Raw genomic sequence first — 54578 nt, forward strand, 5'->3', positions numbered from 1 at the left:
CTCAGGAAGTGCGGGCGGCGGGACCGCCGGCGCAGGCGTCAGGGGGCGCTTTCGCGGAGGGCCAGGCGGTGGGGAGCCACCAGTTCCCGGGGCGGCGCGCCGCGGTCGGCGGCGAGGCGGTCGGCGAGCAGGTCGACGGCGAGGCGGGCGATCCGCTCCTTGTCCGGGGCGACGGTGCTGAGGGTGGGGATGGAGAAGCGGCCGTCCTCGATGTCGTCGAACCCGGCCACCGCCACGTCCTCGGGCACCCGCAGCCCGGCCTCGTGCAGCGCGCGCAGGGCGCCGAGGGCGAGGGTGTCGTTGAAGCAGAAGACCGCGTCGGGGCGTACGCCGGAATCCAGCAGGGCGCGCATGGCGGCCGCGCCGTCGGCGCGGTGCCAGGCGGCCGCAGGGGCCACCAGGCGCTCGTCGTACCCGAGGCCGGCGTCGGCCAGCGCGGCGGCGTAGCCGGCCAGGCGGAGCCGGGCGCTGGCACCCTCGGGGGTGCGTTGGGCGCCGATCGCGGCGATCCGGCGGCGGCCGAGGCCGACCAGATGCGCGGTGATCTGCCGGGCGGCGGTCACGTTGTCGATCATCACGTGGTCGGCCGGGCCGTGGTCCACCCGCTCGCCGAGCAGCACCATGGGCAGGCCGTCGAGGCCGGCGAGGTCGGCGGCGGTGAGCGCGAGCGGGCTGAAGATCAGCCCGTCGATCAGATGGTCGCCGATCCCGCGGGCCGCCTTCCGTTCCTGCTCGGGGCCGCCGCCGGTCTGGTCGATCAGCACCGTCCAGCCGTGCTCGGCGGCGGCGGTGACCACGTGCCGGGCCAGCTCGGCGAAGTAGGGGATGTCCAGCTCCGGCACGGCCAGGGCGATCACCCCGGTCCGCCCCTTTCGCAGGCTGCGGGCCGACAGGTTGGGGCGGTAGTTGAGATCGGCGATGGCCTGCTCGACCCGGGCCCGGGTGTCCGGCCGTACGTGCTGGTAGCCGTTTACCACGTTGGACACCGTCTTCACCGACACGCCGGCCCGTTCGGCGACGTCCTTGAGCCTGTGTCGCACTGGCCCGTCCTCCCCTGTCGGCTCTGCCGGCACTGTATCGCGCCGAGACCTCTTTACAACGTTGATTACAACGTTGTAGAAACCTGGGGTACGGGGTGACCGAGGTCACCCCGATCGGTACGAGGAAAGGTGGCACCCGTGCGGAGCGCGCAGCTGACGATCGACCCGTCGTTCACCATCGGAGCGGCCGACCGCCGTCTCTTCGGTTCCTTCGTCGAGCACATGGGGCGCTGCGTCTACGGCGGTGTCTACGAGCCGGGCCACGCTACCGCCGACGCCGGCGGCTTCCGCCGGGACGTCCTGGACCTGACCCGGGAACTGGGCGTCTCCGTGGTGCGCTACCCCGGCGGCAACTTCGTCTCCGGCTACCGCTGGGAGGACGGCGTCGGCCCGGTCGGCGACCGGCCGCGCCGGCTCGACCTGGCCTGGAAGACCATCGAGACCAACACGTTCGGGCTGGGCGAGTTCATGGCCTGGGCGGCGGAGGCCCGCGTCGAGCCGATGATGGCGGTCAACCTCGGCACCCGGGGTGTGCAAGAGGCCTGCGACCTACTCGAATACGCCAACCACCCGGGCGGCACCCAGCTGTCGGACCTGCGCCGCAAGCACGGCACCGAGGAGCCGTACGGGGTGCGGCTCTGGTGCCTCGGCAACGAGCTGGACGGGCCCTGGCAGGTGGGCCACAAGACCGCCGACGAGTACGGCCGGCTCGCGGCCGAGACCGCCCGCGCGATGAAGAAGATCGACCCGTCGATCAGTCTGGTCGCCTGCGGCAGCTCCAACCGGCGGATGCCCACCTTCGCCTCCTGGGAGGCGACCGTCCTGGAGCACACCTACGAGCACGTCGACTACATCTCCGCCCACACCTACTACGACCCGTCCGACGGCGACCGGGCCAGCCTCCTGGCCTCCGCCGTGGACATGGACAACTTCATCCGGGAGGTGGTGGCCACCGCCGATCATGTGGCCGCCCGGCTGCGCGAGCGGCGGAAGCTGAAGATCTCCTTCGACGAGTGGAACGTCTGGTACGAGTCCCGCCTGCAGGCCGACCTGGACCGGCGGGGCTGGGTCGAGGCGCCGGCGCTGATCGAGGACGACTTCACCGCGGTCGACGCGGTGGTGGTGGGGGACCTGCTCATCACCCTGCTCCGGCACGCCGACCGCGTCGGGGTGGCCTGCCAGGCACAGCTGGCCAACGTCATCGCCCCGATCCGTACCCGCACCGGCGGGCCGGCCTGGCGGCAGAGCATCTTCCACCCGTTCGCCCTCACCGCCCGCCACGCCCGCGGCACGGTGCTGCGTACCGAGCCGGTCTCGCCCACCTACCCCACCGGGAAGTACGGCGACGTGCCGGTGCTGGACACCGTCGCGGTGCACGACGAGGAGACCGGCGAGCTGGCCGTCTTCGCGGTCAACCGCGACCAGGACGACCTCGTCGTCGACCTGGACCTGCGCGCGCTGCCCGGCCTGCGCGCCCGGGAACACCGCGCCCTCGCCGCCGGGGACGACCCGACGGCCACCAACACCGAGACCGAGCCCGAGCGGGTGACGACCCGCGGGCTCCCCACCCCCACCCTCGACGGCGGCCGGTGCTCCGTGGTGCTGCCCGCCTGCTCCTGGAACCTGCTGCGCTTCGCACCCCAGCCGTGACCAGGGAATATCGCATCCCGTCCCCCAAGGAGTACCCATGATCCAGAACGAGATGAGCCGGCGGCGGCTGCTCAGCCTCGGCGTCGGGCTCGGCGCCGCAGCCACCCTGACCCTGGCCGGCTGCGGCGGTGGCAGCATCTCCGACAAGCCGAGCGCCGCCGGCAACGGCGGCAAGGACTACACCGGCCCCAAGGTCGACCTGAAGCTGTGGAACGGTTTCACCGGCGGCGACGGCGAGATCTTCAAGCAGTTGGTCACCCAGTTCAACGGCGAACACCAGAACATCGCGGTCAGCGTGGTGACCTACGAGTGGCAGGACTACTACAGCAAGCTTCCCGGTGCCGTCTCGAGCGGCAACGGCCCCGACATCGCCGTCATGCACATGGACCAGCTCGCCACCTTCGCCGCCCGCGGGGTGATCATGGAGCTGGACGACGTGGCGAAAACGCTGGAACTCAGCGAGGGGGACTTCGCACCGACGGTCTGGAAGGGCGGTCTCTACCACGACAAGCGGTACGGCATCCCGCTCGACATGCACCCGCTGGGCCTCTACTACAACAAGGCGGCCATGCAGCGAGCCGGCCTCGACCCGAACAAGCCGCCGACCACCAAGGACGAGTACACGGCGGCGCTGACCGAGCTGAAGAAGGCGGGGATCCAGGGTTTCTGGGTCAGCCCGTTCCAGTTCACCGGCGGAATGACCTACTACTCGCTGCTGCACCAGTGGGGCGGCACCCTGTTCGACGGGGAGGTCGCCAAGGCCACCTTCAACTCCGATCCGGCGGTCGAGGCGTGCACCTGGCTGGTGGACATGATCAAGCAAGGGTTCTCGCCGGCCAACGTGGGCCAGGACGCCGACTACCTGGCCCTCAAGAGCGGCAAGAACGCCTTCAACTGGAACGGCATCTGGCAGATCAACGACCTGAAGAAGAGCCCGGACGTGCAGTGGGGCGTCGCGCCGCTGCCGCAGATCGGCAGCCAGCAGGCGGCCTGGGCCAACTCGCACAACTTCACCATCGTCAAGCAGCGCAGCGCCGACAACAACAAGGTCGCCGGCGCGAAGGTCTTCATCAACTGGCTCAGCCAGCACTCGCTGGACTGGGCCAAGGGCGGCCAGGTGCCCGCCCGCAAGGCGGTCCGGGAGAGCGCCGAGTTCAAGGCGCTGCCGGAGATCAGCTCGCTCGCGCCGGAGTTGGCGTACGCCGCGTTCCCGCCGGCCGCTCCCGGCCTGGGTGAGGTGATGACCACCTTCTACAACGCCTTCAACGAGGCGGCGCTGGGCAAGAAGTCTCCGAAGCAGGCGCTGGACGACGGCGTGTCCAAGGCGAACAAGCAGCTCGAGGACAACCGCAAGAAGTACGGGAGCTGATCCGCCGTGGCGGACGTGATCGAGGTCGGGGCGGCGCGCGGAGACGCGCCGCCTCCGGCGGGCGGAACGCGCCGTCCGGGCGGTGTCACCGCGCGGGGGCACCGGGCCACCCCCTACCTCTTCCTCGCGCCGTACCTGGTCCTGTTCCTGGTGTTCGGGCTGCTGCCGATCCTCTTCGGGGTCTGGATCAGCCTGCACCAGTGGGATCTCCAGCTGCCCAACCGGCCCTTCATCGGGCTGGGCAACTACCGGGACCTCTTCTCCAGCGACTCGGCGATCTACGGCGACTGGTGGTCCAGCCTCCGGGCCACCGCGATCTTCACCGTGCTGTCGGTACCGCTGCTGGTGGTCGTACCCCTGGGGCTGGCCCTGCTGCTCAACCGTTCCTTCCCCGGGCGGACCTTCTTCCGGGCCGCCTTCTTCGCCCCGTACGTCCTCGGCGTCGCGGTGATCGGCCTGCTCTGGCGCTTCCTGCTCGACGCCAACCTGGGCCTGGTCAACCGGCTGCTCGGGGTGCTCGGCCTGCCCTCCGACACGCCCTGGGTGACCGACGTGCCGTGGGCCTGGGTGTCGCTGGTCGGGGTGACGGTGTGGTGGACCTGCGGCTTCAACGCGGTGATCTACCTGGCCGGGCTGCAGGACATTCCGGCCGAGCTGTACGAGGCGGCCCGGGTGGACGGGGCAAACGTCTGGGACCGGTTCCGGCACGTCACGCTCCCCGGCCTGCGCCCGGTGCTGCTCTTCGTGCTGACCACCACGATCCTCGCCTCGGCGAACGTCTTCGGGCAGTCCTTCCTGATCACCCAGGGTGCGCCGGGCGAGCAGACCCGGACGGTGGTCTGGCGGATCGTGGACGAGGGGTTGCGCAACTATGACGTTGGCCAGGCGGCCGCGATGAGCGTGCTCTTCGCGCTGATGCTGGCGGTGGTCAGCATGGTCAACTTCCGGCTGTTCCGGTACCGGGAAGACTGAGGGGGCGACGATGTCGAGTCTGCGTCGGGGCCTGCGCTACGCCGTCCTGCTGCTGATCACCGCGGTCTTCGTGGCCCCGCTGGCGTGGATGGCCCTCACGTCGGTGAAGACCTACGCCGACGCGCAGCAGGACCCACCGAGCTGGCTGCCGAACCCGTTCTCCACCTACGGATACGACCAGATCATCAACAACACCGCCAACCCGGTGCTGCGCTGGTTCGTCAACAGCATGCTGGCGGCCAGCCTGCACACCCTGCTGGTGCTGGCCACCGCCGCCATGGCCGCGTACGCCCTGGCCCGGATGCGGTTCCGCGGCCGGGCGCTGAGCTTCGCGCTGATCGTGGGGACGCTCTTCCTCCCGCCGACCTCGCTGATCATCCCGAACTTCGTGATCGCCGATCGGCTGGGCTGGCTCGACACGCTGACCGTGGTGGTGGTTCCGGGCGCGGCCAGCGCGTTCGGGGTCTTCTTCCTCCGGCAGTTCTTCCTCTCGATCCCCCGGGAGCTGGAGGAGGCCGCCGTGCTGGACGGGGCGAACCACTGGCAGGTCTTCACCCGGGTGCTGCTGCCGCTGTCGAAGCCGGCGCTGGCCACCCTGGCGGTGCTGTCGTTCCTCACCAACTGGAACGACTTCCTCTGGCCGGTCTATGTGCTGTTCAGCCCGGAGCGGCTCACCCTCCCCGCGGGCCTCGGCCTGCTCCAGGGCGCCTACGTCACCGACTACCCGGTGATCATGGCGGGGGCGGTGCTGGCCAGCGTGCCGGTGCTGATCCTCTTCGTCGCCGCCCAACGGCACATCATCCAGGGTGTCTCGCGCAGCGGCCTGAAGGGATGATCGGCGGGCGGGCCCGACGGAGCGGCGCGGCCCTGGCCGCCGCGCTGCTCGTCGCCGGTTGTGGCAGCGAACCAATGTCGAGCACGCCGGAGGAGGCGCGTGTGTTCACCAACCCGGTCGTCCGGACCGACGCCCCCGACCCGCAGGCGATCCGGGTCGGCGAGACCTGGTACCTGTTCCACACCAACAGCGGCGGCCGGAACGTCCCGGTGCTCACCTCCCCGGACCTGGTCGACTGGATCCCCGCCGGGGACGCCCTGCCCGAGCTGCCCGACTGGGCCGACGCCGGGAAGACCTGGGCGCCGGAGGCGATCCAGCTCGGCCCCGACCGGTTCGTCCTCTACTTCACCGTCGCCGACCGGGCCTCCGGGCGGCAGTGCGTGGGCCGCGCGGTGGCGGCCACGCCCCTCGGGCCGTACCGGGACGACTCGTCCGGGCCGCTGATCTGCCAGGCCGACCTGGGCGGCTCGATCGACGCCAGCCCCTACCGGGACGCCGACGGCAGTCTATGGCTGCTGTGGAAGAACGACGGCAACGCGATCGGCGTGGACACCTGGCTCTGGTCGCAACGCCTCTCCCCGGACGGGCTGCGGCTGACGGGCAGGCCGACCAGGCTGCTGAAGCAGACCGAGGCGTGGGAGGGCGCGCTGGTGGAAGGGCCGTTCCTGCACCGGCACGACGGCAGGCTCTACCTCTTCTTCGCCGCCAACGCCTACGACCGGGACACGTACGCCGAGGGCTACGCGGTCTGCGAGAGCCCGGCCGGGCCCTGCGTGAAGGCCCCGGAGAACCCGATCCTGAAGTCCAACGCGGTCGCCTCCGGCCCCGGGCACGCCTCGTTGGTGGCGCAGGACGGCCGCACCTGGCTGCTCTATCACGCCTGGCCGCCGGGGCAGGAGGGCAGCGTCGACCCCGGCCGCCAGGTCTGGCTGGACGAACTCGTCTGGCCGGACGGCAGACCCGTTCTCCATGGCCCCACCGCCGAGCCCCAGCCGAGGCCCTGACCGCGCGACCCTGAGCCGCGCGGGGTGCGGGTCGGCGGAGGGTGTGACGTTCCACCCGGCACCGGAAGCGGCATTCCGACACGAAGCGTTCCCAGGAGATCACGATGAGCAGTGGGTGACCGCTCACCCTCGGGCATTCGGTCCGACCTGCGCATCGATCCGTCCTGAGGTCTTGCGCCGCCTGGCGATTGATGAAATTTTCCTACCAGCGGCGAATGCTCTGCGGCGAATCTTTCCGGATGCGCCCCGGCGCCCGTCGCCACCCGACACCTCCCGGAGCCCAACGAAGGGAACCGCACCGCATGAAGGCAACTCGGCTCAGCGCCGCCGGGCTGGCCGTGGCGCTGCTCGGCGCACTCGTCGCCGGCACCCCCGCGCGCGCCGCGGACACCGACGCCACGACCACCTCCTCGACCACCTGCACCACCGACCCGGCCACCCCGAAGCGGCAGTTCCGGGCCATGTGGATCGCCTCGGTGACCAACATCGACTGGCCCAGCAAGGCCTCCTGGACCGCGCCGGACCAGGTCGCCAAGCAGAAGGCCGAGTACCTGGGCTGGCTCGACCTGGCCCAGCAGCTCAACCACAACGCCGTCGTCGTCCAGGTCCGCCCGACGGCGGACGCGTTCTGGCCGTCGCCGGTGGAGCCCTGGTCGGAGTACCTGACCGGGGTACGCGGCCAGGACCCGGGCTGGGACCCGCTGGCCTTCCTCGTCGAGGAGTCGCACAAGCGGAACCTGGAGTTCCACGCCTGGTTCAACCCGTACCGGGTCTCCATGCCGGCCCCGGGCGGCGCCGGCGCCGACCTGTCGAAGCTCGCCCCGAACTCGCCGGCCCGGCAGCACCCCGACTGGGTGTTCGCCTACCCGCCGGCCGGGGTCGCCGGCAGCCGGCTCTACTACAACCCCGGCATCCCGGAGGTCCGCGAGTTCGTCCAGACCGCGATGATGGACGCGGTCAACCGGTACGACCTCGACGGCGTGCACTTCGACGACTACTTCTACCCGTACCCGAGCGGCACCTACCAGTACCCGGACGACGCCACCTTCGCGCAGTACAACCGGGGCTTCACCAACCAGGCCGACTGGCGGCGGGACAACATCAACCTGCTGATCCAGGAGATGAACGCCAAGATCAAGGCGGTCAAGCCGTGGGTGAAGTTCGGCGTCAGCCCGTTCGGCATCTGGCGCAACAAGTCGGCCGACCCGAACGGCTCGGACACCACCGGCTCGCAGTCGTACGACATCATCTCCGCCGACACCCGTAAGTGGATCAAGGAGGAGTGGATCGACTACGTGGTGCCGCAGCTCTACTGGTACATCGGCCAGTACCCGGCCGCCGACTACGCCCGGCTGGTGCCGTGGTGGGCCGAGCAGGTGCGCGGCACCAAGGTCCAGCTCTACATCGGCCAGGCCGACTACAAGAGCGGTGACCCCGCGTACGGGTCGTTCTGGATGAACCCGAACGAGCTGTCGAACCACCTGACGCTCAACCGGTCGTACCCGGAGGTGCTCGGCAACGTGCACTTCTCGGCGGTGCAGGTGAAGGCCAACCGGCTCGGCGCCACCGACAACTACGCGGCCGAGCACTACTCCCGCCCGGCGCTGGTGCCGGCGATGGCGCAGCTGCCGGCCAAGCCGCTGCTCTTCCCGGTGATCACCGGGGCCGACCGGCAGGCCGACGGGGTGCACCTGACCTGGCGGCAGCCGGCGGACGGCAACGGCCCGTTCGGCACCGCCACCTCGTACGCCGTCTACCGGTTCGACGGCACGAGGAAGGCCGAGGCGTGCGCCTTCGCCGACGCGTCCCACCTGGTGGCGACCGTCCGGGGCACCGCGGGTGACGTGCAGTCCTGGGTGGACGCCGAGGCGGCGGCCGGCCAGAGCTACACGTACTACGTGACCGCGCTCGACCGGGTCTGGAACGAGGGCCCGGCCAGCCCGGCGCGCGTCGTGCGCTGACCCACCTCGGATGCCCCCGGCCGCCCCGGCGACCGGGGGCATTCGTCTGTTTCGACGTATGTCACCAAACCGTAGCCTGGCCGCCGTTGCCCATCCATCGATGGACGTCGACACTTGGTGATCACCCGTGCTCCTTGTCCCGAGCCCCGACCCGCGGAGGATCCCGTGTCCCGACGCCTCGCCACCGTCCTCGCTTCCGGCGCGTTCGCGCTGTTCACCGCCCTCGGTGTCGCCTCGCCCGCGCAGGCCGCCGTGAGCCGCGAGCAGAAGCTCAGCGTGCTGTCGAGCTGGACCCAGACCAGCGCCACCAGCTACAACGCCTGGAACGCCGGCCGGCTGAACAAGGCCGCCTGGTCCGCGTACGCTTTCGACTGGTCGACCGACTACTGCTCGTCCAGCCCGGACAACCCGCTCGGCTTCAACTTCAGCCTCTCCTGCTACCGGCACGACTTCGGCTACCGGAACCACAAGGCGATGGGTGTCTTCCCGGCCAACAAGGCGCGCCTCGACAGCGCCTTCTACGAGGACCTCAAGCGGGTCTGCGCCACGTACAACGCGGTCGTCCGGCCGGCCTGCTACAGCCTGGCCTGGACCTACTACGAGGCGGTCAGCATCTTCGGCTCGGTGGCCGCCGTCCGGCAGGCCGACCTCGACCGCGCCGCCCGCATCAAGGCCGACGCCGAGCGCCGCGCCGCCCTCCGCTCCTGACCTCCTGGCCCACCCCGACCCGGCTGATCAAGAAGTTCGCGTCGCCGCCCGCCAGGCATCCCGACGCGAGCTTCTTGATCAACCCGCGGTGGAGCGGCGCGGCGACGGGGCGGAGGAGCGGGCGGGGGCGATGAAGCGGGGGGAGTCGGGGGCGAGGTCGGGGTGGTCGACGCCGAGGGCCAGGGCGACCGCCTCCTCCAGGGCCAGCTCGCCGCCCGCGCCGTACGCGGTGTCGAACGCCGCGTCGCCGAGCGCCCGGCGCAGCTCCGCCTGCCGGGCCAGCCAGTACGGCCCGTAGATGCCGGGGGTGGCCCGCAGGTTCGCCCGGGTGGCCTGGGCCGCGCCGAAGAGCCGGGCCGCGGTCACCGGGTCCCCGCCCAGCGCGCAGCGCACCGCGATCGCGTTCACCGTGTCGCAGGCCCGGCCCAGGTAGCCGTGGCTCATCCGGGAGCGGAGCGCCACCAGCAGGTGTTCGTGCGCGGCGACCAGGTCGTCCCGGGCCAGCGCCACCACGCCGAGGAGCATGTCCACCGAGCGGCGCCCCCGCTCGACCGGCCGGGCCGCCTCGACCGGGCGGGCCGCGCCGAGCAACTCGGCCGCCTCGTCCAGCGCGCCCCGGCGCCAGAGCAGCTCGGCGAGGTTGTAGATGGCGTGCAGGGCGTCGGAGACCACGTCCTGGGCGTACGCCCAGTCGATCACCTCGCGGCAGACCCGTTCCGCCTCCACGAACTGTCCCATGTCGACCAGCGGCGCGGCCCGGCCCGCCAGCACCCGGGCGAGCAGCCCCAGGTCACCGGCCTGCCGGGCGGCCGCCTCGGCCCGCTGCGAGTAGCGCAGCTCCTCGGCGAACTCACCGTCCGCGCCGGCGTGCAGCGAATGCATGTGGTACGCCGCGGCCAGCTCCGCCTCCGGGATCACCTCGCCGGTCTCGGCGATCCGGCCGTACAGCCGGAACAGCCAGAGCCGCCCCTCCCGGGCCAGCCCCCGCTCCCGCCACCACTGGTCCAGCATGCCGGCCAGCCGCAGCCCGGTGCGGGCGCTGCCGCCGGTGGCGCACCAGCGCAGCGCGGCCCGCAGCTCTGCGGCGAGCGGGTCGAGCGCGTACAGGGAGAGGGTGACCGGGTGGCCGTCCGAACCCAGGTGGGCGCGTTGCAGGGTGTGGCTGCACCAGGCGACGTGCCGGTTCCGGGCGGTCTGCTCCTCGCCGGCCTCCACCAGCCGCCGGGCCGCGTACGCCCGGATCGGGTCGAGCATCCGGTAGGTGCTGCCCGAGGCGTGCGGCTCGGCCAGCACCATGGACTTGTCCACCAGCACCGAGAGCGGGTCGAGCGGATCCTCGTCGAGCAGCCACTGCACGGTCGGCAGATCCACCCGACCGGCGAAGACCGCCAGCCAGCGCAGCAACCGGGCCGAGCGCGCCCCGAGCGTCCGGTACGACCAGGTGACCGTGGCCTGCATGGTCAGGTGCCGTTCGGCCGCCGAGCGGTGCACCGCGCGGGTCGCCGGGTCGGGCGGACCGCCCCCGGCCGCCACCGGGTCGACCGGGTCCTGCTGGTTGCCGCTCCACCCGGGCTCCCCCACCGGGGGCGGCTCCGGCTTCTCCCGCCCGGCGTCCAACGTGGCCAGCATGTCGTCGAGACGCTCGGCGAGCTGCCCGGCGGAGAGCACCCGCAGCCGCGCCGCCGCCAACTCGATGGCGAGCGGCAGTCCGTCCAGCCGGCGTACCACCCGGCGCAGGTCGACCTGCTCGGTGGGATCGGGCGCCCGGCCGCCCCGGGCGGCCGCCGTCCGGTCCAGCAGCAGGGCCACCCCGTCGCTCTCCCCGCCGTCCGGGCGGGGCTCCACCGAGAGCGGCGGGATCCGCCACACCGCCTCACCGGGGAGGCCGAACGACTCCCGGCTGGTGGCGAGCACCCGGACGTCCCGGGCGCCGGCCAGCAGTCGGGAGATCACCGCGGCCGAGGCCGCCGGCTGGGCGTCGCAGGTGTCCAGCACGACCAGCATCCGGCGGGCGGCCGCGTACTCCACCAGGGTGTCCACCATCGGACGGCCGGGCTCCGGGCGGAGCCCGAGCACCGCGGCGATCTCGAACGCGACGAGGCCCGGGTCGGTCACCGCGGCGATGTCGACGAACCACACCCCGTCCGGGTACGCCTCGACCACCCCGCCGGCCAGCTCCACCGCCAGCCGCGTCTTGCCGGCACCGCCCGCGCCCAGCACGGTCACCAGGCGGTACGTCTCGACCAGCCGCTTCAGCTCGCCCCGTTCCACCTCCCGCCCGACGAACGAGGTGACCTGGGTGGGCAGGTTGTGCGCCACCGCGTCGGCGGTACGCGGCCGGGGGAAACTCCGTTCCAGGCCGGGCGCCACCAGCTGGAACAGCCGCTCCCGGTCGTCGAAGCCGCGCAGCCGGTGCAGCCCGAGGTCCAACAGGGACGCTCCGTCCGGCAGCGGATCGGCGTGCCGGGCGGTCACCCCCGAGCAGAGGACCTGTCCACCGTGGGCGGCGGCGGCCACCCGGGCGGCCCGGTGCACCTCCGGGCTGGCGTACTCGCCGTCGCGGGGTTCCACGTATCCGGTGTGCAGGCCCATCCGGACCCGCGGCGCGGCCTCGGGAGTGGGCCAGTCGTGGCTGGCCAGGGCCAGTTGCGCGGTCAGGCAGGCGGTGACCGCCGCGGCCGCGTCCGGGAAGGCGAGGAAGAACGAGTCCCCCTCGGTCAGCAGCTCCGCCCCGTCGGCCAGCGTGTGGCGCAGCAGCCGGCGGTGTTCCCGCAGCACCGCGGGGTAGCCCGGACCGAGCAGCTGGGCCAGCCGGGTGGAGCCCTCGATGTCGGTGAACACGAAGGTCACCCATCCGCTCGGGAGGTCGATCCGTGGCGACATGCGTGGAACCTCCGCCCCGTGATGTCGGGCTCCATGCTGCCCTATGATCGGGCGATCACGCATCGTGAGAACGGTCGGGCAGCACCCGACCAAGGTCCCACCAGGTGGCCCCGGCAGCACGAACGGATCGACCGGCGAGACGAGGTCGCCGGAGGTCAGCAGCCGCAGGCGCCACCGCAGCAGCCCCCGCCGGCCGGGGCGGACGCCCCGCCGACCGGGCCGGCGCCACCGCGGCCGGTGACCGCGACGGTCGACAGCAGCTTCACGGTGTCGGCGTGTCCCTGCGGGCAGGATGCCGGCTGGCTGGCCTCGGCCATCGGCCGGTTGACCTCGAAGGTGTCGCCGCAGGCGCGGCAGCGGAACTCGTACCGGGGCATGCCACCAGCGTACGACCGGGTCTGACGTCACGGCGGGCATGGGTGATACTCGACGGGTGGTGGACGGCGAGGAGCGATCGAAGGTTCGACCCCTGCGACCGGCCGTACCGCCCGACGGGGCGGCCGGGCCGGTTCCCGTGCCCCGTCCCCGGCCGGCCACGGAGCCGGGTTCCACCGGCACCGCCGCGGGCAGCACCCGCCAGCCGGAGTCGCCCCCGGCCGACGCCCCGGACACGAAGCCACAGTCGACGGCCGACACCGCGGCCGGCACCAAGGTCGGGCCCACCCCGGCGGACGCCTCCGACGTCAAGCCGCAGCCGACCTCGACGGGCGCGAAGCCGGAGCCGACCTCGCCCGACGCCACCGCCACGAAGGCGGAGCCGGCCCCGGCCGACGCCACCACCACGGGCGGCCCCGAATCGAAGACCGGCGGTCGGCGGCGGCGGTTGCCGTTCGCGCACGCGGTCCGGATGCCGCCCCGGCGAATCGCCGTCGGCGCGGCCCGGGCCACCCGGGACTGGTCTCGCCGCCCCAGCGGGCGCACCACGGTGCTCGGTGTCTTCCTGCTCGTCCTGGTCGCGGGCACCGCGGCGGCCGGGGCGCTGCTGGTGCCCGCGGCCGTACGCAAACCGCAGCCCGTCGCCGTCGACGCCACCGCGACCGCGCCGGCGGGCGGCGTACCCCAGGGCGGCGTGGCGCCCGGCGGGGTCGGTCTGCCCCCGGGGCTGCCCGGCGCGACCGGCCAGCCGACCGGGGCGCCACCCGGCGTCGGGCAGCCGACCGGGCCGGCACTGACCGGCCGCCCGGCCGACGCGCTGGCTGCCTGGGCCCAGCGGGTGAGCCGGACGACCGGCATCCCGGTGGTCGCGTTGCAGGCGTACGGCTACGCCCAGCTGGTGCTCGAACAGACCCACCGGAGCTGCCAGCTCAGCTGGACCACGCTGGCCGCGATCGGATACGTCGAGTCCCGGCACGGTGCGGCCAACGGCGCCACTCTGCAGCCGGACGGGGTCGCCTCGCCCAACATCCTCGGCGACCTGCTCGACGGGCAGGGCGGGCGGTCCCGGATCACCGACACCGACCGGGGCGTGCTCGACGGCAACACCGTCTACGACCGGGCGCTCGGCCCGATGCAGTTCATCCCGAGCACCTGGCAGGAGGTCGGCGCGGACGCCGACAACGACGGCGTCAAGAACCCGCACGACATCGATGACGCCGCCCTGGCCGCCGGCCAGTACCTGTGCAAGGGCGGCCGGAACATGACCATCCCGGGCGACTGGTGGAACGCCATCCTCTCCTACAACGACGTGCGCCGGTACGCCCAGGACGTCTTCGACAAGGCGAACGAGTACGGACGGCTGAGCGGTACGTGATGTAACCGGTTGCGTACATTTCGAGAACTGGACCCTTCCCCCGAGCAGCCGTTCCCGGCAAGCTAGACGGGTGATGGTGCGCGAGTGGGACCCTCGAACCGCGTCGTCCGCCGAGATCGCGTCGCTGCTGGACACGCTGAACGCGGTCCTGGCGGCCGACCTGCCGCAGGATCCGCCCTGGCGGGAGAGCTCGCTGCGGGAATACCTCTCCGAGGTCATGCCCGGTGAGCGGCGGATCTCCTGGGTCGCTCAGGCCGAACCGGCCCCGGACGGCACCCCGAGCCCGATGCTGGGGCACGTCAACGTGCTGCTGCTCGGTGGCATCGGGGTGCTGGAGGTGCTGGTGCACCCGGTCGTCCGGCGCACCGGGCTGGGCCGCGAGCTGGTGCGGGTGGCCGGGCGCCGGGTCTGGGAGGAGGGCTTCCAGTCGATCGGCGTGGAGGTGGTCGGCGACACCCCGGCCCTGGGGTTCTACGAGTCGCTCGGCTTCGCCCGCGAATACGTCGAGACCCGCAGCGTGCTCGACCTGCGCACGGTGGACTGGCCGGCGCTGGCCGAGATGGCCACCGGCGTCGGCGCCGGCTACCACCTCGAGTTCTGCCCGGGCGGCCCGCCGGACGACCTGATCGAGGCGTACGCCCGGGCCAAGGCCGAGGTGCGCGATGTGGACGACGGCGAGCTTCGGCCCAGCTCGTACGACCCGCAGCGGCTGCGGGACAGCCTGGACACGCTGCACCGGCGGGGCATGAAGCCGTACATCGTGCTCGCCCTGCACGAGCAGACCGGCGAGGTGGCTGGGCTGACCGAGGTGGTGGTGCCGGCGCAGCACCCGACCCGGGCCGACCAGTACGACACCATCGTCGTCCGGGACCACCGCGGCTACGGCATCGACCGGGCCATCAAGGCGCGGATGCTGCGGGAGCTGCGCTCGGCCGAGCCGGAGCTGGCCGAGGTGCAGACCTGGAACGCGCAGGCCAACGAGGCGATGTTGAAGGTCAACGCGGAGCTGGGCTACCGCCCGGACCGCGAGTGGTGTGAATACAGCGTGGACGTCGCCGAGCTGGTGCACCGGCTCGACAGCCAGCGCTGACGGAAGTTCACCAACAGGCCACCCGGGGGATGGACGTCGGACCGGGTCGACTCTTAACGTTCGTTAGTTCCCGCCCACCCATCGTGGAGGCCCCATGCGCCCGCGCCGCACCTTCGCCGCGCTCGCGACGACCGCCGCCGTCACCGCGACGGCCATCGGCGTCGCGCCCCCAGCGGCCAGCGCCGCGCCCACCGACCTGTTCATCTCCGAGTACGTCGAGGGCCTGTCCAACAACAAGGCCATCGAGCTCTACAACGGCACCGGTGCCCCGGTCGACCTGGCCGCCGGCGGCTACCAGCTCCAGTTCTTCTTCAACGGCGCCACCACGTCGACGAACGTCGCGCTGAGCGGCACCGTCGCCCCCGGCGACGTCTTCGTCTTCGCCGCCGCCACGGCCGCGCCCGCGATCCTCGCCCAGGCCGACCAGACGTACGGCGGTTCGCTCTACAACGGCGACGACGCGATCGTGCTGCGCAAGGGCGGCACCGTGCTCGACTCGATCGGGCAGGTCGGCGTCGACCCGGGCACCGAGTGGGGCACCGGGCTCATCAGCACGGCCGACAACACCCTGCGCCGGCTGCCCTCGGTCACCTCCGGCGACACCGACCCGTCGGACCCGTTCAACCCGGCTGTGCAGTGGGCCGGCTTCCCCACCGACACCTTCGACGGGCTGGGCAGCCACACCATCGACGACGGTGGCCCGGTCGACCAGCCGGCCACGCTGGGCTGCGGCGGCACGCTGACCGTCGAGTCGGGCGGCACGGCGACCCGACAGGTCACCGCCAGCGACCTCGACGACGCCGTCACCGATCTGGCGGTCACCGGGGTCAGCCCGGCGCCGGCGAGCGGCTCGATCAGCCGTACCGCCTTCAGCCCGGCCCCCGGGGTCGGCGGCACGGCCACCGCGACGCTGACCGCGACCGGCCTCCCGGCCGGCTCGTACGCGGTCACCGTGACCTCGACCGACACCGACGGCGGCACCGCCACCTGCACCCTCACCGTGCAGGCCACCGCCCTGCTGTCGGTCGGCGAGGTGCAGGGCCAGACCCGCGACGACGAGGATGGCAGCACCGACCGGTCACCGCTCGCCCCGGCCAGCGGCAACGGCACCAGCTCCGCTCTCTACGACGTGCGCGGCGTGATCACCCAGAAGTCGCTCACCCGCAGCTCCGCCGGGGCCGACCAGTACGGCTTCTACCTGCAGAGCCGCACGGGCACCGAGGACGGCGACCCGCTCACCTCGGACGGCATCTTCGTCTTCATGGGCTCGTTCACCACGTTGATCGGCGGCTACGCGCCGACCGTCGGCGACGAGGTGGTGCTGCGCGCCCGGGTCTCGGAGTTCTTCAACCAGACCCAGCTCTCCAGCGCCTCGCTGGTCCGCAAGCTCGACTCCGGGCTGGACGTGGACAGCGTCGTGCAGGTCGATGACGCCCTGCCGCCGGCCGACGCGGCCGCCGCCGCCCGGTACTGGGAACGGCACGAGGGCACCCGGATGCGGGTCCGCTCCGGCAGCGGCGTGTCCGCGCCACGGCACATCTTCGCCTCCACCGCGGACTCGGAGATCTACGTGGTGGACCGCGAGGACCCGATCATGCAGCGGACCGATCCGTACGCCCGCCGGGTGTTCCGGGACGCGCACCCGCTGGACGACATCCCGGGCACGCTCTTCGACAATGGCAACAACCAGCGCATCCTGCTGGGCGCCGGCGGCGTGAAGGCGACCGCCGGGGACTCGACCGCGCTGCTGCCCGAGGCCCGCACGTACGACACGCTCACCGAGGACGCCTACGGGGCCATCTCGTACGCGTTCAGCAAGTACAGCGTGCAGCCGGAGCAGCTGACGCTGACCGGTGGGGCGGATCCGGCGAAGAACAACCCGCCGCAGCCGGCGGACCGGCACGCCGAGGTCGCGGTCGCCACCTACAACCTGGAGAACCTGTACGACTACCGGGATGACCCGTTCGACGGCTGCGACTTCGCCGGCAACGCGGGCTGCACCGGGGTCAGCCCGCCGTTCGACTACGTGCCGGCCAGCGAGGCGGAGTACGCCGCCCGGCTGAACGTGGAGGCCCGGCAGATCGTCAACGCGCTGCACAGCCCGGATCTGATCATGGTGCAGGAGGCGGAGGACCAGGACATCTGCGCGGTGGCCGACGGCAAGCTGGTCTGCGGCGACACGAACAACGCCGACGGCGCGCCGGACACCGTCCAGGAGCTGGCGCTGGCCATCACGGCCAACGGTGGCCCCGCCTACGCGGCGGCGTACGACCGGACCGGCTCGGACGCCCGGGGCATCACCTCGGCGTTCCTCTACCGCACGGACCGGCTGACCCTGGCCCCGGCGTCCGCGACCGACCCGCTGCTGGGCACCGCCCCGACCGTGCAGTACCGCTCGGCGGGGCTGCCGTCCAACGCGGACGTGCAGAACCCGAAGGCGTTCAACGCGGTGCTGCCGGCCGACGTGGACCGTTCCACCGGCGTGGACGGCGCCAACGTCTACACCCGGGCGGCGCAGCTGGCCAAGTTCACCGTGGCGGCGGCGCCGGGCTCGGCCGAGCACTACCCGCTCTACGCGATCAGCAACCACTACTCGTCCGGGCCGGACACCCGGGTCGGGCAGCGGCGGGAGCAGGCCGCGTACGGGGCCGCGCTGGTGCGGGCCATCGAGGCGAGCGACCCGGACGCCCGGGTCATCTACGGCGGTGACCTGAACGTCTTCCCGCGGCCGGACGACCCGATCGCGACCGGGGCGAACCCGACCCCTTCGGACCAGCTCGCCCCGCTCTACCAGGCCGGGATGCACAACCTCTGGGACGACCTGGCGGCGGACGTGCCGGCGGCGGCCTACTCGTACACCTTCAATGGGCAGGCGCAGACACTGGACAACCTGTTCGCCAACGGCAAGCTCCACGGCGACCTGGTGCAGATCCGCGCGGCGCACATCAACGCCGACTACCCGACCGACGCCGAGGGCCTCGGTGACCGGGGCGCCAGCGACCACGACCCGCAGGTGGCCCGGTTCCGCTCCCGGGCGTCGCTGAGCGTGGCCGACGCCTCGGTGGTCGAGGGCAACAAGGGCAACAGCACCCTGGCGTTCACGGTGACCGTGTCCCGGCCGCTGTCCGAGCCGGTCCTGATCTGCGCCGCCACCTACGGCACCACCGCGCAGGCCGGGTCGGACTACGACCCGTACGTGGGCTGCCGGACGCTGGCCGCCGGCCAGACCTCGCTCGCCTTCCCGGTGACCGTCCGCGGTGACAAGAAGCGCGAGGCGGACGAGCAGCTCACCCTGTACGTGGCGGGCGTGCCGGGGCTACGGCTCGCCGACCCGGTCGCCGTCGGCACCATCCTGAACGACGACTGACGGTCCGTTCCGCGTAGCGGCCCGCCGTCCGGCTCGCCAGCCGGACGGCGGGCCGATCTCGTGGGTGCGCCGTCGCGGCCGGGGCGGGGGCGGTACGCCCCGGTACTTGGCCACCCGCACCTCCCACTGGCTGCGCCGGCGCAGGGCGTCCCGGACCGCCCGGTCGCGATAGAAGGTCTCCGGTGGCCGGGCGAGGCCGTACCGGTCGGCCCACCATTCCCCCGGCTCCGGATCGGTGACGACGTCGAGGTGGGACGGGTACCTTCGCTCCGCCCCGTCCCGCAGGTCGGCGCGGTCGCGCATGGGCTTGAGCACCCGGCCCGAGTCGTCGACCACGGCGAGGCGGAACCCCGCCACGCTGATGATCCGGCGCAGCATGGCGATGCTCGGCGTCAGCGAGCCCGCCTCGATCCGGCCGATGGTTGTCGGATGCACCCCGGCGAATCGGGCCAGCTCCCGCTGGCTGGCGTCGGCCCGGCGGCGGACCGCCCGGACGATCCCGGCCGCGGGCCATGGGGCGTCGAAGGGCTCGGTGAGCATCGTGGGCGGTTCCCCAGTCTCCTCGGTCCGGCCGGGTTGTTCGGGAGTGTCGGGCTCGGTCACGCCGCCACGCTCTCGCCGTGGGCGGCACCGCGACAACCCCGACCCGCACGGCTGTGGACAACCAAGGTGCCTGTGGACAACCCCGCGACCGCGTCGGTGGCCCGTGCTGGTGCGCCGGCCGAGCCGGCCCGACGGGCCGACGGGCCGACGGGCCGATGGGCCGGCTAGTCGTCACTCCGCGTGAACATGACGCTGGGTGACACCACCAAGGCCGCCAGAGGCCTGAACCACCTCAGCCAATGCCCGCAGAAACTCCAAATTGGACAAATGACCCCGCCGGCGCACCCGCCCCGACCCACCCCCATCCCCCCTTTGCTCTGCAGCCACATACGCATCGGACACGGTGCGTTGCTTGCTGCGTGGATGGCTGCAGAGCAAAGTGAGTGAATGGGGGGTCAGGGAGCACGGAGGCCAGTACTGAGGGTGACGAGCCGCTGAGCCGCAGCACCCGTCCACTCTCCAGGCCGATTCGTCGAGCCGAGCGTGCTCGTGCCACAGACGCGCTGGCCCCGGAGATGCCGCCTCGGGGCACTGGCGACGCCGCCCAGAGTGGCGGCGCAGGCACCGCCCAGAGCGGCGGCGCAGGCACCGCGCCCGGGCGCCCGGCCGTACCGCCTCATAACAGCCTGGGAACGAACCCCGTCGCCGTTCAGTAGCGCTCGCGGAGCAGCTTGGCCGCCTCGACGGCCCAGTAGGTGAGGATGATCTGCGCGCCGGCCCGACGGATCGAGGTGAGCGTCTCCAGCATCACCCGCTCCCGGTCGACCCAGCCGTTCGCGGCGGCCGCTTCGACCATCGCGTACTCGCCGGAGACCTGGTAGGCGGCGACCGGGACGTCCACCGCGGCCCGGACCGCCGACACCACGTCGAGGTACGGCAGGGCCGGCTTGACCATCACCAGATCGGCGCCCTCGGCCACGTCCAGCTCGACCTCGCGCAGGGACTCCCGCAGGTTCGCGGGGTCCTGCTGGTAGGCGCGCCGGTCGCCCTCCAGCGCCGACTCGACGGCGTCCCGGAACGGGCCGAAGAACGCGGAGGCGTACTTGACCGCGTACGCGAGCACCGCCACGTCCTGGTGGCCGGCGGCGTCCAGGGCCCGGCGGACCACGCCGACCTGGCCGTCCATCATCCCGGACGGACCGACCATGTGGATCCCGGCGTCGGCCTGCGCGACCGCCATCCGGGCGTACGCCTCCAGCGTGGCGTCGTTGTCCACAGTGCCGTCCGGAGCGAGCAGGCCGCAGTGCCCGTGCGAGGTGAACTCGTCCAGGCAGAGGTCGCTCATCACCACGGTGGCGTCGCCGACCTCGGCGACGACGTCCCGGATGGCGACGTTGAGGATGCCGTCCGGGTCGAGGCCGCCTGAGCCGGTGGCGTCCCGCCCGGTGGGCACCCCGAAGAGCATCAGCCCGCCCACACCGGCCTGGACCGCCTCGACGGCGGCCTTGCGCAGCGAGTCCCGGGAGTGCTGGAGCACCCCCGGGAGGGACGCGACCGCTCGTGGCTCGGTCAGCCCCTCCCGGACGAACATCGGCAGCACCAGCTCGGCCGGGTCGAGGCGGGTCTCGGAGACCAGCCGCCGCACGGCTGCGTTACGGCGCAGCCGGCGGGGCCGGATCTCGGGGTACGGCACGGGAGCCTCCTGTCAGCGGAACCTCAGGGCGGTCGGCCCCTGCACCTTCGAGCCCCGGCGCTGCTTGGCCGGCATGGCGGCGAGCTTCTCGCGCAGCTCGACGGCGTAGGCGGCGAGCGCCTCCACCAGATCGGGCACCGAGGCGTGCGCAGGCTGCACGTCCACCCGCAGGCCGAACTCCGTGGCGGTCTCCGCCGTCTTGGGCCCGATGACAGCAACCACGGTACGCGCGTGCGGCTTCCCGGCGATGCCGACCAGGTTCCGGACGGTGGAGGACGAGGTGAAGAGGACCGCGTCGAACCCGCCCGACTTGATCGCGTCGCGGATCTCGGCCGGCGGCGGTGCCGCCCGGACGGTCCGGTACGCGGTCACGTCGTCGACCTCCCAGCCGCGCTCGGTGAGCCCGGCGGCGAGGGTCTCGGTGGCGATGTCGGCGCGCGGCAGCAGCACCCGTCCGACCGGGTCGAGGATCTCGTCGTGCGGCGAGAACTCGGCCAGCAGGCCCTCCGAGGACTGCTCGCCCGAGGGCACCAGCTCCGGCTGGATGCCGAACGCCCGTACCGCGTCCGCGGTGGCCTCGCCGATGCAGGCGATCTTGACGCCGCCGAAGTGCCGGGCGTCCAGGCCGTGCTCGGCGAACTTCTCCCAGACCGCCCGGACCGCGTTCACCGAGGTGAAGATCACCCAGGCGTACCGGCCGTCGACCAGGCCCTTGACCGCCCGCTCCATCTGCGCGGGGGTACGCGGCGGCTCGACCGCGATGGTCGGCACCTCGCACGGGATCGCCCCGTACGCGCGCAGCCGCGCGCTCATCACGCCGGCCTGCTCCTTGGTCCGGGGGACGAGCACCTTCCAGCCGTACAGCGGCCGGTTCTCCCACCAGCTCAGCTTGTCCCGCTGGCTGACGCTCTCCCCGACGGTGAGCACAACCCGCCCGGTGAAACCGAGCGCCGCGGCGACGAACGAGTCCACGGTCGACGTGGTGGTGTACTGCGTCTCGCCGGTGCCGTCGCCGGTCACCCCGACGGCGGTGGTGCCGGCCACCCCGGCGGCCAGCAGGCCGTCGCGGATGGCGGCCAGGTCACCGGCGTCCACGGCCAGGGCCAGCGAGCCCCGGCTGACGGCCGCGGCCAGCGCGTCGAAGTCCAGCGCGGTGACGTCCTCGACGTCCGCCACGGTCCGCACCCCCGGCAGCGGCACACCCGCGTAGGTGGCCACCCCCTCGGCCTGGCCGACGCCCGGGACCACCTCGAAGTGCGCAGCGGTACGCGCCACCGCCTGCACCTCCTTGACCACCGAGTCGTGACCGAACGGGTCGCCGGCGACCAGGTGCACCGCGTTCTGCCCGGAGCGGGCCGCGGAGATCAGCACCTTCGCCACATCCCCCGGTACGCCCTCGGCCGGGCTGAACTGGGCGTCGGACTTGGCCTGGGCGCGGACGTGCTCGAGCAGCGACTCGGGGATTCCCCGGTCGTACACCACCTGATCGGCGTCGACCAGGGCGTCGTGCGCCCGGCGGGTCAGCAGGCCCGGGTCGCCGGGTCCGGCCCCGACGAACGCGATACGGCCTGCGGGCTTACGGGTGCGGGTCATTCTGTGCTCCCAATTTGCTGGGTCCCCGGACCGGCGTGTCCTTCTTGGCCGAGGATCGTGTCGGCGCCGAGTTCGAGGAGTTCGGCGGCGAGTGCCTTGCCGATCTCCGCCGCGTCGGCGGGCGTTCCGGTGCGGGACAGCCGGATGTCACGGGAACCGTCCGGGCTGATCACCGCCCCGCGCAGGTAGATCTCCTGGACGACATCGCCCTCGGCGGTTGAGCCGGTTGGCTCGCCTTCGGCGAGGACGCCGTAGGCGGCGACGGGCGCGCTGCACCCGGCCTCCAGGGTGGCCAGCAGTGCCCGCTCCGCGACGACCGCGGCGCGGGACGGTGCGTGATCGAGCAGTGCGAGCAGCTCGATCAGGTCCTGGTCGTCGACCCGGCACTCCACCGCCAGCGCGCCCTGGGCGGGCGCGGGCAGCATCAGCATCGGGTCGAGCGTCTCGGTGATGACGTCGGTCCGGTCCAGCCGGGCGAGCCCGGCCCGGGCCAGGACGATGGCGTCCAGGTCGGCGTCCGGGCCGAGCACCCGGCCGAGCCGGGTGTCCACGTTGCCCCGGATCGGGGTGACCTCGAGTTGCATCCCCAGCGCGTGCAGCTGGGCGATGCGGCGCAGCGCGCCGGTGCCGACCCGCGCGCCGGGCGGCAGCTCAGCGAGCGTACGGCCGTCCCGGGCGACCAGCGCGTCGCGCGGGTCCTGCCGGGGCGGCACCGCCGCGATGTGCAGGCCGGGGGCCTCCGCCGTGGGCAGGTCCTTGTACGAGTGGACGGCGAAGTCGATGACGCCGGCGGTCAACGCGTCCCGCAGCGCGGAGACGAAGACCCCGACGCCGAGCCGGTGCACCGGCGCGGCGGAGCGGTCGCCGGCGGTCACCACCTCGACCAACTCGACCTCGCGGCCGGTGGCCGCGGTGAGGGCCGCGGCGACATGGCCCGACTGGGCCATCGCCAGGGCGCTGCCCCGGGTGCCGAGGCGCAGGGGAGCGGTCATCGCGCACCTCCGGTGGGCGGGAAGTCCAGGGCGTCGAACGACGAGCGGCCGTCGGTGTCGGTCGCCACCACGTCGGGCACGGTGTCGACCGGGGAGGTCTGCGGCACCTCCAGGTCGAACAGCTCGCGCAGCAGGGCGGCGTACTGGTCACCGCCCGGCTCGGCGGCGAGCTGGCGCACCCGTACGGTCGGCTGGTGCAGCAGCCGCTGCACCACCCGGTGCACGGTGCGGGCGACCTCGGCACGCTGGTCGTCGGTGAAGTCGGGACGGCGCTGGGCGAGCCGGCGCAGCTCGGCGGTGACCACGTCGTCGGCGCGCCCGCGCAGCGCGGCCACGGTGGGCGCCACGTCCGCGCCGCGCAGCCAGCTGAGGAACGCCTCGACCTCGCCGCCGACGATCCGGGTCACCTCGGCGGCGTCGGCGGCGGCGGGACCGTCGGCGAGGATGGCCGCCATCCGGTCGATGTCGATCACCTCGACGCCGGGCAGCGCGGCGACGCCCTCCTCGACGTCGCGCGGGACGGCCAGGTCGAGCAGGACCAGCGGGCACCGGCCGGCGTCCCGCCGGGCCGTCGCCCGGGCCACCACGTCGCGGGTGAGGACCGGTTCAGTCGCCGCGGTGGCGGCCACTACGATGTCCACTGTGGAAAGCGCGTCGACCAGCTCGGCCATCGGCACGGCGTTCGCACCGTACGATTCGGCCAGCCGGACGGCCCGGTCGGCGCCCCGGTTGGTCACGGTCAGCGGCCCGGCGCCCAGCCGGGACAGAGTGGCCACGCCGAGCGAGCCCATCGCACCCGCGCCGACCACCATGGCGGGCCGGCCGGCCAGGTCGCCGTCGAGCAGGTCGGCGGCCAGGTCCAGGGCGGCGGTGACGACGCTCTGACCGGCCCGGTCGATGTTGGTCTCGGCGTGCGCGCGCTTGCCCACCCGCAGCGCCTGCTGCATCAGCTCGTGCAGCAGCCGGCCGGCCGAGTCGGTGCCGCTGGCCGAGTGGTAGGCGTCCCGGAGCTGGCCGAGGATCTGCGCCTCGCCGACCACCATCGAGTCCAGCCCGGCGGCGACCCGGAAGACGTGGTCGACGGCGGCGGCGTCGTAGTGCACGTAGAGGTGGTTGGCGAGCGCCGCCGGCGGGCAGCCGGCCTGCTCGGCCAGGACCGCACAGATGTCGCCGAGGCCGCCGTGGAAGCCGGAGACGGCCGCGTACACCTCCACCCGGTTGCAGGTGGAGACGAGCACGGCCTCGGCGACGTACGGCTGGGCGACCAGGCGGTCCAGGGTGCGGGTGAGATCGGCGGGCGGGACCGCCAGCTGCTCCAGCGTGGCAACCGGGGCGGTGCGGTAGGACGCGCCGACGACGAGCAGTTTCACGTGCCGATCGCCTCCTGGGTGTCGGTGGCCCCGAGCCCGCCGGGCAGGGCGGTGAGGGCGGACCCGCCGGAGGCGGGGAGCGCGGTCAGCGACGCCTTGCGGTGCTCGTGGAAGGACAGGATCTGCAGCTCGATCGCGAGGTCGACCTTGCGCACGTCGACCCCCTCCGGAACTGAGAGTACGCACGGCGCGAAGTTGAGGATGCTCGTCACGCCGACAGCGACGAGTTGGTCGGCCACCGCCTGCGCGGCGGACGCCGGGGTGGCGATCACGCCGATCGAGATCGACTCCTCGGCCGCGACCCGGGGCAGCTCGTCGACGTGCCGGACGGTCAGGCCGCTGATCTCCTCGCCGACCCGGGACGGGTCCGCGTCGAAGAGCGCGGCGATCCGGAAGCCGCGGCTCGCGAAGCCGTCGTAGCCGGCCAGGGCGTGACCGAGATTACCCACGCCGACCAGGGCGACCGCCCGGCGCTGGGTGAGCCCGAGCACGAACTCGATCTGGTCGATCAGCAGCCCGACGTCGTAGCCGACCCCGCGGGTGCCGTACGAGCCGAGGTGGGAGAGGTCCTTGCGCAGCTTCGCCGAATTCACCCCGGCGGCGTTGGCCAGCCCTTCGCTGGACACCGTCTCGTGGCCGGTTTCGGCGAGATTGTGCAGGGCACGGAGGTACTCCGGGAGCCGAGCGACGGTCGCCTCGGGCAGGTCCGGGAGCGCCGGTACGGCACCAGCGCGACCGGGCGCGCCAGGGTGACGGTGCTGACTCATGAGACTCCGTGCGGTGCGATCCTCGACCAGCGTCGGCGGCCGGTCGTTTCGGGACTCCCGCTGGCGACCGATGGTGCCGGCTGTGCTAGCAGGGCGCGTCGGAACTACAGAGTAGGCGCTTGTGAAGGGGTGCACAAATCGCGATCTTGCTGGCCCGCGACGTGCCTCCACCTGCCCCTCCATTTCACAAGATCGATTGACCGCGCTCGGTAGGCGCCGCTCGGCGATTATTGCTCAATCCCGACTTCTCTGACCAATCGCACGCGCCTGGTCGCGCTGTGTCACGGACAACGGGGCGTTTTCCCCACCCGGGGTAGGGAGAACCTCACCCCGGAGAGGCCGGTGCACGGGATGGGTCCTGCGGGCGCCGGCCCATAGCCTCGGGGCATGACCGCAGTACCGCTGGCCACCGCGCCCACTCCCACCACACCCGCCCCCGGCCTCGGCCGGCGGCTCCTGCGCGACTCCGGCTACGTGCTGGCCGGCCTGCCGCTGGCGCTGGTCGGCTTCGTGCTGGCCGTGGTGGGAATCTCCCTCACCGCCGGGTTGCTGGTCACCACCCTCGGCCTGCCCGTGCTCGCCGGCACCCTGTACGCGGCCCGCGCGCTGGCCGATCTCGAGCGGCTCCGGCTGCCCGCCGTGCTCCGCCAACCCCGGGTCCGCCCCGTCTACCTGACTCCCGTGCCCGGGGCGGGCTACTGGCGGCGGCTCCTGGTGCCGATGCGCGACGCCCAGTCCTGGCTCGACCTGCTGCACGCCTTCGTCAAGCTGCTGGTGACGCTGCCCACCTTCGTGATCGTGCTGGTCTGGTGGGCGGTGGCCGTCGGCGGCACGCTCTACTTCACGTACGACTGGGCGATCCCGCACGGCCCGGGCCAGCAGGACCTCAGCGAACTGCTCGGAATGGGCGTCGGGCCCGTCCCGCGGATCGCGTTGAACACCTCGTTCGGGCTGTTCTGCCTGCTCACCCTGCCGCTGGTGGCCCGGGGCTGCGCCCGGCTCCAGGCCGGCCTGGCCCGCTCCCTGCTCACCGGCGTGGCCGAGATGCGACACCGGATCACCACGCTGGAGGAGCAGAAGCGGGCCGCCGCCTCCGCCGAGGCGTCCGCGCTGCGCCGGCTGGAACGGGACATCCACGACGGCCCGCAGCAGCGGCTGGTCCGCCTCGCCCTGGACCTCAGCCGGGCCCGCCAGCAGCTCGCCGTCGACCCGGAGGCCGCCCGCCGGACCCTGGACGAGGCGGTCACCCAGACCCGGGAGACCCTCGACGAGCTGCGCGCCCTCTCCCGGGGGATCGCCCCGCCGATCCTGGTCGACCGGGGCCTGCCGAGCGCCCTGGCCGCCCTCGCCGCACGCGCCCTGGTCCCCACCGAGCTGCTGGTCGACGACGACCTGGGTACGCCCGGCGGCCGGCTCGACCCGGCGGTGGAGAGCACCGCGTACTTCGTGGTGGCCGAGGCGCTCACCAACGTCGCCAAGCACAGCCGGGCCACGGCCTGCCGGGTGGAGGTGGCCAGCCGGGTCGGCCGGCTGGAAATCGGCGTGGCGGACGACGGGGTCGGCGGCGCCCACCTGGCCAAGGGGCACGGCCTGAGCGGCATCGCCGACCGGGTACGGGCGGCCGGCGGCGTGCTCGACGTGTCCAGCCCGGCCGGCGGTCCCACCCTCGTCCATGCCGAACTGCCCCGCTGACGGGGACCCGGAGGGCGGACCGGTGACCGAGGACGTGATAGACAGCGGACCCATGCGGGTGGTGATCGCGGACGACGCCGTACTGCTCCGGGAGGGGCTGGTCCGGCTGCTGACCGAGTCGGGACACGAGGTGATGGCGGCCGTCGGCGACGGCGACGCCCTGGTCGAGGCGGTGGTGACGCACCAACCGGACATCTCGGTGGTGGACGTGCGGATGCCGCCCTCGCACACCGACGAGGGGCTCCGGGCGGCCGTGGAGGCGCGCCGCCGGGTGCCCCGTACGCCGGTCCTGGTGCTCTCCCAGTACGTCGAGGTGTCGTACGCCGACGACCTGCTCGCCACGACCGGCGGCGCCGGTGGTGGCGGGATCGGCTACCTGCTCAAGGACCGGGTGGCCGCGATCGACGAGTTCCTGGAGGCGCTGGGCCGGGTGGCCGCCGGCGGCACGGTGCTCGACCCCGAGGTGATCAGCCAACTGCTGGTCCGGCGGCGGCGCGACGACCCGCTGGCCGCGCTGACGCCGCGCGAGCGGGAGGTGCTCGCCTTGATGGCCGAGGGCCGCTCCAACACCGCGATCGCCCGGACGCTGGTGGTGAGCGACGGCGCGGTGGAGAAGCACGTCCGCAACATCTTCACCAAGCTCGACCTCCCCCAGGACGCCACGAACCACCACCGCCGCGTCCTAGCCGTCCTAACCCACCTCCGCGCCTAACCCCCCTCCCCTCCCCTGCCCGGACCTCCGCCCGATGCGTTGATCATGAGGTTAGCGGCGGCCGCGCCGGCGTGTCGCGCCGCCAACCTCATGATCAACAGGGTCAGCCGCCGGGGGGCGGGGAGAGGGGGCAGGGTGGGGTTAGGGGAGGGTGCGGGCGAGGGTTACCGCCTGGGTGAGGGTGTCGGCGACGGGGTGGCCGGAGGCGCGGAGGCGGGCGGGATCGGAGAGGCCGCCGGTGTAGAGGACGCAGCGGGCGCCCACCGAGAGCGCCGCGTCGGCGTCGTCCAGCGAGTCGCCGATCAGCACCACCTCGCGGCCGGCGAGCCCGAGCTCGGCCAGGTGCTTCTCCAGCCACTCGGCCTTGCGGCCCCCGCCTACCGCGGACCGCAGCCCGTCCACCCGGGTGAAGTGCGGGGTCAGCCCGTACGTGTGCACCGTCGGGACCAGCTCGTCGTGGAACCACATGGACAGCAGGGACTGGCTGCCCGGCCAGGCGGCGATCGCGGTGGTGGCGTCGGCGGCCAGCGCGCAGCTGGTCAGCCCGGCCCGGTACGCGTCGTGGAAGATCCGGTCGAGCCGGCCGAACGCGTCGTCGTCGATCGCCTGCCCCAGCATCTCGGCGTAGTAGTCGGCGATCGGCCGGCGGAACCGCACCCGGTGCTCGTCGGCGGTGACCGCCGGACCGCCGGCGCTGGCGAAGGCGATGTTGGTGGCCTGGACCACCAGGTCGAGGTCGTCGAGGAGGGTGCCGTTCCAGTCCCACACCAGGTGGCCGCGTGTCGAGGTCATCGCTGCACGATAAGCGGCCGGTCAGAGCTGCGGGGTGGTCAGGTCCCGCAGCAGGCGATCCTCCTCGACCCGCCAGTAGCCGTGCTCCCTGCCGTCGAGCAGCACCACCGGCAGCCGGTCGCCGTACTCGCGTTCCAGCTCGATCTCGTCGGTGACGTCCCGCTCGATCCAGCGGTCGCCGGTGACGGCCACCACCCGGTCGAGCGCCGCTTTCGCGTCCTCGCAGAGGTGGCAGCCGGGCCGGGTGATCAGGGTGAGCCGGGCGTCACGGCTGGACATCGGGTACCTCCGTGCGGATCTCGGTCGGCGGGGCCGGTGACGGCACCGGGGGCGCCGCCGGGCGGAGCTCGGTCTTGCGTACCTTGCCGATCGCCGAGTAAGGCAGGCTGTCGACGAACTCGACGGCGGTCGGGCACTTGAACCGGGCCAGGTTACGCGCGCAGTGGCCGAGCAACTCCTCCGCCGTCGCCGTCGAGCCGGCCGCCCGCACCACGTACGCCTGGACAGTCTCGCCGGTCCGCGGGTGCGGCACCCCGAGGACGGCCGACTCGGCCACCCCGGGATGCGCCTGGAGCACCGACTCCACCTCGTGCGGGTAGACGTTGAAGCCGTTGACCAGGATCAACTCGCCGAGCCGGTCGACCAGGAACAGGTCCCCGTCGGCGTCGGCGTACGCCACGTCGCCGGTGGCCCACCAGCCGTCCGCGTCCGGCCCGCCCCGCCCGTCCGGCCAGTAGCCGGCGAACAGGTTGTCGCCCCGGACCACGATCTGCCCCGGGTCGGTGCCCTCCGCGCCGTCGGCGAGGTCCAGCTCGTCGGCGTCCTCCTCGACGGCGGGCACGCCGTCCCGCCAAAGGTCCACGCCGTCCGGCCCGACCAGGCGCAGCCCCACGCCGGGCAGCGGGCGGCCGATGGACCCGGCCTTGGGCTGGCCGCCGACCAGCGTGGAGGTGAGCACCGGGGCGGTCTCGGTGAGGCCGTACCCGACGTGCACCCGGTGCCCGGTGGTCTCGGTGAAGCGCGCCGCGACCGCCGGCGGCAGCGGGGCCGCCCCGCACACCGCCACCCGCACCGAGGCCAGCGCCGCCGCCCCCGCCGCGCCCGCCTCGGCCCAGGTCAGGAACATCGACGGTACGCCGACCAGCACGCTGACCCGGTGCCGGGCGAGGTCGGCGAGCGCCCCGTCCGGGCCCAGCTCGTCGACCAGCACCCCGGTCGCCCCGTGGTGCAGCACAGCCCCGAGCCCGGAGTTCAGGCCGTACGCGTGGAACAGCGGCAGGGCGAGCAGCACGGTGTCGTCGGGGCCGACCACCGGCGGGTCGATCCGGCCGACCTGCCCGTGGTTGGCGGCCAGGGCGCGGTGCGACAGCATGGCACCCTTGGGCCGGCCCTCGGTGCCGGAGGTGTAGAGCAGGACGGCGAGGTCGTCCCCGCCCCGGGTGGGGAGGTCGACCGGGCCGTCACCGCCGGTGACCGGCGGGGCGGTGTACACGGCGGCCAGCGCGGGCAGGTCGGCCCGGTTCACCCGGTCGCGGACCTCGGCCGCGCAGACCAGCACGGCGGCCCCGGAGTCGGCGAGCACGTGCCGCAGTTCCCGGGCGGTGAAGCCCGGGTTGACCGGCACCGCCACCAGGCCGGCCCGGAGCGCGGCGAGGTAGGCGACCACGAAGTCCGGGGTGTTGCCGAAGGCGATCGCGACCCGGGGCGGGTGCTCGTCGCCGACCGCCGGCCGCGCCGCTCCGGCCAGTGCCCGGGCGGTGGCGGTGACCGCCGCGTCCAGTTGAGACCAGGTCAGGGTCCGGTCGCGCCAGTGCAACGCGGGGCGGTCACCGTGAGCGACGGCCGCCCGGCGGAGCCGGTCGGCGAGGTTCGGCGCGGAACTGTCGACTGCGTCCTGCACGGTGGCTGAGTCTGGCACAGCCACGTCCACCCGGCCACGCCCCGAACGCCGGCCGCGCCGGCCCGCCCACCCCGGTCCTGCGGACGGGACCGCGCGGTGGCCCGTCCGGCCCGCTGTCCGGGCACGCGGGGCCGTCCCCTCCGGACAGCCGCCGCGACACGCCGAGGGCGATACGAAAACCGCTCCGACCAGGACTTTCCACTCAGAACCAGGTTCCGATGCGAAAGTCAACCGCACACGACGGACAACGGGTCCGCCATCGGTGCGACACGAGCGGAAATACTTCCGCCCTGTGTAACGGACTTGCCACGCGTGGGTGACGTTGGCCCTATCATCACTCGGGTCGGCTCACCCGATTTGCCGTGAGTCGACACCCCTCAGCCCGAGGAGGCCCCCGTGCCTGTGAGCGCATTGGACCAGCACCTCAAGGGGATCTGCCGCCCGTCGGCACGTCCCGGGACGACCCTGCCCGGCCGGGGCGTACCCGGTCCCGCCGCGACGCCGCGGCGGCCGGTGCGGCCGTGCCCCGTCTGGATCGGGGAGGCGCGGTGACCACCTTCGGCTACGCGGAACGGCCGACCGGGGTGACCGGCCCGACCCAGCGGATCCCCGTGAACGAGCGGCTGGAGCCCGACGGCGCCCGGTCGCCGCGCGGCGCTCGGCGCGCCGAGCTGGAGCTGTCGCAGGCCCCGCGCACCGCGCCCGACGGATGGGGCCTCGCGGTGCGGGGCGAGGGGGCCCGGCGGGTCCGCAACCGCTCCCACCACAACGAGGCGCCGCCGCGCCCGGCGGTCCCCGGCGGCAACGCGAAGCCGGCCGCCGGCCGGCTCGGCGCCCCGTCCCGGCCGACCATGCCGGCGCAGGGCCGGCGCCCGGGCGACGGCCCAACCACCGCCGACCCGTCGGCCGGGGAGACCGCCATCCTGCCGGCGGTGCCGGCCGCCGACACCGCGGTGCTGCCCGCGGTGCCCGCCACCGCGGCCCCGGCCACCGGCTACCCGAGCCGCCCCGACCCGTCCGACCCGGCCACCGAGGTCTGGGCCCTGGTCGAGCGGGCGCAGGCCGGCGAGTCCGAGGCGTTCGGCCTGATCTACGACCGGTACGTCGACACGGTCTTCCGCTTCGTCTACTTCCGGGTCGGCAACCGCCAGCTCGCCGAGGACCTCACCTCGGACACGTTCCTCCGCGCGCTCAAGCGGATCGGCAGCTTCACCTGGCAGGGGCGCGACCTCGGCGCCTGGCTGGTCACCATCGCCCGCAACCTGGTCGCCGACCACTTCAAGTCCGGCCGCTACCGGCTGGAGGTCACCACCGGGGACGTGCTCGACGCCGACCGGGAGGACCGGGGGCCGGAGGGCAGCCCGGAGGCCGCGGTCGTCGAGCACATCACCAACGTCGCGCTGCTCACCGCGGTGAAGCAGCTCAACCCGGAGCAGCAGGAGTGCATCGTGCTCCGCTTCCTCCAGGGCTTCTCGGTGGCCGAGACCGCCCGTGCCATGGGCAAGAACGAGGGCGCCATCAAGGCGTTGCAGTACCGGGCGGTGCGGGCCCTGGCCCGGCTGCTGCCCGACGGCTTCCAGCCCTGATCCACACCGCTTCCCCGCCCCGGCGGGACACCGCGCTGCGGGCTCCGCTGCCCGTGACGACGATCACGCTTTGTGATTTCGCCACCGGCCGCCCCGTAACCGCTGACCGGCGCGGTCCGTTTCTCCGGGTGCGACCAGTGGTTGTCCGGCGTCCCCCGGCCCACCCGGTCCGGTGCGCACGGTCGGCCGTCTGGGCCAGCCGTCGGCGTTCGCTGCCACCGGTCGCTGGTGACGACGACGGCCGTCCGGCCGTGACCAGTGAGAGGGGGTGCCTGCGGTGGACAGCAACCTCTTCTCCCGTCGGCGGGCCGAGCGTTTCGCGCAACTCCTCGACGAGGCCAACGGCGGCCGGCGGCACCACGTCCGTTCCCGGGCCGACGACGAACTCGCCCCACTCGTCGCGGTGGGCCAGCGGCTCGCCACCGACCGGCCGGCTGTGGAGGTCGACCCGGACTTCCGCGCCGGGCTGCGCGCGATGCTGGTCGCCACCGCCGAGCGGGAGGGCGTGGGCACCCCGGCGCAGGCCGGTACCGCCCCGGCGAGCACCGGCGCCCGCGGCTCCCTGCTGCCGGCGGCGACCGGCCGGCGGATCCGCGCCCGCGGGGCCATCCTGGTCGGCGTGGCCGCCGGGGCGGTCGCCCTCTCCGGCATCTCCTTCGCCAGCGAGAACGCGCTGCCCGGCGACGCCCTCTACGGCATGAAGCGCTCGACCGAGCGCGCTCAGCTCGCCCTGACCAGCTCGGACATCAGCCGCGGACAGCTCTTCCTCGACTTCGCCCGGACCCGGCTCGACGAGGCAGCCACCGTCCACGGTGACCGGTTCGGCTTCAGCACCGTCCTGGACGACATGGACGCCGACACCCGGCAGGGCATCCGCCTGCTGACCACGGTGGCCGCGCAACGCTCCGACCCGGCCCCGCTGGACGCGATCGACGCGTTCCTGACCGGTCAGCGGCACGCGGTCAGTGGTCTGCTCGACCGGGTGGATCACACCTACCAGGACCGCACCCGCCGGTCGCTCGCCCTGCTCGACGTGGTGGGCCGGCGCGCTGATGGGCTCCGCGCGGCGATCGCCTGCGGGCTACCGGCACCAGCCGCCAGCGACGCGCTGGGCCCCGCCCCGGTCAGCTGCCCCGGCGACCGCTGACCGCCGGCCGCCGGGCCGGCGCGGCGGCGGCAACCGTTCGCGCCACCGCACCGAGCCGTTCGCTCCTCCGCGGAGCCGTTTCGCGCCACCGCGCCGAGCCGTCTCGCGCCACCGCGCCGAGCCGTCCGCGCTCCCGCGTGGTGGCCGGAGCCGCTCGCGCCACACTTCGCCACGCGGACACCCGGCCGTCACAGCGCGCCGGATAGGCTCGCCGGGGAACACGTTCGCGCTCGCCGACGGGAGGAGGTCGCCATGGCCCGGGCCCGGAAGGTGACGATCAGCACCGACGTCCACGGCCACACCGCCGGCTGGTCGGAGACCCTGGGGGCGCCCCCGGCCACCCAGACGCCCGACCCCACCGCCGCCGCCTTCTTCGACGTGGACAACACGATGATGCAGGGCGCGTCGATCTACTGGTTCGCCCGGGGGCTGGCCGCCCGGAAGTACTTCACCACCGGTGACCTGGCCCGGTTCGCCTGGCAGCAGGCGAAGTTCCGGCTGCTCGCCACCGAGCACGCCGGGGACATGTCCCAGGCGAAGGAGGCGGCGCTCGCCTTCGTCCAAGGCTGGCGGGTCGACGACGTGGAACGGCTCGCCGAGGAGATCTTCGACGAGCTGATGGCCCCGCGGATCTGGGCCGGCACCCGCCGGCTGGCCCAGCGGCACCTCGACGCCGGTGAGCGGGTGTGGCTGGTCAGTGCCGCCCCGGTGGAGATCGGCCGGGTGATCGCGGCCCGGCTCGGGCTGACCGGGGCGATCGGCACGGTCGCCGAGGTGGTCGACGGGGCGTACACGGGCCGCCTGGCCGGCGATCTCATGCACGGTCCGGCCAAGGCCGAGGCGATCACGCAGCTCGCCGGGGTCGAGGGGCTGGACCTGGGCCGCTGCACCGCCTACAGCGACTCCGCCAACGACCTGCCGATGCTGTCCGTCGTGGGGCATCCGGTGGCGGTCAACCCGGATCCGGCGCTGCTGCGGCAGGCTCGCCAGCATGGTTGGGTCGTTCGCGACTTCCGCACCGGGCGCCGGGCAGTCAAGATCGCCGTACCGTCGACGGCCGCCGCCGGGCTGATCGCCGGCGCGGTCACCGCCGGCCTGGCGCTGCACCGCCGGCGCCACCGCGCCGGCTGAACCCGCCGGGTCAGGGGCCGAACGGATCGGGGCGGCGTTCGAGCAGCTTGTGCAGGGTCTGCTGGATGGTCTCCCGCACCTGGTCGGCGAGGTTGAACACGACCAGCGGGTCGTCGGCCGACTCGCGCAGGTGCGCGGTGGGGATGGGCGGGCAGAACTGGATCAGCCACTTGCTCGGCAGCGGCACCATGCCCAGCGGACCCAGCCAGGGGAAGGTCGGGGTCACCGGAAAGTACGGCAGCTTGAGCAGCCGGGCGAGCGGCTTGATGTCGGCGAGCATCGGGTAGATCTCCTCGCCGCCGACGATCGCCACCGGCACGATCGGCGTGCCGGTACGCAGCGCCGCCGAGACGAAGCCGCCCCGGCCGAACCGCTGCAGCTTGTAGCGGTCGGCGTAGAGCTTGCCGACCCCCTTGAAGCCCTCCGGAAAGACGCCGACCAGTTCGCCGTTGCCGAGCAGCCGTTCGGCGTCCGGGTTGCACGCCACCGTGCCGCCGGTCTTGCGGGCGATCTCGGAGACCACCGGCATCCGGAAGACCAGGTCGGCCCCGAGCAGCCGCAGGTAGCGGTGCGCCGGGTGCCGGTCGTGCAGCGCGGCGGACAGCACCAGCGCGTCCAGCGCCACCGTGCCGGAGTGGTTGCCGACCACCAGGCCGGCGCCGGCGTCCGGCACGTGCTCGACGCCGCTGACCTCGGTGCGGAACCAGTCCCGATAGAGCACCCGCAGCAGCGGGTGGAAGACCGCGCCGGTCAGGTGCGGGTCGAAGCCGAACTCGTCCACCTCGTAGTCGCCGGAGAGCCGCCGCCGCAGGAAGGCGAGCCCCTTGGCGACCTTCCCGTCCCAGTGGTCCCCGGGCCGGTCCGGCACGGCCGGCCCCGGCCTCGCGACCGCCCCGGCCCCCTCGCCCGGCCCGGCGGCGGCCGGCTCGTCGGCGGAGGTGTCCGGCTCGTCCAGCGACGCCGAGTCGGGGGCGGCCGCCGTCGAGCGCCGGTGCCCGTTGCGCCGCGCGGGCTCCCCGTCCGGCCTCGGCACGGTCAGCGGAACGTCGTAGCGGGATTCGCCCCGCTCCTCGGCGCCGCTCACGCCGCCGCCTCGCTCTGCTCCGCGGCGGCGCGAGGCGCCGCGCTACTGAGCCTGATGGTTCGCTCGCTCCGCTCGCTCATGCCACCGCCTCCCTTCGGTCGGCAGCGGCATGAGGCCTCAACGCGCTGAGCCTGATGGTTCGCTCGCTCCGCTCGCTCACGGCCGCTCCCGGACGGCGGACCGGACCTGCCGGATGCTCTCCAGCACCAACTCCTCGGCCGCGGCGAGCTGGGCCCGGGTCACCACGACGCCGCCGTGGTGCGCGCGGATGAAGTCGTCGAAGGCGGCGGCGGTGGAGCGGGGCGTGAAGCCGTACTCGCGCTCCAGTCGGCTGGTGTCCACCACCCGACCGTGCACGAAGAGGTCGACCTGGTCCAACCCGTACCGGCCGAAGCCCAGGCTGCGGGCGATCGCGGCAGCCCCGGAGAGGCCCGGCTCCAGCACCGGTACGGCCACCCGACCGGCCCGCCGGATGGCCTGGGTGAGGGAGAGCACCCCCGGCCCGGCGACGTTGTAGGTCCCCGGGTGCTCCTCGGCGACCGACCGGTGCAGCACCTCCAGCGCGTCGTCGATGTGGACGAACTGGAGCCGCGGGTCCCGGCCGAAGACCGTGGGCACGACCGGCTGCGCGAAGTAACGGGTGAGGGTGGTGTCCGCGGTGGAGCCGATGAACGGCGCGAACCGCAGCACGGTCGCGGTGACGTCGGGCCGGCGGCGGCGGAACCCGCGGACGTACCCCTCGATGTCGAGGATGTCGCGGCCGAACCCGCCGCGCGGCACCTCACGCGGCTCGGTCTCCTCGGTGAAGACCGCCGGGTCGCGGAACGACGCGCCGTACGCGGCGGTCGACGACCGGACCACCAGCTTGCGCAGCCGGGGCGCACGCTGGCAGGCGGCCAGCAGCTGCATGGTGCCGATGACGTTCTGTTCCTTCATCGCCGCCCGGCCGCCGTGCTGCGGGTCGGGGGCGGTGACCAGCGCCAGGTGCACCACCGCGTCCACGTCGAGGTCGGCGAGGAGACCGCCGAGGGAGTCGAGGTCGAGACGGATCCGTTCGACGCCGTCGAGCAGGTCGGCGAACTCGGGGTTGGGGGTTGGGTCGACCCCGATGACGCGGTCGATGCGGGGGTCGGCGGCGAGGCGGGCGGCCACGTGCGCGCCGAGGTAGCGGCCGACCCCGGTCACGACGACGACCCCCGGAGCACCCGAGGTGCCACCGGGGGTCATGTCGTGCGCCTTGCGCGGCAGGCGGGATCGAGCCGGGACATCCACGGCCTGATCACCTGAGCCTCCGAGGGTCGACAGTTGGCAAGTGCTGCCGAGCGCCGGGCCGGGGCCCGGCCCCGGTCACTTGCCGAGACGGCGACGCTGGACGCGGGTCTTGCGCAGCAGCTTGCGGTGCTTCTTCTTAGCCATGCGCTTGCGGCGCTTCTTGACCACCGAGCCCATACGACAGCCTTTCGATGCAACGTGCGGGGCGGACCGGATGACACCACCGCGGGTGGCGTCGGTGACCGCTTGCGGACAATGGACAGGACCAGCATGGTGGCAGGGCACACCAGGGTGCGGTCACGGTCGGGGTCCAGGGTAGCCGGAGTGCGTCAGCAGGACCAACGCGCCCCCGTCGATGCCCGTTACGTCGCACTCGGCGGCGCGGCCGGCGCCGCGGTCAGGCGCTCTCCTGGAACGCGCCGCGGAGGTACTCGTGCACCGCGTGCTCGGGCACCCGGAACGAGCGGCCGACCCGGACCGCGGTCAGCTCACCGCTGTGCACGAGGCGATAGACCGTCATCTTGGACACCCGCATCACCGTCGCCACCTCGGCGACGGTCAGGAACCTGACATCCGACAGCCGACCGTCGGACTGCGACCCGGCCATGGCTCACCGACCAATCCCATGCCCGGCGCGTGCCGCCGGGCCGGTTGATCCGGCCGGGCGAGCGACGCGCGTGTTACCAGTACGGTAGCGGGACGGCTGTGACCGGCGCGATCCCTTCCTCCCTTTGATCATGGGCCGTTCTCCGTTTTACCGCCGTTGACCTGCCGTTTTCCGCCCGTACGGGTGCCACGTCCGGTTCCTGGCAGCCGGCCTGCGGCCGGGGCGCCGCACGGGTCACTCGGCCCGCAGCGCCACCACCGGATCCAGCCGGCCGGCCCGCTGGGCCGGGACCACCCCGAAGACGATGCCGACCGCCGCCGAGACCCCGAAGGCGAGCGCCAGCGACCACCAGGTGATCGCGGCCGGGATCGGCGAGACCGCGTCGACCAGGAGCGCGGTGCCCACGCCGAGCGCCATCCCGGTCAACCCACCGATCGAGGTCAGCAGCACCGCCTCCAGCAGGAACTGCACCCCGATGTCCCGGGGCCGGGCGCCGACCGCCTTGCGCAGGCCGATCTCGCGGGTCCGCTCGCGTACCGAGACGAGCATGATGTTGGAGACCCCGACGCCGCCGACCAGCAGCGAGATGCCGGCGATGGCGGCCAGTACGCCGGTCAGCACGCCGAGGATGTCGCCGAGCACGCCGAGGATCTGCTGCTGGGTCACGGCGCTGAACTCGGTGTCCGGGTGCCGGCGGGACAGCTCGGCGACGATCCGGTCGCCGAGTTGGTCGATCCGCTCCCGGTCGGGGGCCTTGACCGCGATGCCGTCGACCCGCTGGGTGCCCCAGAGCCGCTGCGCGGCGGTCACCGGGATGTGCACCTCGCCGTCCCGGTCCACCCCGAGGCTCTGGCCGAGCGGGGTGAAGACGCCGATCACCCGGAACCGGACCCCGGCCAAGGCGATCTGCTGGCCGAGCGGGTCCCGGTCGGGGAAGAGCGCGCGGGCCACCGACGCCCCGAGCACCGCGACCCGGCGGCTGGTGTCCACGTCGGCGCCGGTGAGGTAGCGGCCCCGGGCCAGCGAGCGGGTGAAGACGGCCGGGGTGGTCTCCAGCACGCCCTGCACCGTGGTGAAGTCGGAGCGGGCGCCGGCTCGGGCGGTCGCGCCGGAGGCGATGGTGACGGCCACCCGCCCCGGGTCGCCCACCACCCGGGAGACCGCGTCCACGTCCTTGAGGGTCAGCGGCGAGACCACCGGGGCGGTGCCGACGTCGAGCTTGCCGGGGACCACCAGGAGCAGATTCGAGCCGAGCCCCTCCACCTGCTGTTCGACCTTCTGCTTGGTGCCGGTGCCGATGGCCACGAGCAGCACCACCGACGCGACGCCGATGATCACCCCGAGCATGGTCAGCGCGCTGCGCATCCGGTTGGCCCGCAGCGCGTCCAGCGCCACCCGCCACGCCTCGGCGAGCCTCACGACCCGCCCCCAGCCTGGGGTTCGTCGCCGCCGGCGCCCTCGGCGGTACGGCCCGAGGGCGGGCGGGAAAGGCGTCCGGTGGCTCCGGCGGCGCCACCGGAGCCACCGGACGGGTGCCCCGGGCCGCTTCCGGACACGGACCGGGGCCCCGCGCTGGGAGCGCCGTCCAGTGTCGCAGGTCGACCGACGGCACCGGACAGCGGTCGATCATGAACGACGTCCGACCGCACCCGGCCGTCGCGTACGGCGATCTGCCGGCGGGCCCGGGCGGCCACCTCCTGGTCGTGGGTCACCATCACCAGGGCCACCCCGGACTCGGCGTTCAACCGTTCGAGCAGCTCCAGCACCGCCTCCCCGGTGGCGCTGTCCAGGTTGCCGGTGGGCTCGTCGGCGAGCAGCACCGCCGGGTCGGTGACCAGGGCGCGGGCGATCGCCACCCGCTGCTGCTCACCGCCGGAGAGCTGGTTGGGCCGGTGGTGCAGCCGGTGCCCGAGCCCGACCCGGCCGAGCGTCGCCGCGGCCCGGTCGCGCCGTTGCCGCGCCCCGATCCCCCGGTAGACCAGGGGCAGCGCCACGTTGTCCACCGCGGACGTCCGGGGCAGCAGGTGGAACGCCTGGAAGACGAAGCCGATGGTCTCGTTACGCAGCGTGGCCAGCTCGGGCGCGGAGAGCGTGGCGACGTCCCGGCCGCCGATCACCAGCCGGCCGTCGGTGGGCCGGTCCAGCCCGCCGAGCAGGTGCATCAGCGTCGACTTGCCCGAGCCGGACGGCCCGACCACCGCCACGTACTCGCCGGGGTCGATGGTGAGCGACACCCCGCGCAGCGCGGGCACGGACACCCCGTCGAGCTGGTACGTCCGGGACACGTCGACCGCCTCGATGGCCGGCACCCCGACGGGCAGGGTCATCTCAGTTCCTGGCCGTCGCGGACCTGGTCGGTCCCGCGTACCACGATCCGGTCGCCGGCCTGCACTCCGCGGACGATCTGCACCAGGTCCGGCCCCTGCACGCCGACGGTGACCGGCACCCGGTCGGCCCGGCCGTCCCGCAGCACCCAGACCGCGTCCCGGCCGTCGGCGGAGAAGACCGCCGAGGCGGGTACGGCCACCACGTCGGCGGCCTCGCGGACCCGGAGGTGCACCACGGCGTTCATGCCGGGGCGGGGCGTGGGCGCTGACTCGCCCTCGCCGAGCCGCCCGGCGCCGAGGCCGAGGCGGACCCGGTAGGTGACGCCGCCGCGGGCCGAGCTGGTGGGGAGCACGTCGACCGAGCGGACGGTGGCGTCGTACGTCGCCCCGGTGACCGCGTCCAGCTCCACGGCGGCGGTGAGACCGGCCCGGACCAGCAGCACGTCGGTCTCGTCGACCTCGGCGAGCAGGCCGAGCTGCCCGGTGTCCACGATGGTGAGGACCGGCGTGCCGGCGGTGACCCGGCCGCCCGCCGGCACCGCGTCGTCCACGCCTGCCGGCGGGCCGCCCTGCCCGGTGGACCCGAACGCCGACGGGTCGATCCCCGCCGCGCCACCACCGGCCGCCCCGAGCAGGCCGGTGAGGTCGGTCGGGGCCGCGGCCCGGGTGCCGCCCGGCTGCACCACCCCGGCGATCGGGGCCCGCAGCGTCAACGCGTCGACGGTCGCCTTCGCCAGGTCGTACGCCTGCTGGGCCTGGAGGCGCTGCGCGGTCGACAGGGCGCCGACGGCGCTGTTCAGCCCGGCCATCCCGCGCTGCACGGCGGCGACCGCCCGGTCGGCGGCGCGGGCGGCCGACTCGTACTGCCGCTGGGCGGACTCGACCTGGAGCAGCAGCGCGGACCGCAGCTGCGGATCGCCGATCTTCCCGGCCGCCCGGCGCGCGGCGTCGAACGCCTCGGCGGCGGCGCGGTCGGTGCCGCGCCGGCTGCCGCCCAGGTCACCGACGCCGACGCCCCGGCCGGCCTGCTTCGCCGCGCGCAGCGCCGCGCGGGCCTGCCGGAGCCGGTCCTGCGCGGACGGCGAGTCGATCACGGCGAGCACCTGGCCGCGGCTGACCCGCTGGCCGGGTTGGACGCGCAGGCTGGCCAGGGTGCCGTCGGCGGGCGCGGTGAGCGTGGCGGCGGCCCGGGCGGTCACGGTGGCCGGCGCGTCGATCACCTCGGCGACCGGGGACCGACCCACCTGGGCCACCGCGATCGGGGAGTTGTCGTCGCCGCACGAGGCGGCGGTGGTGCCGGCCAGGACGACGACGGCGAGCAGGGCGGTGACGAGGCGGGGGCGGGTGGCCGCGGGCAGCCGCGGCGGGTCGGGGCGGGCCACCGGCCCATGCTACGAGCCGACGTCGACCGTCGACCCGCCGCTCAACCCGCCACGGCGCGGACGTAGGCGACGCAGTCGTCGTGCAGGGCGGACCACCGCTCACCGAACATCTGGTCCGCGGCGTCGTCCAGGGAGCGGTGCTCGTGCACCACCGTCCGGAAGAAGTCGAGCACCCGCTGCTCCCCGTACCGGTCGACCAGGTGGCGTACGGCCAGGTAGCCGACGCCGTAGCTGCCGCCGACCCGGTCGTCGCCCGCGTCGTCGGCGGGGGCCAGCGAGTCGAGCCGACCGTTCCACCCGCCGTGGACGAGCGTGCGCACCTCGGCCAGGCCCTCGTAGCGGCCCACCGGCTGGCCGTCCGCACCCGCGTACTCGGCCAGCCCCTCCACCAGCCACCAGCTGGACCGGTCGGAGTAGCCGTGGTCGGGCAGGGACGCGGCGTGGGTCAGCTCGTGCCGGAGCAGGTCGTCGACCCCGGCCGAGGTGACGCTCTGCGCGTTCAGCACGACGTCGTGGTGTCCACCGCCGACGCCGACCGCGTACCCGGCGGTCCACTTCGGGCGGCCACCGCCGTACCAGCGCTGCCACTCCGCCCGGCCGGCGTAGAGGACCAGGTAGCGGTCTGGTGGGGTGCCGGTGAGCGCGTACCGGTCGGCGACCGTCGCGGCGGCCTCGGCCTGGGCGAGCAGCCCGGGAAGCCTGGCCCGCAGGGCCGGCGTGGTGGCGACGACGGTCCGCTTCCCGACCGCCACGGCCAGGTCACTCACCTCCCAGGGCCGGGCACCGGCGGGCTTCGCCCGGGACTCCTCGACGGCGAGCAGCCGGGGCTCCTCCCCGACCAGGTGCCACCGGGTGCCGATCTCCACCGTGCTCGGGGTGCAGCCGGGCACCACGAAGCAGTAGCGGACCGTCACCGCCAGCCGCCACTCTCCCGGTCGCCCGTCGACCGCCGCCGGCTGCCACACGGTGACCCGCAGTGCGCGCAGCGCGGCGTACCGGCGGGTGAGGTCGGGGCGGGCGGCCGGCTCGGCGACGGCGAGGAAGCCGGCCCGGTCGCCGCCGAGCAGCGCGCTCGCCTGACGGTCGAGCTGCGCTGTCATCCGCAGGCCGAGCCGCCGCGCCGCCGCGGCCGGATCGCCGTCCCGGCCCGCCGCCGGCCGCCCGGCCGCATCCCCCACCAGACCCAGCAGGAGTACGCCCGGAACACCGCACGCCACCAGGGCGAGCACCAGCGCCAGCGCGGTCCAGAGCGGCCAGCCCCTCCGGCGACGCGGCGCTCCGCCGCTCACCGCCGGGGCCTGCTCGTCACCGTCGGTCACGGGCGAAGGGTACGACCAATCGGGCGATCCGGCCAGAGCCGGCGCGCGTCGGCAGGCACGTGTAACGCCGATCGACGCGCTGTCCATGGTGTCTGTGGCTCCCACTGCCCGGCCGGCGCCGCGCCGACCTGGCCGGCGAGGCCGCGCGGCGACCGCTCAGACCGGGTCGCCGAGGAACGTGAGCAGGGCCTTGTCCGCCGCCCAGAGGGCGACCAGCAGGACTCCGGGTGCCGGCCGCCCGGCCAACGCGAGCAGCAGGCCCCCGGCGACGAAGCAGGCGGCCTGCACGGTGAGCTTGGCCGGTGCGGGCAGCGGCACGGTGGCCTTCGGCGAGCAGAACAGGCCCCACACCACGGCGATCAGCAGCGGCGCGCCGAGGCCGGCGAGCAGCCGGATCGGCCAACTGGCGTCGCGGGTGAAGCCCCACCAGCCGGCGGCCACGAGCAGCGCCAGTTCCAGCAGGAAGATGAGCCCCAGCAGCGGTGCCTTCATCAGGACCGCCAGCCCCGGAACGCGGTGTCCAGCGCGGCCACCATCTGGTCGAAGGAGCGGTCGATGTCCCGGGGCAGGCCGAACCCACCGGCCGCCTCTAGGGTGATGAAGCCGTGCACCGCGGCCCGGAACATCCTGGTGGCGTCGACGGCCGCGTCGCCGGTGAGGTCGTACCCGCGCAGGATCGCGTAGATCGCGCCGACGGCCCGCTCGGCGGCGGCGACATGCTCGGGGTCGGCGGGATCCGGCGCCCGCTGGATGGCCGGGTAGCGGCCGGGGTGCCGGCGGGCGTACCCCCGGTACGCCGTGGCCACCGCGCGGAGCGCGTCGTCGCCGGCCCGGCCCGCGGCGGCGGCGGTCAGCTCGGTGGCGATCTCGGCGGTCGCCAGCACGGCCAGCTTCCGGTGCAGGTCGTCCACGCCCTTGACGTGCTTGTAGAGGCTGGGCAGCGCGACCCCGAGCCGGCCGGCGAGCGCGGCCAGGGTGAGCCGGTCGTAGCCGACCTCGTCGGCGAGCACGGCCGCTTCCCGGACCACGGCCGCCGGGGTGAGGCCGGCCCTAGGCACGGAACGTCACCGCCAGGAACTCGACCAGGTCGGCGGCGGTCGCGTCGGGCTGGTCGGCGTGCGGGTAGTGACCGGAGTCGGCGATCATGCGCGCCTCGGCGGTGGCGAACAGCCGCCGGGCGGCCCGTGCCTCGGCGCCCGGATCCGGGAAGTCCGGGTCCTTCGTACCCATCAGCACCAGCACCGGCTGCCGCACGTCCCGGGTCCGCACGGTCCAGTGCGGCTCGACCGGCGCGATCACGCCGCGCACCGCGGCCATCCGGCCGCGCAGCTTGGCGACCAGTTCCTTTCGGTACGCGGCGTCGTCGTCCGGCCGCCCACACGGGAAGAGCGTGCGATGGAACATCCCGAACAGTCGGGGGCTGCGCAGGACGACCGCCTGCGCCAGGCGCATGACCGGGTTAGGGTTCGGCGGGGCGACGAAGGGGCTGACCTGCACGATGCCGTTGACCAGCTCGGGCGCGTCGGCGGCGGCGAAGACCACGGCCGCCGCGCTGGACGAGCTGCCGACCAGGGTGGCCGGGCCGCCGAGCGCCCGGACCACGGCGAGCAGGTCGGCGCCCACCTCCGCCGGGGCGTACGTGGGCCAGTGGGCGCTGGAGTCGCCGTGCCCCCGGACGTCGACCGAGGCCACCCGGTAGCCGGCCGCCACCAGCCGGGGCACCAGGTGCCGGAAGGCCGCCCGGTTCTCCCCCATACCGTGCGAGAGGACCACCAGCGGGCCCTCCCCGTGCACCTCGTACGCGATGGCTCCGCCGTCCCGCGACACCTGGCTAACAGTCATAGCTAAAAGGCTAATGCCATTAGCTTCAGCCGTCAAGGGTGCCCAGGAACGCGGAACGGGCCGGCGGGACAGGGGTCCCACCGGCCCGTTCCGCCGTCGGTCAGCTCACTTCTTCGAGATCAGCGCGCGCCCGAAGAACATCAGGTTGGCCGGGCGCTCGGCCAGCCGCCGCATCAGGTAGCCGTACCACTCGTCGCCGTAGGGCACGTAGGTGCGCACCGTGTAGCCCTCACCGACGAGGCGGGCCTGCTCCTCGGGGCGGATGCCGAACAGCATCTGGAACTCGAAACGCTCCGGCTCGCGGTCGAACCAGCGGGCCCGGTCCGCGCCGATGGCGATCAGCCGCGGGTCGTGGGTGGCCAGCATCGGGTAGCCGTCCCCGGACATCAGCACGTTCAGGCACCGCACGTACGACTTGTCCACCTCGCGGGCGGACTGGTAGGCCACCGACTCCGGCTCCTTGTACGCGCCCTTGCAGAGCCGCACCCGCGACCCCGCACCGGCCAGCTCCCGGCAGTCCGACTCGGTACGCCGCAGGTACGCCTGGAGCACCGCGCCGGTCGACGGGTAGTCCTTGCGCAGCTTGGCGAGCATGTCCAGGGTCGAGTCGGTGGTGGTGTGGTCCTCCATGTCCAGGGTGACCGTGGTGCCCGCCGCATCGGCCGCCGCGCAGATCGCCCGCGCGTTGTCGTATGCGAGCTGCTCGTCGAACTTCTGCCCGAGGGCGGAGAGCTTCACGCTCACCTCGGCCGCCGGGGTGAGCTCGGCGGCGGCGAGCAGCCGCAGCAGCTTGAGGTATTCGTCCCGGGTGGCGTTCGCCTGCTCGGGGGTGACGGTGTCCTCGCCGAGGTAGTCGAGGGTGACCGCTTGGCCGTCGGTGACGAGTACGCGGGTCGCGCGCAGCGCGTCGTCGGTGCCGGCACCGGCGACGAACCGCCGGACGACGTCCCGGGTGAACGGGGCCGTCGCAACGAGCCGCTCGACCTGGGATGACCGGGAGGCGGCGAGGATGACGGAACGGAGCATGAGCTGAGCGTAACGCCCGCTCGCCGACCCCCGCCCGGGGCCGGCCACCAACGTCACGCTCCGTCCCGGCCAGGGGAAACGAGGGCTCCCGGTCGCCGCCCGGCGTCAAGGGGTCCCTCCGGGCAGACGGGCTGGCGCGGATGGGCTACAAGGATCTTGTGGAACGACACCCCCGACGCCGCCTCCGGTCGGCCACCGTGCAGCTCGGCGCGCTGACCGCCCTGGCGCTCGCCCTCTCCGGCTGCAACCTGACCGACGACGATGACGACTGCGCCCTCGGCCCGGCCGGTGGTGGCGGGGACAACGTCGCGCTGGCACTTCGGGCCCCGGCACCCGCTGCCGCGCGGGGCACGTCCCCGCCGGTCGCCGCTGCGCTGCCCGCGCGCGGTGGCTTCGGCACCCACCTCGCCTCCTGCGGCGGCTGAGGTGCGGCGCGAGGCCAGCGTCCCGCGCCCCGGCTGGGACGCCACCATCCGCTCCCAAGGTCTGGTGTACGTCGACACCGAACTGCCCGACGGCGGGGTGATGTCGTATTGGGACGAGACCGCGGCGTACGCGTTCGGGCTGGACGAGGTGCTCCGGCTGGAGGAGGCGACCGAGGAGCTGCACCGGATGTCGGTGGCCGCCGCCGAGCACGTGGTGGCCCGCAACCGGTACGCGGAGTTCGGCATCCCGGCCTGGGCCGCCGAGGCGGTCGCCCGGTCGCTGCGCGAGGCACCGCCGACCCTCTACGGCCGCTTCGACCTCTGGTACGACGGGTCCTGGCCGCCGAAGCTGCTGGAGTACAACGCCGACACCCCGACCGCGCTGGTCGAGGCGAGCATCGTCCAGTGGTACTGGCTGGAGCACATCCGGCCCGCGGCGGACCAGTGGAACAGTCTGCACGAGCGGCTGGTCGGGGCCTGGGCGAAGATCGGTGCCGGCCGGCATGACCGGCGGGTGCACGTGGTCTGGTCCGCGGAGGAGGAGTCGGGCGAGGACCAGATCACCGCCGGCTACCTCGCCGAGACGGCCCGCCAGGCCGGGCTGGACGTCACGCTCATGCCGATCCAGGAGATCGGCTGGGACGGGCGGCGCTTCGTGGACGCCGCCGACCGGCCGATCACCACCTGCTTCAAGCTCTACCCGTGGGAGTGGATGCTGGCCGAGCCGTACGGGCCGCCGGCGCTGGCACCGGGCACCCCGACCACCTGGATCGAGCCGGCCTGGAAGCTGCTGCTGTCGAACAAGGCGCTGCTGGCGGTGCTCTGGGAGCTGTACCCGGACCACGAGTACCTGCTGCCGGCATACCTGGACTCGCCGCGCGGAATGACCGAGTACGTGGCGAAGCCGCTGCTCGGCCGTGAGGGCGCAGCCGTCCGCATCGTCACCCGAGGCACCGAGATCACCAGTCCCGGGAGGTACGGCGACGAGGGCTTCTGCTACCAGGAGTTCCGCGCGTTGCCCGATTTCGCCGGCAATCGCACGGTGCTGGGGAGCTGGATCGTCGACGGCGAGTCGGCCGGCGCCGGGGTGCGCGAGAGCGCGAGCCTCATCACCGACAGTTACGCCCGGTTCCTCCCCCACTACATCGACGCGCCGCGAACGCCGTGAGTCGTCTACCGTTGGTCTCGTGAACTTCGACGCGTACGCCCGGACCGGAGTTGATCTCGTCAACACCCGTCTGGACGACCTCGACGACCTGCGGGCCCTGTTTCCGGACGAGAACGCGTGGATGCGCGACGAGGTCACGGAGCGGGACCTGGCGATCCTCCGGCGGGCGCAGAAGCGCCTGCGCGACGTCTTCGAGTACGGCACCTCGGGCCGGGACGCCGAGGCGGTGGCGGAGCTGAACACGCTGCTGGAGGCGTTCCCGGTGCAGCCGCGCATCTCCGGCCACGACTCCAGCGACTGGCACATGCACGTGACCAGCCGAGGTGCCTCGGTGTCGTCGGAATACCTGGCCGGCGCGGTCTGGGGCCTGTCGGTCTGGCTCTGCGAGTACGGTAGCGCCCGGTTCGGCGTCTGCGCCGACGAGCGCTGCGGCAACGTCTACCTGGACACCTCATCGAACTGCTGCCGGCGGTTCTGCTCGGAACGCTGCGCCACCCGCTCGCACGTAGCCGCCCACCGGGCCCGGAAGCGGGCCGCCGTCGGCGACCAGCTGCCGGTCCCGGCCCAGTCGGAACCGCTCGCCCCGGTCAGCTGACCCGCACCAGGGTCAGGCGTCGACCGGGGACGGGGCGGTGAGGTTGGTGCGGGCGAACTCGAGCGCCGCGCGCAGGTCGGCCTCACGCACCGCGCGGCTCTTCGCGCCCCGGGTGGTGACCTCCACCGCCACCGAGCCGGTGAAGCCACGGCCGGCCAGCGAGCGGAGCAGCTCCGCGCAGGGCTGGCTGCCACGCCCGGGCACCAGGTGCTCGTCGCGCCCCTCGCCGGTGCCGTCGCCCAGGTGCACGTGGGCCAGGCCCGACCCCATCCGGTCGGCCATGGCCAGGGCGTCGGTGTGCGAGGCGGCGCAGTGCGAGAGATCCAGGGTGTACGCGGCGTAGCCGGTGTCGGTCGGGTCCCAGCCCGGGACGTACGGGACGAACTGCCGGCCGGCCATCCGCACCGGATACATGTTCTCCACCGCGAAGCGCAGCCCGCCGAACTGCCCGGCGATCGTGTCGAGGCCGTCGGCGAAGTTGCGGGCGTAGTCCCGCTGCCAGGTGAACGGCGGGTGCACCACGACCGTGGGTGCCTCCAGCGTCTCGGCCAGCTCGGCGGCCTTGCGCAGCCGCTCCCACGGATCGGGGCTCCACACCCGCTGGGTGACCAGCAGGCACGGGGCGTGCACCGAGAGGACCGGGACGCCGTAGTGGTCGGCCAGGCCGCGCAGCGCGCCCGGGTCCTGGCTCACCACGTCGGTCCAGACCATCACCTCGACGCCGTCGTACCCGAGCGCCGAGGCCAGCTGGAACGCCGCCGCGGTCCGCTCAGGGAAGACCGAGGAACTGGAGAGGAGCACCGGCACGCGGGTAGTCACACCCTTCAGGGTAACCGCCTCCGCCGCAGCCCATCAGGACGAGCAATCCCAAACCACCCAGAACGACCCGGATCACATCGGCGCCAGCTGATCGAGCCGGCGGAGGATGACCCCCTCCCGCAGCGCCCACGGGCAGATGTCCAACCGGTCCACGTCGAGCCGGCGCAGCACCGCCTCGGCCACCACGGCGCCGGCCAGCAGCTGGTGGGCCCGCCCCGCGCTCACCCCCTCCAGCTCGGACAGCTGCGCCGGCGGGATGTGCCGGATGAAGCCGAGCACCTGCCGCAGCCCGGTCCGGGTCAGGCTGCGCGGGGCCCACAGCCCGGCGCCCGACGGGGCGGCCCCGGCCAGCCGGGCGAGCGTCCGGAACGTCTTCGAGGTGGCGACCGGCCGCTCCCAGCCCACCTCGGCCAGCTGCTTCACCACCGGGTCGAGCAGCGTGTGGACGTGCTCCCGCAGCTCCTCCACCGCCTCGCCGGACGGCGGCACTGCCCCGGCCGGATCCACCCGCAGCCGTTCCCGGCTCAGCCGCCCGGCGCCGAGCGGCAGCGACACCGCCACGTCCGGCTCCTCGTCGATGCCGGCCGCCAGCTCCAGCGAGCCGCCACCGATGTCCAGCACCAGCAGCCGCCCAGCCGACCAGCCGAACCACCGCCGGACCGCGAGGAAGGTCATCCGCGCCTCGTCCGCGCCGGAGAGCACCTCCAGCCGTACGTCGGTCTCGTCGCGGACCCGGGCCAGCACCTCGCCGGCGTTGGTGGCCTCCCGGACCGCGGAGGTGGCGAAGGCGAGCAGGTCGTCCACCGCCAGCCCCGCCGCCGCCGCGCGAGCCATGCCGACGGCCTTGACCAGCCCGTCCGCGCCCGCCTCGGTCAGCGCGCCGTCCGGGCCGATCTGCTCGGCCAGCCGGAGCACCACCTTCTCGGAGTGCGCCGGCCAGGGGTGTGCCCCGTGGTGGGCGTCGACCACCAGCAGGTGCACCGTGTTCGAACCGACGTCGAGGACACCCAGTCGCATGCTGACGACCCTAGGGCCAACACGTTTCGGCGGCTCGCCGGCCGGCCGGGCCGACCACGCGTACGCTGGTCCGGGTGACAGGCCAGATCGAGCTGCAGGTGCTGGTGGACGACCCCGACGACCCGCGCAGCCGGGAGGTGGAGCTGGACTTCCCCCGGGAGTGGATCGAGTTCGTCGACCCGGCGGACGAGAAGCACGTGGTCCGCGCCGACCTGACCTGGCTGCTCTCCCGGTGGACGTGCATCTTCGGCAAGGGCTGCCACGGCATCATCGCCGGCCGGGGCGCGGACGGCTGCTGCTCGCACGGCGCGTTCTTCACCGACTCCGACGACGAGAAGCGGGTCCGCGCCGCGGTCAAGCGGCTCACCCCGGAGACCTGGCAGCACTTCCGCAAGGGCTTCAAGAACTGGACCGAGAACGACACCATCGACGGAAAGAACCCGGCCCGGCGTACCGCCACCCGGGACGCCGACTCGCCGTGCGTGTTCCTCAACGACGCCGACTTCCCGGGCGGGGGCGGCTGCGCGCTGCACGCCCAGGCGCTGCGTGACGGGGCGCACCCGCTGGAATACAAGCCGGACGTCTGCTGGCAGCTGCCCATCCGCCGGGACCAGGACTGGCACAAGCGGCCGGACAACACCAAGGTGCTGATCTCCACGCTCGCCGAGTTCGACCGGCGGGGCTGGGGCGCCGGCGGGCACGACCTGGACTGGTGGTGCACCTCCTCCACCGACGCGCACGTCGGCGCCGAGCCGATGTACGTCTCGTACGGCCCGGAGCTGACCGCGCTGATCGGCGCAGCCGCGTACGCGAAGCTGGCGGAGCTGTGCGCGGCCCGGCTGCGCCAGGGCCAGGTCGCCCCCCATCCGGCCAGCGAGGGCTGACCCCGGCTACGCCGACGCGTCGACGGGCAGGACGACCACCCCGTCGTCGTCGCTGTAGACGTGCGCGCCCGGCGCGAAGACGCAGTTGCCGAAGAACATCGGCACGTCCCGCTCGCCCGCGCCGGTCTTGGCGCTCTTGCGCGGGTTCGTGCCGAGCGCCTTGATGCCGATCGGGAGGGTACGCAGCGCGGCCACGTCCCGGACCGCGCCGTTGATCACCACGCCGGCCCAACCGTTCTCCGCCGCCGTGCCGGCGATGAGGTCACCCATCAGGGCGGTGTGCACAGAGCCGCCACCGTCCACCACCAGGACGCGGCCCTCCCCCGGTTCGGCGACGATCGACTTCACCAGGGCGTTGTCCTCGAAGCAGCGCACCGTCACGGCCGGTCCGCCGAAGGCCGGCACTCCGCCGAACTGGCGCAGCTGGGTGTCGCACGAGCCGAGGGTCTCGCCGTACCGGTCGTAGAGGTCGGCGGTGGTGGGCGTCTCCATGGTGGTCCTTTCGCTCAGTCCGGGTTCGGATCCGTACGGTGCAGGCCGGTGGCGGCGACGGCCGCGCCGGCCAGGCCCGCGGCGGTGCAGGCGAGCACGCCGGCCGCCCCGGCGCCGGCCGCCAGCACGCCGGCGGCGCTGGGGATGAGCACCTGGCCGAGCCGGTTGCCGGTGAGCCGGAGCGACATCGCCCGGCCGCGCAGCCCGGGCGGCGCCGACTCGGCCAGGAACGACATGGTGAGCGGCTGCCCGGCGCCGAGCCCGAGGCCGGCGACGGTGACGACCACGGCCATCGCCCAGAACGGCAGCGGCGGCAGCAGCAGCGCCAGCCCGGCGGCGGAGAGGGCGACCGTGCCGATCAGCAGCCAGCGCCGGCCGATCGCGGCGACCAGCCGACCGAGCCCCAGTCGGGAGACCATCGACGCGACCGCGCGCAGCCCGAGCAGTACGCCGATCTCGCCGGCCGCGATGCTCCGCTCGGCGCCGAGGGCGGGCAGGTAGACCAGCGTGATGTCGACCGCCGCCAGGACCACGCAGCTGACCGTGAGGGCACGCACCAGCCCGGGCTGGCGGAGCAGGTCCCGCATCCCCCCGGCGTCCGGCCCGGCCGCCGCCTGATGGTGCACGGACGGGCGGAGGAACGCGGCGGCGGCCAGGAGCGGCACGGCCAGCGCCGTGGCGCCGAGGAAGATGGCCCGGGTGTCCGGGATCGGCCGGTCCCCGCCGAAGACCACGATCAGGCCCGGCCCGAGCGCCTGCCCCAGGGAGGCGGCGAAGGTGTAGTAGCCGAAGGCCGCGTCGTACCGGTCGGCCGGGGTGCGGTTGGCGACCAGCGCCTGCTGGGCCACCACCGCGCAGAGATGCGCGGTGCCGAGCAGCATGCTGGCCAGCACCAGGCCGGCCACCGAGCCGGCGAACAGCACGAAGCCGAGTCCGGCGGCGGCGAGCAGGGCCGACCCGGCGAGCGCCACCCGGCGCTCGCCGAACCGGTCGACCGCGTGGCCGCTGGGCACGGCCAGCACCAGCGGTACGACGGCGAAGCTGGCCCCGAGCACGCCCAGCCAGGCCCCCGGCACGTCCAGTTCCAGCGCCCGGTACGCGGACGCCGGCCGGAGCATGAAGGTGACCGCCTGCAGCCCGACGGTGTGCGCGAGCAGCAGGGCGGTCTGGGCGCGCCCGGGAGCGGTCAAGCTCCCGGGCGCCACTCAGCCGGCCTTCACGGCGAGGACCGGGCAGGGCACCCGGAGCAGGATCTCCTGCGCGGTCGACCCCATGATCAGCTTGCCCACCGGGGTGCGGTGCCGGATGCCGATCACCACCAGCGACACGTCCTCCGCCTCGACGATCTCCTCGATCTCCTCGGCCGCGTCCCGCCCCCGCACGAGTTGCCGCACGTTGTGCGGCACCCCGGCGGCGGTCAGCTCGCGGGTGACCCGCTCCAGATCGGGCTCCTGCGCGAGGCGCGGGTCGGCGTACGCGTCGCCGCGGGAGGTGTTCACCACGAGGATCGGCTCCTCGCGGAACCTCGCCTGCTCGATCGCCGCCCGCAGGGCCGCCTCGCCCAGCGGCGACGGCACATAGCCCACCAGCACGGTCATCCGGTCACCAACCTTCTCCGCAGCGGACGGACCACGAACCGCCCGACCAGCGGCCAGAGGAGCACCACGGCGATCGCGGCGTAGATCAGCCAGGACACCCAACCGCCGAGCAGCCCGTGCAGCTCACCGCCGGAGAGCTGCAACGCCCGCCGGCCCTGCAGCTCGGCACGCGGGCCGAGGATGATGCCGACGATCAGCGGCAGGATCGGCAGCCCGAACCGCCGCATGCCGAAGCCGAGCAGGCCGAGCGCGAGCAGCAGGAACAGGTCGAACGGCTGCGCGTTGACCGCGTACGCGCCCATCGAGGCGAAGAAGAGGATCCCCGCGTAGAGGTAGGGGCGCGGGATCCGCAGCAGGCGCGCCCAGGCCGGGGCGAGCGGCAGGTTGAGCACCAGCAGCAGCAGGTTGCCGATGAAGAGGCTGGCGATCAGCGTCCAGACCAGGCTGGACTCCCGGGTGAAGAGCAGCGGGCCGGGCTGGATGCCGTACCCCTGGAAGGCGGCCAGCATCACCGCGGCGGTGGCGTTGGTCGGCAGGCCGATGGCCAGCATCGGCACCAGGGTGCCGGCGGCCGAGGCGTTGTTGGCCGCCTCCGGCCCGGCGACGCCCTCGATCGCGCCCCGGCCGAACTCCTCCTTGTGCTTCGAGAGCTTCTTCTCGGTGACGTACGACAGGAACGTGGGGATCTCCGCCCCGCCGGCCGGCACCGCGCCGAACGGGAACCCGAACGCCGTGCCGCGCAGCCACGGCTTCCAGGACCGTTTCCAGTCCTGCTTCCCCATCCACGGCTGGCCCACCGGGATCACCTCGCCGGCCTTGCGGCGCAGGTGCGCGGCGATCCAGAGCGCCTCGCCCACGGCGAAGATGCCGACCGCCACCACGACCACGTCGATGCCGTCGGCGAGCTGCGGGATCCCGAAGGTGAGCCGCTGCTGACCGGACTGGTCGATGCCGATCACACCGATCATCAGGCCGAGCACCAGCGACGCGAAGCCGCGTACCCGGGACGCGCCGAGCACCGCCGTGACGGACACGAAGGCCAGCAGCATCAGCGCGAAGTAGTCGGGCGCGCCGAGGCTGATCGCGAACTGCACCACCGGCGGGGTGACCACCACCAACAGCACGGTGGCGATGGTGCCGGCGACGAACGAGCCGATCGCGGCGGTGGCCAGGGCCTGGGCCGCCCGGCCCGCCTTGGCCATCTTGTTGCCCTCGATCGCGGTCACCACCGACGAGGACTCGCCGGGGGTGTTCAGCAGGATCGAGGTGGTCGATCCGCCGTACATGCCGCCGTAGAAGATGCCGGCGAACATGATGAAGGCCTGAGCCGGCTCCATCCCGTAGGTGACCGGCAGCAGCAGCGCCACGGTCATCGCCGGGCCGATGCCGGGCAGCACGCCCACGGCGGTGCCGACGGTCACGCCGAGCAGCGCGAACAGCAGGTTCATCGGGGTCAGCACATTGGCGAACCCGTCGAGCAGGTTGGCGAGGTTGTCCATCTACAGGATCCCTTGCAGCACGCCGGCGGGCAGGTCGACGCCGAGCCCGATGGCGAAGGTGTAGAACGTGATCAGCGACATCGCGACGGCGATCAGCAGGTTCCGGACGTAGTGGCGGTTGCCGAGCGCGAACGCCGAGCCCCAGAAGAGGATCGTCCCGCTGATCACCCAGCCGAGCCGGTCGATGAGCACGGCGTTGACTAGGAACGCGCCGATCAGCAGCAGCACCGTGCGCCAGTCGATCGGGGTGCTCAGGTCGACGTCCTCGCCCGCCTCCGGCTCGCCGGCGCCGCCGCGGGCCACGTCCACCCCGTAGATCGCTGCGATGATCAGCAGCAGCACGCCGAGCAGGATCGGCACCGCCTTGGGGCCGATGGGGTCGGCCGTGTTGATCGCGCTCCCGATCCGGGTCGTCGCGTCGAAGATGACCAGCCCGCCGACCAGGGCCAGGAAGGCGCACACGCCGTACTGCGCCCGGTCCCGCTTGGGCGCTGGGCTCTCCGCCGCCGTCCCGTCGGCGTCCGGCCCGGTGTCCGCAGGTGGTGCCGCCGACCCCGCGGGGGGGGCCCCCCGGGGGGGGGGCCGCGGGGGCCCCCCCCCCGCGGGGGGCGGGGGGGGGCCCCCCCCCGGCCGGGGGCGGGGGGGCCCCCCGGGGGGGCCCCAGGGGTAGGGCCG

Annotated in this window: 50 protein-coding genes; 19 read left to right on the forward strand and 31 right to left on the reverse strand. The window is 73.7% G+C overall.

The window, feature by feature from the left end; translation table 11 throughout:
• Window positions 1–38 precede the first annotated feature (38 nt).
• Window positions 39–1040 (reverse strand): LacI family DNA-binding transcriptional regulator, encoded by a 1002-nt coding sequence (locus ACFYM6_RS12965; RefSeq protein ID WP_387274996.1) that lies wholly within the window; start codon window positions 1038–1040, stop codon window positions 39–41.
• Window positions 1041–1178: 138 nt separating this feature from the next.
• Between ACFYM6_RS12965 and ACFYM6_RS12970 the strand changes: the two genes are divergently transcribed.
• The 7 genes from ACFYM6_RS12970 (at window position 1179) to ACFYM6_RS13000 (ending at window position 9539) form a co-directional block, all read left to right on the forward strand.
• Entirely contained in the window at window positions 1179–2690 is a 1512-nt protein-coding gene (locus ACFYM6_RS12970) for an alpha-N-arabinofuranosidase (protein ID WP_387274998.1), read from the forward strand.
• A 37-nt stretch (window positions 2691–2727) separates the two neighbouring features.
• Window positions 2728–4059 carry an ABC transporter substrate-binding protein gene (locus ACFYM6_RS12975; protein WP_387275000.1) on the forward strand — a complete coding sequence of 444 codons (1332 nt, stop codon included), beginning with the start codon at window positions 2728–2730 and terminating at the stop codon, window positions 4057–4059.
• Between the two features lie 6 nt (window positions 4060–4065).
• Window positions 4066–5031: a carbohydrate ABC transporter permease gene (locus tag ACFYM6_RS12980; protein WP_387275002.1), complete on the forward strand. Its 966-nt coding sequence runs from the start codon at window positions 4066–4068 to the stop codon at window positions 5029–5031.
• A gap of 10 nt (window positions 5032–5041) precedes the next feature.
• Window positions 5042–5866 carry a carbohydrate ABC transporter permease gene (locus ACFYM6_RS12985; RefSeq protein WP_387275004.1) on the forward strand — a complete coding sequence of 275 codons (825 nt, stop codon included), beginning with the start codon at window positions 5042–5044 and terminating at the stop codon, window positions 5864–5866.
• Between the two features lie 101 nt (window positions 5867–5967).
• Complete coding sequence (locus ACFYM6_RS12990) at window positions 5968–6870, forward strand: glycoside hydrolase family 43 protein (RefSeq protein WP_387275006.1); 903 nt, start codon at window positions 5968–5970, stop codon at window positions 6868–6870.
• Between the two features lie 302 nt (window positions 6871–7172).
• Window positions 7173–8831: a glycoside hydrolase family 10 protein gene (locus ACFYM6_RS12995; protein WP_387275008.1), complete on the forward strand. Its 1659-nt coding sequence runs from the start codon at window positions 7173–7175 to the stop codon at window positions 8829–8831.
• 165 nt (window positions 8832–8996) lie between these two features.
• Window positions 8997–9539, forward strand: a complete 543-nt coding sequence (locus ACFYM6_RS13000) for a phospholipase (protein ID WP_387275010.1) — start codon at window positions 8997–8999, stop codon at window positions 9537–9539.
• 78 nt (window positions 9540–9617) lie between these two features.
• On the opposite strand, the gene ACFYM6_RS13005 is transcribed toward ACFYM6_RS13000, so the two are convergent.
• Both ACFYM6_RS13005 and ACFYM6_RS13010 read right to left on the reverse strand, forming a co-directional pair.
• A complete protein-coding gene (locus ACFYM6_RS13005) occupies window positions 9618–12422 on the reverse strand; it encodes an ATP-binding protein (protein ID WP_387275012.1) in 2805 nt (934 codons plus the stop codon).
• Window positions 12423–12577: 155 nt separating this feature from the next.
• The gene (locus ACFYM6_RS13010) at window positions 12578–12799 is read right to left on the reverse strand and encodes a zinc ribbon domain-containing protein (protein WP_387275014.1); all 222 of its coding nucleotides are present in this window, start codon (window positions 12797–12799) and stop codon (window positions 12578–12580) included.
• Window positions 12800–12855: 56 nt separating this feature from the next.
• On the opposite strand from ACFYM6_RS13010, the gene ACFYM6_RS13015 reads away from it, so the two are divergent.
• The 3 genes from ACFYM6_RS13015 (at window position 12856) to ACFYM6_RS13025 (ending at window position 18629) form a co-directional block, all read left to right on the forward strand.
• On the forward strand, window positions 12856–14172 hold the full coding sequence (locus ACFYM6_RS13015) for a lytic murein transglycosylase (protein ID WP_387275090.1): 1317 nt from the start codon (window positions 12856–12858) through the stop codon (window positions 14170–14172).
• Between the two features lie 73 nt (window positions 14173–14245).
• Entirely contained in the window at window positions 14246–15262 is a 1017-nt protein-coding gene (locus ACFYM6_RS13020) for a GNAT family N-acetyltransferase (protein ID WP_387275092.1), read from the forward strand.
• A gap of 94 nt (window positions 15263–15356) precedes the next feature.
• Window positions 15357–18629 (forward strand): lamin tail domain-containing protein, encoded by a 3273-nt coding sequence (locus ACFYM6_RS13025; protein ID WP_387275016.1) that lies wholly within the window; start codon window positions 15357–15359, stop codon window positions 18627–18629.
• Here the strand turns inward: ACFYM6_RS13025 and ACFYM6_RS13030 are convergent.
• The 6 genes from ACFYM6_RS13030 to ACFYM6_RS13055 form a co-directional block, all read right to left on the reverse strand.
• Entirely contained in the window at window positions 18579–19232 is a 654-nt protein-coding gene (locus ACFYM6_RS13030) for a helix-turn-helix transcriptional regulator (RefSeq protein ID WP_387275017.1), read from the reverse strand. The genes ACFYM6_RS13025 and ACFYM6_RS13030 overlap by 51 nt on opposite strands.
• A 649-nt stretch (window positions 19233–19881) precedes the next feature.
• Window positions 19882–20865, reverse strand: a complete 984-nt coding sequence (gene hemB, locus ACFYM6_RS13035) for a porphobilinogen synthase (protein ID WP_387275019.1) — start codon at window positions 20863–20865, stop codon at window positions 19882–19884.
• 12 nt (window positions 20866–20877) lie between these two features.
• Window positions 20878–22458: a uroporphyrinogen-III synthase gene (locus ACFYM6_RS13040; protein ID WP_387275021.1), complete on the reverse strand. Its 1581-nt coding sequence runs from the start codon at window positions 22456–22458 to the stop codon at window positions 20878–20880.
• Window positions 22455–23450, reverse strand: coding sequence for a hydroxymethylbilane synthase (gene hemC / locus ACFYM6_RS13045; RefSeq protein WP_387275023.1), 996 nt, complete (start codon window positions 23448–23450; stop codon window positions 22455–22457). Before hemC ends, ACFYM6_RS13040 begins: the two co-directional genes overlap by 4 nt.
• Window positions 23447–24820, reverse strand: a complete 1374-nt coding sequence (locus ACFYM6_RS13050) for a glutamyl-tRNA reductase (protein ID WP_357438434.1) — start codon at window positions 24818–24820, stop codon at window positions 23447–23449. Before ACFYM6_RS13050 ends, hemC begins: the two co-directional genes overlap by 4 nt.
• Complete coding sequence (locus ACFYM6_RS13055; RefSeq protein WP_387275026.1) at window positions 24817–25587, reverse strand: redox-sensing transcriptional repressor Rex; 771 nt, start codon at window positions 25585–25587, stop codon at window positions 24817–24819. The genes ACFYM6_RS13050 and ACFYM6_RS13055 overlap by 4 nt, the downstream gene beginning before the upstream one ends.
• A gap of 387 nt (window positions 25588–25974) precedes the next feature.
• On the opposite strand from ACFYM6_RS13055, the gene ACFYM6_RS13060 reads away from it, so the two are divergent.
• A complete protein-coding gene (locus ACFYM6_RS13060) occupies window positions 25975–27279 on the forward strand; it encodes a sensor histidine kinase (protein WP_387275029.1) in 1305 nt (434 codons plus the stop codon).
• A gap of 52 nt (window positions 27280–27331) precedes the next feature.
• Window positions 27332–27991, forward strand: coding sequence for a LuxR C-terminal-related transcriptional regulator (locus ACFYM6_RS13065; protein ID WP_387275094.1), 660 nt, complete (start codon window positions 27332–27334; stop codon window positions 27989–27991).
• Window positions 27992–28132: 141 nt separating this feature from the next.
• On the opposite strand, the gene ACFYM6_RS13070 is transcribed toward ACFYM6_RS13065, so the two are convergent.
• The 3 genes from ACFYM6_RS13070 to ACFYM6_RS13080 are packed head-to-tail and all read right to left on the reverse strand — an operon-like array spanning window position 28133 to window position 30683.
• Complete coding sequence (locus tag ACFYM6_RS13070; protein WP_387275030.1) at window positions 28133–28783, reverse strand: HAD family hydrolase; 651 nt, start codon at window positions 28781–28783, stop codon at window positions 28133–28135.
• A 21-nt stretch (window positions 28784–28804) separates the two neighbouring features.
• The gene (locus ACFYM6_RS13075; protein WP_357438445.1) at window positions 28805–29062 is read right to left on the reverse strand and encodes a glutaredoxin family protein; all 258 of its coding nucleotides are present in this window, start codon (window positions 29060–29062) and stop codon (window positions 28805–28807) included.
• Window positions 29049–30683, reverse strand: coding sequence for an AMP-binding protein (locus ACFYM6_RS13080; protein ID WP_387275032.1), 1635 nt, complete (start codon window positions 30681–30683; stop codon window positions 29049–29051). The genes ACFYM6_RS13075 and ACFYM6_RS13080 overlap by 14 nt, the downstream gene beginning before the upstream one ends.
• 548 nt (window positions 30684–31231) lie before the next feature.
• On the opposite strand from ACFYM6_RS13080, the gene ACFYM6_RS13085 reads away from it, so the two are divergent.
• From ACFYM6_RS13085 to ACFYM6_RS13095, 3 genes are all read left to right on the forward strand, one after another.
• Complete coding sequence (locus ACFYM6_RS13085) at window positions 31232–32269, forward strand: ECF subfamily RNA polymerase sigma factor, BldN family (RefSeq protein ID WP_387275034.1); 1038 nt, start codon at window positions 31232–31234, stop codon at window positions 32267–32269.
• A gap of 277 nt (window positions 32270–32546) precedes the next feature.
• Window positions 32547–33416 (forward strand): DUF5667 domain-containing protein, encoded by an 870-nt coding sequence (locus tag ACFYM6_RS13090; protein ID WP_387275036.1) that lies wholly within the window; start codon window positions 32547–32549, stop codon window positions 33414–33416.
• A gap of 252 nt (window positions 33417–33668) precedes the next feature.
• Window positions 33669–34547, forward strand: a complete 879-nt coding sequence (locus tag ACFYM6_RS13095; protein ID WP_387275038.1) for an HAD family hydrolase — start codon at window positions 33669–33671, stop codon at window positions 34545–34547.
• Between the two features lie 10 nt (window positions 34548–34557).
• On the opposite strand, the gene ACFYM6_RS13100 is transcribed toward ACFYM6_RS13095, so the two are convergent.
• The 12 genes from ACFYM6_RS13100 to ACFYM6_RS13155 form a co-directional block, all read right to left on the reverse strand.
• Window positions 34558–35415 (reverse strand): lysophospholipid acyltransferase family protein, encoded by an 858-nt coding sequence (locus tag ACFYM6_RS13100; protein ID WP_387275096.1) that lies wholly within the window; start codon window positions 35413–35415, stop codon window positions 34558–34560.
• 372 nt (window positions 35416–35787) lie between these two features.
• Window positions 35788–36858 (reverse strand): NAD-dependent epimerase/dehydratase family protein, encoded by a 1071-nt coding sequence (locus ACFYM6_RS13105; RefSeq protein ID WP_387275040.1) that lies wholly within the window; start codon window positions 36856–36858, stop codon window positions 35788–35790.
• Window positions 36859–36978: 120 nt separating this feature from the next.
• Entirely contained in the window at window positions 36979–37080 is a 102-nt protein-coding gene (locus tag ACFYM6_RS13110) for a 30S ribosomal protein bS22 (RefSeq protein WP_007465623.1), read from the reverse strand.
• Window positions 37081–37300: 220 nt separating this feature from the next.
• Window positions 37301–37510 carry a helix-turn-helix domain-containing protein gene (locus tag ACFYM6_RS13115; protein ID WP_073834429.1) on the reverse strand — a complete coding sequence of 70 codons (210 nt, stop codon included), beginning with the start codon at window positions 37508–37510 and terminating at the stop codon, window positions 37301–37303.
• 234 nt (window positions 37511–37744) lie between these two features.
• A complete protein-coding gene (locus ACFYM6_RS13120) occupies window positions 37745–38929 on the reverse strand; it encodes an ABC transporter permease (RefSeq protein WP_387275043.1) in 1185 nt (394 codons plus the stop codon).
• Window positions 38926–39837 (reverse strand): ABC transporter ATP-binding protein, encoded by a 912-nt coding sequence (locus tag ACFYM6_RS13125; RefSeq protein ID WP_387275044.1) that lies wholly within the window; start codon window positions 39835–39837, stop codon window positions 38926–38928. The genes ACFYM6_RS13120 and ACFYM6_RS13125 overlap by 4 nt, the downstream gene beginning before the upstream one ends.
• Entirely contained in the window at window positions 39834–41219 is a 1386-nt protein-coding gene (locus ACFYM6_RS13130) for an efflux RND transporter periplasmic adaptor subunit (protein ID WP_387275046.1), read from the reverse strand. The genes ACFYM6_RS13125 and ACFYM6_RS13130 overlap by 4 nt, the downstream gene beginning before the upstream one ends.
• A gap of 41 nt (window positions 41220–41260) precedes the next feature.
• Window positions 41261–42538 carry a hypothetical protein gene (locus tag ACFYM6_RS13135; protein ID WP_387275047.1) on the reverse strand — a complete coding sequence of 426 codons (1278 nt, stop codon included), beginning with the start codon at window positions 42536–42538 and terminating at the stop codon, window positions 41261–41263.
• A 156-nt stretch (window positions 42539–42694) separates the two neighbouring features.
• Window positions 42695–43030, reverse strand: coding sequence for a YrdB family protein (locus ACFYM6_RS13140; protein WP_387275049.1), 336 nt, complete (start codon window positions 43028–43030; stop codon window positions 42695–42697).
• Window positions 43030–43596 (reverse strand): TetR/AcrR family transcriptional regulator, encoded by a 567-nt coding sequence (locus ACFYM6_RS13145; RefSeq protein WP_387275051.1) that lies wholly within the window; start codon window positions 43594–43596, stop codon window positions 43030–43032. Before ACFYM6_RS13145 ends, ACFYM6_RS13140 begins: the two co-directional genes overlap by 1 nt.
• Entirely contained in the window at window positions 43589–44380 is a 792-nt protein-coding gene (locus ACFYM6_RS13150) for an alpha/beta fold hydrolase (protein ID WP_387275053.1), read from the reverse strand. The genes ACFYM6_RS13145 and ACFYM6_RS13150 overlap by 8 nt, the downstream gene beginning before the upstream one ends.
• 105 nt (window positions 44381–44485) lie before the next feature.
• Window positions 44486–45406, reverse strand: a complete 921-nt coding sequence (locus ACFYM6_RS13155) for a proline dehydrogenase family protein (RefSeq protein WP_387275055.1) — start codon at window positions 45404–45406, stop codon at window positions 44486–44488.
• Window positions 45407–45546: 140 nt separating this feature from the next.
• Here ACFYM6_RS13155 and ACFYM6_RS13160 point away from each other — a divergent pair, with 140 nt between their 5' ends.
• The 3 genes from ACFYM6_RS13160 to ACFYM6_RS13170 are packed head-to-tail and all read left to right on the forward strand — an operon-like array spanning window position 45547 to window position 47594.
• Window positions 45547–45831 carry a hypothetical protein gene (locus tag ACFYM6_RS13160; protein ID WP_387275056.1) on the forward strand — a complete coding sequence of 95 codons (285 nt, stop codon included), beginning with the start codon at window positions 45547–45549 and terminating at the stop codon, window positions 45829–45831.
• Between the two features lies 1 nt (window position 45832).
• On the forward strand, window positions 45833–46999 hold the full coding sequence (locus tag ACFYM6_RS13165) for a glutathionylspermidine synthase family protein (RefSeq protein WP_387275058.1): 1167 nt from the start codon (window positions 45833–45835) through the stop codon (window positions 46997–46999).
• Window positions 47000–47018: 19 nt separating this feature from the next.
• Window positions 47019–47594 carry a CGNR zinc finger domain-containing protein gene (locus ACFYM6_RS13170; RefSeq protein ID WP_387275060.1) on the forward strand — a complete coding sequence of 192 codons (576 nt, stop codon included), beginning with the start codon at window positions 47019–47021 and terminating at the stop codon, window positions 47592–47594.
• A 12-nt stretch (window positions 47595–47606) separates the two neighbouring features.
• On the opposite strand, the gene ACFYM6_RS13175 is transcribed toward ACFYM6_RS13170, so the two are convergent.
• Together ACFYM6_RS13175 and ACFYM6_RS13180 are read right to left on the reverse strand one after the other, a co-directional pair.
• Window positions 47607–48413, reverse strand: coding sequence for a sugar phosphate isomerase/epimerase family protein (locus ACFYM6_RS13175; protein ID WP_387275062.1), 807 nt, complete (start codon window positions 48411–48413; stop codon window positions 47607–47609).
• A 72-nt stretch (window positions 48414–48485) separates the two neighbouring features.
• Complete coding sequence (locus tag ACFYM6_RS13180) at window positions 48486–49430, reverse strand: Ppx/GppA phosphatase family protein (RefSeq protein WP_387275064.1); 945 nt, start codon at window positions 49428–49430, stop codon at window positions 48486–48488.
• Between the two features lie 74 nt (window positions 49431–49504).
• On the opposite strand from ACFYM6_RS13180, the gene ACFYM6_RS13185 reads away from it, so the two are divergent.
• On the forward strand, window positions 49505–50314 hold the full coding sequence (locus ACFYM6_RS13185) for a hypothetical protein (protein WP_073834441.1): 810 nt from the start codon (window positions 49505–49507) through the stop codon (window positions 50312–50314).
• A 6-nt stretch (window positions 50315–50320) separates the two neighbouring features.
• Here ACFYM6_RS13185 and rraA read toward each other — a convergent pair whose 3' ends face one another.
• From rraA to ACFYM6_RS13210, 5 genes are read right to left on the reverse strand one after another with little or no spacing between them, the layout of a single operon-like run.
• Entirely contained in the window at window positions 50321–50806 is a 486-nt protein-coding gene (gene rraA, locus ACFYM6_RS13190) for a ribonuclease E activity regulator RraA (protein ID WP_387275066.1), read from the reverse strand.
• A 14-nt stretch (window positions 50807–50820) separates the two neighbouring features.
• Window positions 50821–51996 carry an MFS transporter gene (locus ACFYM6_RS13195; RefSeq protein WP_387275068.1) on the reverse strand — a complete coding sequence of 392 codons (1176 nt, stop codon included), beginning with the start codon at window positions 51994–51996 and terminating at the stop codon, window positions 50821–50823.
• Between the two features lie 15 nt (window positions 51997–52011).
• Window positions 52012–52404 (reverse strand): universal stress protein, encoded by a 393-nt coding sequence (locus ACFYM6_RS13200; RefSeq protein ID WP_073834444.1) that lies wholly within the window; start codon window positions 52402–52404, stop codon window positions 52012–52014.
• Window positions 52401–53903, reverse strand: coding sequence for a tripartite tricarboxylate transporter permease (locus ACFYM6_RS13205; protein ID WP_387275070.1), 1503 nt, complete (start codon window positions 53901–53903; stop codon window positions 52401–52403). Before ACFYM6_RS13205 ends, ACFYM6_RS13200 begins: the two co-directional genes overlap by 4 nt.
• Window positions 53904–54365, reverse strand: coding sequence for a tripartite tricarboxylate transporter TctB family protein (locus ACFYM6_RS13210; protein WP_387275073.1), 462 nt, complete (start codon window positions 54363–54365; stop codon window positions 53904–53906).
• Window positions 54366–54578 lie beyond the last annotated feature (213 nt).

The organism is Micromonospora sp. NPDC006431, from assembly GCF_042870725.1.
GTDB lineage: Bacteria > Actinomycetota > Actinomycetes > Mycobacteriales > Micromonosporaceae > Micromonospora.

Bases quoted from the DNA above. Each gene is read 5' to 3' on its own strand.
- ACFYM6_RS12975 (WP_387275000.1), top strand. From the start codon at position 2,728: ATGATCCAGAACGAGATGAGCCGGCGGCGGCTGCTCAGCCTCGGCGTC.
- ACFYM6_RS12985 (WP_387275004.1), top strand. From the start codon at position 5,042: ATGTCGAGTCTGCGTCGGGGCCTGCGCTACGCCGTCCTGCTGCTGATC.
- ACFYM6_RS12995 (WP_387275008.1), top strand. From the start codon at position 7,173: ATGAAGGCAACTCGGCTCAGCGCCGCCGGGCTGGCCGTGGCGCTGCTC.
- ACFYM6_RS13005 (WP_387275012.1), bottom strand. From the start codon at position 12,422: ATGTCGCCACGGATCGACCTCCCGAGCGGATGGGTGACCTTCGTGTTC.
- ACFYM6_RS13010 (WP_387275014.1), bottom strand. From the start codon at position 12,799: ATGCCCCGGTACGAGTTCCGCTGCCGCGCCTGCGGCGACACCTTCGAG.
- ACFYM6_RS13020 (WP_387275092.1), top strand. From the start codon at position 14,246: ATGGTGCGCGAGTGGGACCCTCGAACCGCGTCGTCCGCCGAGATCGCG.
- ACFYM6_RS13025 (WP_387275016.1), top strand. From the start codon at position 15,357: ATGCGCCCGCGCCGCACCTTCGCCGCGCTCGCGACGACCGCCGCCGTC.
- ACFYM6_RS13040 (WP_387275021.1), bottom strand. From the start codon at position 22,458: ATGACCCGCACCCGTAAGCCCGCAGGCCGTATCGCGTTCGTCGGGGCC.
- hemC (WP_387275023.1), bottom strand. From the start codon at position 23,450: ATGACCGCTCCCCTGCGCCTCGGCACCCGGGGCAGCGCCCTGGCGATG.
- ACFYM6_RS13055 (WP_387275026.1), bottom strand. From the start codon at position 25,587: ATGAGTCAGCACCGTCACCCTGGCGCGCCCGGTCGCGCTGGTGCCGTA.
- ACFYM6_RS13060 (WP_387275029.1), top strand. From the start codon at position 25,975: ATGACCGCAGTACCGCTGGCCACCGCGCCCACTCCCACCACACCCGCC.
- ACFYM6_RS13065 (WP_387275094.1), top strand. From the start codon at position 27,332: ATGCGGGTGGTGATCGCGGACGACGCCGTACTGCTCCGGGAGGGGCTG.
- ACFYM6_RS13070 (WP_387275030.1), bottom strand. From the start codon at position 28,783: ATGACCTCGACACGCGGCCACCTGGTGTGGGACTGGAACGGCACCCTC.
- ACFYM6_RS13075 (WP_357438445.1), bottom strand. From the start codon at position 29,062: ATGTCCAGCCGTGACGCCCGGCTCACCCTGATCACCCGGCCCGGCTGC.
- ACFYM6_RS13095 (WP_387275038.1), top strand. From the start codon at position 33,669: ATGGCCCGGGCCCGGAAGGTGACGATCAGCACCGACGTCCACGGCCAC.
- ACFYM6_RS13105 (WP_387275040.1), bottom strand. From the start codon at position 36,858: ATGACCCCCGGTGGCACCTCGGGTGCTCCGGGGGTCGTCGTCGTGACC.
- ACFYM6_RS13110 (WP_007465623.1), bottom strand. From the start codon at position 37,080: ATGGGCTCGGTGGTCAAGAAGCGCCGCAAGCGCATGGCTAAGAAGAAG.
- ACFYM6_RS13115 (WP_073834429.1), bottom strand. From the start codon at position 37,510: ATGGCCGGGTCGCAGTCCGACGGTCGGCTGTCGGATGTCAGGTTCCTG.
- ACFYM6_RS13125 (WP_387275044.1), bottom strand. From the start codon at position 39,837: ATGACCCTGCCCGTCGGGGTGCCGGCCATCGAGGCGGTCGACGTGTCC.
- ACFYM6_RS13140 (WP_387275049.1), bottom strand. From the start codon at position 43,030: ATGAAGGCACCGCTGCTGGGGCTCATCTTCCTGCTGGAACTGGCGCTG.
- ACFYM6_RS13150 (WP_387275053.1), bottom strand. From the start codon at position 44,380: ATGACTGTTAGCCAGGTGTCGCGGGACGGCGGAGCCATCGCGTACGAG.
- ACFYM6_RS13155 (WP_387275055.1), bottom strand. From the start codon at position 45,406: ATGCTCCGTTCCGTCATCCTCGCCGCCTCCCGGTCATCCCAGGTCGAG.
- ACFYM6_RS13160 (WP_387275056.1), top strand. From the start codon at position 45,547: ATGGGCTACAAGGATCTTGTGGAACGACACCCCCGACGCCGCCTCCGG.
- ACFYM6_RS13180 (WP_387275064.1), bottom strand. From the start codon at position 49,430: ATGCGACTGGGTGTCCTCGACGTCGGTTCGAACACGGTGCACCTGCTG.
- rraA (WP_387275066.1), bottom strand. From the start codon at position 50,806: ATGGAGACGCCCACCACCGCCGACCTCTACGACCGGTACGGCGAGACC.
- ACFYM6_RS13200 (WP_073834444.1), bottom strand. From the start codon at position 52,404: ATGACCGTGCTGGTGGGCTATGTGCCGTCGCCGCTGGGCGAGGCGGCC.
- ACFYM6_RS13205 (WP_387275070.1), bottom strand. From the start codon at position 53,903: ATGGACAACCTCGCCAACCTGCTCGACGGGTTCGCCAATGTGCTGACC.